Raw genomic sequence first — 57,075 nt, 5'->3', positions numbered from 1 at the left:
CGGCGATCTCGGCGCGCTGACCCGGGAGTTGAAGCGCGGCGACGTCGCGGGCCTGATCGTCGAACCGATCCAGGGCAAGGGCGTCCACGCGCCGCCGCCCGGCTGGCTGCGGGCCGCCCAGACGGTGCTCCACGAGCACAGGGCGCTGCTGATCTGCGACGAGGTGCAGACCGGCATCGGGCGCACCGGCGAGTTCTTCGCCTACCAGCACGAGGAGGGCGTGCTGCCCGACCTGGTCTGCGCGGCCAAGGCGCTGTCCGGCGGGTACGTGCCGATCGGGGCGACGCTCGGCAAGAGCTGGATCTTCGAGAAGGTGTACTCCTCGATGGACCGGGTGCTGGTGCACTCGGCCAGCTTCGGGTCCAACGCCCAGGCGATGGCCGCCGGGCTGGCGACCCTGGAGGTGCTGCGCGAGGAACAGGTGGTGGACAACGCCCGCAAGGTGGGTGACCACTTCCGTGAGCGGCTGTCCGCACTGGTCGACGAGTACGAGCTGCTCGCCGAGGTGCGCGGGCGCGGGCTGATGATCGGGATCGAGTTCGGCCGCCCCAAGTCGTTCAAGCTGCGCACCGGTTGGGCCGCGCTCCAGGCGGCGCGCAAGGGCCTGTTCGCGCAGATGGTCGTGGTGCCGCTGCTGCAACGGCACCGCATCCTGACCCAGGTGTCCGGGGACCACCTGGAGGTGATCAAGCTGATTCCACCGCTGATCATCACCGAGCGGGACGTGGACCGGTTCGTGGACGCCTTCACCGACATCATGGACGAGGCCCACCGGGGGAGCGGCCTGATGTGGGACTTCGGGCGAACACTGGTGAAACAGGCGGTCGGCAGCCGCTGAGGCGGGCCCCGGGAGGCGCGGAGTGGGAAGCCGGCCCGGCCGACTTCCCACTCCGTGGGAGACACCGCGTCAGAGCTCGGTCCGGCGGCGCCGGACGACCACCACGAGATCGACGGCGGCGAACAGGGTGAGCAGGCCGCAGGCCACGGCGAAGCCGGTGAGCGTGCCCCGGCTGGGGGCGCCGTCGCCGGGTGACAGGGCCGCCCAGAGGGCGAAGCCCGCGGTGGCCAGCGCGAACAGCGGCGTGAAGGTGAGCGAGAGCAGGTAGCGGAGCTTGAGGTCGCTGCGGGCGGTGGCCGGCTCGGTGCCGCTGCGCCAGCGTCGCGGGGTCGTGGTGCGCATGGCGTTCACCTCCGGACCGCGGGGGGCGGGCTACCATTCCAGCGTACGTCCGAGGGACTGACGGGGGAGGCGCGATGTCGGGCACGGGCGAGGTGGGGGCGGGTTCGGGTTCGGGTTCCGGCCGGGGTCCGGGTTCCGGTGCCACCGGTGCCGGTGCGGGCGGCGAGGACGCCGAGGGCTACGCGGGGCTGCGGATCGAGCGGGCCCGGGAGCTGGCCCGCAGGCACGGCTGGGCCTCGGTCCGGGTGCTGGAGCCGGGGGAGCTGATGACCATGGAGTACCGGCAGGGAAGGCTCAACCTCGCGGTGCGCGGCGGCGTGGTCGAGCGCAGCTGGGAGGGGTAGGGCGCCCGGCCCGCCAGCCCGATCCGCGCCCGGGCGGCCCGGGCCTGATGCGGGTCAGTAGGGCTGGTGGCGGGCGAAGCGCCGGTGGAGCCGCTGCTCGGCGGTGGCGACCAGGGGCTCCAGCAGCGGGAGCACGAGCAGCACGAGCAGTCCGGCGGCCCAGCCGGCCAGGACGTCGGTGACCCAGTGGGTGCCCAGGTAGACCGTGGTCAGGCCGATCGAGCAGGCGGTGGCGGCGGCGATCAGCGCGCCGGTGCGCCGCCAGCGGACGGCGAGGTAGGCGAGGACGCCCCACGTGACCACCGCGTTGGCGGTGTGGCCGGAGGGAAAGATGGTGCCGCCGGAGAAGAGCTCGGGCGAGCCGACGTACTGGGCGTAGTGCGGGCCGAGCCGGCCGGTGACGATCTTGACCGCGCCGACGGTGACGTTGAGCAACAACAGCGCGATGCCCATGACCAGCAGCGGGCGCAGGCGGCGCAGGCGGTGGGCCCGCCAGCCGAGCCAGAGGAAGGCGGCGATCGCCGAGGGGCCGCGCTGTCCGGCCACCACCCAGGTGTCGAGCAGCGGCTCCAGCCGGGGCCAGCGCTCGTAGGGGCGCAGCAGGCGGACCGACCAGTCGAGGTCGACCAGTGAGGTGTTCAGCAGCACCCCGGCCAGCACCAGCAGGTAGCCGACGAGGGTGACGGCGAGCAGGGCGGCCTGCCGCCGGCCCATCGGCGGCCACCCGGGTTCGCGGCGGTCGGGGCCGACCGGGGCGAGGGGGGCCGCGGGCGTCGCGCGGCGTTCCCGGTGGCCGGTCTCGACGGTGCGATGCTCCGGCCCCTGGCGCGGAAAGGGGGCGGGGGTAACTCTGGATTGCACGGGGTGACCTTACCCAGCCGGGCAGGGCCATTCCGGGGGTAATTGTCATTTTCCCGGGAAATCGACAATTGGGTCGGCCCCGGATGGTCCGGGGAGTGATTTCCGGTATTCCTGGATCGAAAGTCAGTGTGGTCGTCGAATGATTCTGCAAAAGCCCCGGTAAAGGAAACGGAGTGGGCGGCCGGTGTGCCCGGCTTCCCACTCCGTGGTAACCCTGTGTAGGTTCCGTGCTCAGTCGAGGGGGCCGCCCGCGACGTAGATCACCTGGCCGGAGACGAAGCCGGCGCCCTCGCTCGCGAGGAACGAGATGGTGTGGGCGACGTCCTCGGGCTCGCCGACCCGCTGGACCGGGATCTGAGAGGCCGCGGCCCGCTTGAAGTCTTCGAAGTCCATGCCGACCCGGGCGGCGGTGGCCGCTGTCATGTCCGTGGCGATGAAGCCGGGGGCCACCGCGTTGGCGGTGATGCCGAACTTGCCCAGCTCGATGGCCAAAGTCTTGGTGAAGCCCTGGAGACCGGCCTTGGCGGCCGAGTAGTTGGCCTGGCCGCGGTTGCCCTGGGCCGAGGAGGAGGACAGGTTGACGATGCGGCCGAAACCGGCGTTGACCATGTGCTTCTGCACCTCGCGGGTCATCAGGAAGGCGCCGCGGAGGTGAACGTTCATGACCGTGTCCCAGTCGGACTCGGACATCTTGAAGAGCAGGTTGTCGCGGAGCACGCCCGCGTTGTTCACCAGGACGACGGGGGCGCCGAGCTCCTCGGCGACGCGGTCGACGGCGGCGCGGACCTGCTCGGCGTCCGAGACGTCGGCGCCGACGGCCAGGGCCGTGCCGCCGGCGGCGGTGATCCGCTCGACGGTCTCCCGCCCGGCCGCCTCGTCCAGGTCCAGGACGGCGACCGCGTGGCCGTCGGCGGCCAGCCGGACGGCGGTGGCGGCTCCCAGGCCGCGGGCGGCGCCCGTCACGACGGCGACCCGGGGGGTGGTGCGGTGCTCGGTCATGCTCGCTCTCGTCTCTGTCGGGATGCCTCCCCGGGGAGAGCCCCCGGAGAGGGTGGCCACACCCTACCGGCGAGTAGGAAGGGCGGCCAGAGTGGAGAGGCGCAGGTGACGGTGGGTAAGGACCGACCGGTCGGCTTTCTGCTGAGAACGGGTTACTGCGAGGGCTTCGCAGCGCGTAAATATGCCAATGTTGCCGAACCTGCGTCTACTATCCGCCCCTGCCTGCCAGCAAGGGCCCGCCGTTTGTATAGTGTCCGCCAGCAGCCACCGGCTGCGCGGCTGGAGCGCCCTCCCTCATAGCTGGACGCCCACTCGCCGTTACTGCCCCACCCGGGTGTCCCACACACACCGGGTGTGACATCGGGACGGATACATGGTGCTGGGGGAGATCCCGACAACCCGCGTGTCCGCGCGACTGCAACAGTCGCCCGGACACCTCATTCGTGTCGCACAGCAGGTTCACACCCGCTTGTGGTCCGAACACGTCGGAGCCGATCTCACGGCTCCGCAGTTCGCCGTACTGCTGGTCCTGGCCTTGGAGCCGGGTGCGGACCAGCGGACGGTCGGCGAACGCGCCTCGCTGGACAAGGCCACGATGGCGGAGATGGTCGCGCGGCTGGTCCGCCGCGGCCTGGTGCTGCGCCGGCGCGATCCGGCCGACGGCCGGCGCAAGCTGCTGGCCCTCTCGCAGAGCGGCGCCCAGGCGGTGCGCGAGGCCACCGGCGGTGTGGTCCGCGTGCAGCGCGTCCTGTTCGAGCCGCTCACCGCGGAGGAGCAGGTCGAGATCGTCCGGGTGATGGCCAAGATAGCCAGGCTGGAGCCCGCGGCGGTCGCCGTCATCACCGACGCGCGGCCGATACTGGACGCCCAGCGGGCGATCGGTTACCTGATCAGGGTGAGCCAGCAGGTGCACACCAAGCTCTGGTCGGAGCACGTCGGCGCCGAGCTGACGGCTCCGCAGTACGCGGTGCTGGACGCGCTGGAGCTGGAACCGGGCGCCGACCAGCGCACGGTCGGCGAGCTGGCCTCGCTGGACAAGGCCACGATGGCGGAGATGGTGAGCCGGCTGGTGCGCCGCGGTCTGGTGCAGCGCCGGCGTGACCCCTCGGACGGGCGGCGCAACCTGCTCTCGCTCTCGCCGGCGGGACAGGACCTGCTGCACCGCTCGGCCGCCGGGGTGGCCGAGGTCCAGCGGCTGCTGCTGGCTCCGCTGGAGGAGGGTGAGCACGAGGCCGCGCTCGCGCTCATCGCGAAGGCGGCCAGGCTCTAGGTCAAACCTTCGTCACAGTAGCCAAAACGATTCGCCAAAATGCCCGGGGCCCTTGGCCGTTGGCGTCGGCGGGTCGGAACAAGCCGAAGGCCGCCCGCTCCCGGAGGGGAGTGGGCGGCCTTCCGCTGACCAGTCGTCAGGCGTGTCGAGGGGTGCCCCGAGGCCGGGCCTCAGTTCCAGTCGAAGTGCTGCGGGTCCGGGCCGATCCGCTTGCCGGTGGCCACGGCGGCGATCGCCGCGAGGTCCTCGGCGTCCAGCTCGAAGCCGGTGACGTCCAGGTTCTCGCGGATCCGGGACGGGGTGACCGACTTCGGGATGGCGATCACTCCGCTCTGGAGGTGCCAGCGCAGCACCACCTGGGCGACCGTGCGGCCGTGCTTGCGGGCGACCTCCGCCAGCGCGGGCTCGGAGAGCAGCTCCTTGCCCTGGCCCAGCGGGCTCCACGCCTCGGTGGCGATGCCGTGCTGGGCGTGGAAGGCCCGCAGCTCCGTCTGGGGGAAGTACGGGTGCAGCTCGACCTGGTTCAGCGCCGGGGCGACCGAGGCCTCGTCCAGCAGGCGGGTGAGCTGCTCGGCGCCGAAGTTGGAGACGCCGATCGACTTGACCCGGCCGTCCGCCTTCAGCTGCTCGAAGGCCTTCCAGACGTTCGGGTAGCTGCCGTGCATCGGGCGCGGCCAGTGGATCAGGTAGAGGTCGAGGTAGTCGAGGCCGAGCCTGGCCAGCGAGGCGTCGAACTCGCGCAGCACCGCGTCGCGGCCCTGCGCGCCGGACCAGTCGCGGGTGCCGGAGTTCCACAGCTTGGTGGTGATGTAGAGGTCCTCGCGGGCCACGCCGCCGGCCAGCGCCTCGGCGATCGCCGCACCGGTGCCGGCCTCGTTCTCGTAGACGGCCGCGGTGTCAATGGAGCGGTAGCCCGCCTCGATCGCGGCGCGGACGGCGGGGGTCGCCTCGGCGTCAGGCACCTGCCACACCCCGAAACCGAGCTGCGGGATCTGCGCGCCGTCGTTGAGGGTGACGGTGGGGATGTTGCTCACGGAAGGAATGTCCTCCTGGTCGTCCGGTGTTCCAGTGGAGGCAACCGGCGCTCGGGTGTGATTGTTCCCGCCGATCGGGTTAATCTTGGCCCAGGCTTTGCGGGGGCTTGCCCGGGGTGGAGACCGTCCTGGTGAGGACGGGTGCGGGCTTGCGCCGGGGACGTGCGGATTCGTTGCGCGGGGGCGTGCGAATCCGGTGGGCGAGCGGGGGTGGACCGCGATGAGAAAAACCTGTTGCGTCGATCGTGAGGAGCTTGGCACGCTCGCGGCCATGATCTCCTGACTTCCGGGCCGTTCGTGCCCGTCCTGTCGTCGTCCGGCTATCTGCACCGGATGTTTCGACGATGCCGCTGTGCCGTGCCGCCACCGTGTCGCGGCGCCGCGCGCCCGTGCTTCGCACGCGTCACCGAGGCGTTTCGCGCGCCCCGTTCTCCATACCTCCGTACTGCTGTGCTCCCGTGCTCCCGCACCTTTGCACCCTCGTACCCTCGTACCGTTCGTATCGGAGTGTCATGCTGCTCATCCCTCTGCCGTTGGCCGATCCCGGCAGTCCCGATCTATCCTCGGCCCGGGCCTTCCTGCGCTGGTTGCAGCGCAGTCAGCGCCGCGGCCAACTACTCGCCACCTGCTGGACGTTGCTCGAAATGGGGTGCCGGGCCGCGTTGCCGGTGCCGCTGGGCTTCGGCGTGCAGGCCGCTGTGGACGGTGACTCCGGCGGGATCTGGCGGGCCGGTGGACTCCTGTTGCTGCTGGGCGTCGGCGCCGCCGCCGGGACCGTTTTGATGCACCGTCAGGCAATGTGGAACTGGATACACACGGCCATCCAGGTGAGGCAGCTGGTGGCCCGCAAGACGTCGCACATAGGGGCCGGGCTGCCTCGCCGGATCGCCACCGGTGAGGTGGTCGCGGTCGGCGGCGGAGACGTCGAACGGATCAGCTGGTACATCGAGTTGATCGCCCGGGTGTGGTCCGCGGTGATCGTCTGGCTGACCGTGGGCGCGATGGTGGTGGCGGTCGATCCGGTGCTGGGCGCCGGGGTGCTGCTCGGCGTCCCGATGCTGTCGTTCTCCGTCCTGCCGCTGGTCGGGCCGTTCGAGCGGCGCTTCGACGAACAGCGCGCCCTCGGTGGCAGGGCGGCCGAGCTGGCCGCCGACACGGTGGCGGGGCTGCGGGTGCTGCGCGGCATCGGTGGTGAGGAGCTGTTCCTGGAGCGGTACCGGGCGGCCTCCCAGAAGGTCCGCTCGGCGGCCGTCCGCTCGGCCCGGGTGTGGGCGCTGATGCAGGCTCAGCAGGTGCTGCTGCCGGGCGTGTTCGTGGTCTGCGTCACCTGGTACGGCGCCCGGTTGGCGATCTCCGGCGAGATCTCCGTCGGCACCCTGGTCACGGTGTACGGGGCGACCGCCTTCCTGGTCGCACCGCTGCGCGTGCTGGGCGAGGCGGCGCAGGCCCGGAGCGTCGCACGGGTCTCCGCCGCGCGGACCGTGCGGGTGCTCTCGCTGACCCGCGGCGGAGCCGCGACCGAGGCCTCGCTGGTGCGGCCGGAGAAGGGCGACCTGTACGACCCGGCGAGCGGACTGACTGCGCGGGCCGGTGAGTTGACCGCGGTGGTCTGCGGGGACCCGGACGTCGCCGGGGCGATGGCCGAGCGGCTCGGCGGCCACGTCCCGTCGGCCGAGGGCGAGCGGGCGCAGGCCTCGGTACGGCTCGGCGGTACGGAGCTGGACGCGGTGCCGCAGGCCGAGGCCAGGGAGGCGGTGCTGGTCCAGAACAAGGAGCCGGTGCTGCTCTCCGGCACGGTGGCCGAGCTGTTCGACGTCCCGTCCTCGGGGCGGGTCACGGTCGCGCAGGCGCTGTCGGCGGCCCGGTCCGACGACGTGCTGAAGTCCCTCGCGGACGGCTCGCCGGAGAGCGGGGGAGACCGGATGCGGGCCCGGATCACCGAGCGCGGACGCTCCCTCTCCGGCGGCCAGCGCCAGCGGCTCGCGCTGGCCCGCTCCCTGCTGGTGGATCCGCCCGTGCTGGTGCTGGACGAGCCCACCAGCGCGGTGGACGCGCACACCGAGTCGCGGATCGCCGCCGGGCTGCGGGCGACCAGGGCCGGCCGCACCACGGTGGTGTTCGCGACCAGCCCGCTGCTGCTCGACCAGGCCGACCGGGTGGTGCTGCTGCGGGAGGGCAAGGTCGCCGCGGTCGGTCCGCACCGGGAGCTGATGCGGACCGACCCGGCCTACCGGGCCGTGGTCACCCGCGACGAGGAGGCGGCCCAGCCGGTGGGCGGGGCGGTATGAGAACGGCCGGCGCGAGTACCGCCGTACCGAGCGGCGCCGCGACGAGCGGCCCGATGCCGTGATGAGCGATGCCGTGATGAGCGATGCCGTGATGAGTGGTGCCGTGATGAGCGACGCCGTCAACTTCCCTGCCAGGCAAGCGAGGAGTACGTCATGAAGCCCCCCGTCCAGGAGGAGCAGGGGCCGGCCGTCGCCCTGCCGGTCGGCTCCCCGGCCGCCGTGCGCCGGTACCTGCTGCTGCTCGCGCGGCGGCACCGCGCCGCGTTCTCCGCGGTGGTGGTCCTGAACACGATCGCCATGGTGGCCGGGCTGGTCGGGCCCTGGGTGCTCGGCGGACTGGTCGAGTCGCTGGCCACCGGCACCACGGAGTCCGCCGTCGCGGTGGCGGTCTCCTGGTACCTGCTGGCGCTGGTGGCGCAGGCCGCGTTCACCGGCTGGTCGCGGCTGCGCAGCGCGGTGCTCGGCGAGAGAGTGCTGGCCGATCTGCGCGAGGACTTCCTGGTCCGGTCGGTGGCCCTGCCGGCGGGCGTCCTGGAGCGGGCGGGCACCGGGGACCTGGTATCCCGGGGCACCACCGACATCGACCGGCTGGACAAGTCGGTGCGCGAGGCGGTGCCCGAACTCGTCGTCGCCGTCCTGTCGTTGCTGCTGGTGGTCGGCGCGCTGCTGGTCACCTCCCCGCTGCTCGCGCTGACCTCGCTGATCGGCCTGCCGCTGCTGCTGGTCACCTCCCGCTGGTACTTCCGGCGCGCGCCGCAGGCCTACCGCAGCGAGTCGGCCGCGCACGCGGCGGTGACCAACGTGCTGGCCGAGACGGTGGACGCGGCGCACACCGTCGAGGCGCTGCGGCTGGGCGACCGGCGGGTGCGGCTGACCGACCGCAAGCTGGGCGCCTGGCTGGACTGGTACCGGTACACCCTGTGGCTGCGCTCGCTCTGGTTCCCGACCATCGACGCCGTCTACACCATGGCGGTGCTCGCCACCATGGTGCTCGGCGGGCTGTTCGTCCTCCGGGGCTGGATCACGGTGGGCCAGCTGACCACCGGCGTGCTCTACGCGCAGATGCTGACCGGCCCGGTGGACCTGATCCTGCGCTGGTACGACGAACTGCAGATCGGCCAGGCCTCGCTGGCCCGGCTGGTCGGCGTGCACGAGGTGCCCGAGCACCAGGGGGACGAGTCCCTGCGGCCGGACGGCCGGTGGGTCGAGGCGAAGGACGTCCGGTTCGGCTACCGCGAGGGCGCGGACGTCCTGCACGGGATCACCCTGGACGTCGCTCCGGGCAGCAGGGTGGCGCTGGTCGGGCCGTCCGGCGCGGGCAAGTCCACCCTCGGCCGGCTGCTGGCCGGGATCTACGCCCCCGGCCGGGGCAGCGTCACCCTCGGCGGCGCGGAGCTGGCCCGGATGCCGGTCGAGCGGGTGCGCAGGGAGGTCGCCCTGGTGAACCAGGAGCACCACGTCTTCGTGGGCACCCTGCGGGACAACCTGAGGCTGGCCGCGCCCGACGCGGACGACGCCGAGCTGAGGGCCGCGCTGGACGCGGTGGCGGCCGGGGACTGGGTGGACGCCCTGCCGGAGGGCCTGGACACCGAGGTCGGCTCCGGCGGCGCCTCGCTGACCCCGCCGCAGGCCCAGCAACTGGCCCTGGCCCGGCTGGTGCTGGCCGACCCGCACACCCTGGTGCTGGACGAGGCCACCTCCCTGCTGGACCCGCGGGCCGCCCGCCACCTGGAGCGCTCGCTCTCCCGGGTGCTGGAGGGCCGGACGGTCATCGCCATCGCGCACCGGCTGCACACCGCGCACGACGCGGACGTGATCGCCGTGGTCGAGGGCGGGCGGATCAGCGAGTACGGCAGCCACCCGGACCTGGTCGCCGCCGGGGGCACCTACGCGGAGCTCTGGCGGTCCTGGCGGGACGAGGGGTAGGACCAGCGGTCGGGAGCCGGTGGAGCGACGGTAAGGGAGCGGTGGGCGAGGCGGTAGAGGAGGGGTAGAGGCGGCCACGGTCGGCTGACCGGGGGAAGGAGGGGTTTCAAACCCATATGGGATGGATTGACCCATACGGGTTACTCCCTCGCCCGGAAGGGCGTGTAAACCGGGCAAATCGGCCGCCCGGACCGCAGACTGCTCCGGTGACCAAGATTTCAGACGGCTCGACCCGCTCCTCGCGCAGTGAGATCGGCGGCATTCCCACGCGGTACATCGGGATCGGCGCCATCGTCGTCCTCGCCGTGTGGTTCCTCTTCGCCAACCTCGACAAGGTCAGGATCCAGTTCTGGGTCTTCACCGTCACCGCGCCGCTCTGGATCGCACTCCTGGCCACGCTGATCGCGGGCGTCGTCCTGGGCTGGCTGCTGAAGGGACGGCGCGGCAAGTGACCGCCGCTCCCGGGCCGGCCCCGGCCGGCGCCTCGGTCCTGACCCCGCTGATCGAACTGCGCGGGGTCAACAAGCACTTCGGGGACCTGCACGTGCTGCAGGACATCGACCTGGTGGTCGGACGCGGCGAGGTCGTCGTGGTCATCGGCCCGTCCGGCTCCGGCAAGTCCACCCTCTGCCGGGCGATCAACCGGCTGGAGCCGATCGAGAACGGCACCATCCTGATCGACGGCCGGCCGCTGCCCGAGGAGGGCCGGGGCCTGGCCCGGCTGCGTGCCGAGGTCGGCATGGTCTTCCAGTCCTTCAACCTGTTCGCGCACAAGACGGTGCTCCAGAACGTCTCGCTCGCACAGATCAAGGTCCGCGGCAGGCCCAAGGAAGAGGCGGACACCAAGTCCCGGGCGCTGCTGGAGCGGGTGGGACTCTCGGCGCACGCCGACAAGTACCCGGCCCAGCTCTCCGGCGGCCAGCAGCAGCGGGTGGCGATCGCCCGCGCGCTGGCCATGGAACCCAAGGCCCTGCTCTTCGACGAGCCCACCTCGGCGCTCGACCCCGAGATGATCAACGAGGTGCTGGACGTCATGCGCCAGCTCGCGAGCGAGGGCATGACGATGGTCGTGGTGACCCACGAGATGGGCTTCGCCAGGGCCTCCGCGAACCGGGTGGTGTTCATGGCCGACGGCCGGATCGTCGAGGACCGGGCCCCGGAGGACTTCTTCAGCGCCCCGGAGAGCGAGCGCGCCCGGGACTTCCTGTCCAAGATCCTGAAGCACTGAGGCGGCCCCGTGAACCGTGAGACGACGCCCGCCGCGACATCCGGCGTCGCGCGGGCGGGCAGCCGCGTGCTCGCCGCCCTCCTGCTGCTCACCGCGCTGGCGGCGGGGTGCGGCAAGCCCGGCACCCCGCCGCCCAAGGGCCCCCAGGCCGGCGCGCTGCCCACCTACCAGGTGCGGGACGCCTCCGCGATCACCGGCTCGCCGACCCTGGACACCGCCCGCAGGCGGGGCCACCTGGTGGTCGGCGCCAAGGAGGACCAGCCGTACCTCGGCCAGAAGAACCCGGCCACCGGCGAGTACTCCGGCTTCGACATCGAGATCGCCAGGATGGTCGGCGCGTCCCTGGGCTTCCCGGCGGACCGGATCCAGTTCAAGACCATCGCCTCGGCCAACCGCGAGACCGCGCTGCAGAACGGCCAGGTGGACTACTACGTCGGCACCTACACCATCAACGACAACCGGAAGAAGCTGGTCGGCTTCGCCGGCCCGTACTTCATCGCCGGACAGTCGCTGCTGGTGCGCAAGAACAACACCACCATCCACGGCCCGCAGGACCTGGACGGCAGGAAGGTCTGCTCGGCGTCCGGCTCGACGCCGTACCAGCGCATCCAGTCGCAGTACCCGAAAGCCAAGCTGATCGGCTACGACACCTACTCGGCCTGTGTGGACAACCTGATCACCAACCAGGTCGACGCGGTGACCACGGACAACGCGATCCTGCTCGGCTACGCGGCCAAGGTGCCGGACGAGCTCAAGGTGGTCGGCCCGCTGTTCTCGACCGAGCCGTACGGGATCGGGGTGCCCAAGGACGACACCGTCCTGCGGGCCGCGATCAACGACGCGCTGGAGCAGCACATGCAGAACGGCGACTGGAAGCGGGCCTTCGAGGCGACCCTCGGCCTCTCCGGGGAGCCCGCGCCGAACCCGCCGCAGATCGTCCGGTACTGAGAGGGCCGCGCCGTGAAAACGCTGACCGACAACTGGTCGACCTACTGGGACGGGTTCCTCGGCACGCTCTCGCTGTTCGTGGTGAGCGCCGTGCTCTCCCTGGTGCTCGGGGTGCTGATCGCGGGCTTCCGGGTCTCGCCCGTCAAGCCGCTGCGGGTGTTCGGGACGGTGTGGGTGACGGTGCTGCGCAACACGCCGCTGACCTTGCTGTTCTTCATCGTGGTGCTGGGCCTGCCCCGGTTCGACATCACACTGCCCTTCTACACCTTCGCGGTGCTCGCGCTCGGCTGCTACACCTCGGCCTTCGTCTGCGAGGCGATGCGCTCGGGGATCAACACGGTGCCGACCGGGCAGGGCGAGGCCGCCCGCAGCCTCGGCATGGGCTTCGGGCAGACGATGAGCCTGGTGGTGCTGCCGCAGGCGTACCGCTCGGTGGTGGCCCCGATCGGCAGCGTGATGATCGCGCTGGCGAAGAACACGGCGATCGCCGGCTCCTTCAGCGTCACCGAACTGCTGGGCACCTACCGGACCATCAACGAGCTGGGCTACAGCATCATCTGGACCTTCGTCTGGATCGCCATCGGCTACCTGATCATCACCCTGGCCGTCAGCGCCGTCTTCAACCTGCTGGAACGACGAGTGGCGGTGTCCCGATGACCGTGGAATCCTCGGCGCTGTACGACATCCCCGGCCCGAAGGCGCTCGCCCGGCACCGGCTGTACGGCGGGATCGCGCTGCTGCTGATCGCGGCGCTGATCGGCTGGGTGGTCTACATGCTGTTCCACACCCACCAGTTCACGTCCGCCAAGTGGCAGCCCTTCGAGTACCGGGGGGTGCAGAACCTGCTGCTGCGCGGGCTCGGCAACACCCTGACGGCGTTCGGGTGGTCGGTGCTGTTCGCGCTGCCCTTCGGCGCGCTGTTCGCGGCCGGGCGGCTCTCCGACCACCGGGTGGTGCGCTGGGCCGCCACGCTGGTGGTGGAGTTCTTCCGGGCCATGCCGCTGCTGGTGATGATCTTCTTCGTGTTCGTGGCGCTCAAGGTGCAGCCGCTCTGGGCGCTGGTGACCGGGCTGGTGCTCTACAACGGCTCGGTGCTGGCCGAGGTGTTCCGGGCCGGCGTGCTCGCGGTGCCCAAGGGGCAGCGGGAGGCGGCGTTCGCACTGGGCATGCGCAAGACCCAGGTGATGACGTACGTGCTGGTGCCGCAGGCCGTGCGGGCGATGCTGCCGGCGATCATCAGTCAGCTGGTGGTGGCGCTCAAGGACACCTCGCTGGGGTTCCTGATCACCTACGAGGAGTTCCTGCACGCGGGCAAGCTGATCGCCACCAACCTGGACTACGACCTGCCGTTCATCCCGGTGGTGATGGTGATCGCGCCGATCTACATCGGCATGTGTCTGCTGCTCTCCTGGCTCGCCCGGTTCGTGGAGCGGCGCAGCCGGCGCAGCCCGAGCGTGCGCGGCGGGGCGCCGGTGGTCAAGGCAGGGGTGGCGATGGGGCTGCCGCCGTCGGCCCAGCAGTGAGGAGACCGGTCGGGCGGGCGTTGCCCCACTCGATCAAAGGTGTGGGTGGGGTCGGGGTCGCTACCTCCAAATTCCTCTTATGATTTTCGGGCGTCGGAGCCGAGGCTGACGCGGACCGGAAGTGGACGAGGGAGCGGGGGACCATGGAGCCGGTGTTCGATTCGCGGCACATCAGGACGTTCCACGAGGTCGTCCGAGCCGGCTCCTACTCGGCCGCCGCCCGCGAACTCGGCTACACCCAGCCCGCCATCACCCAGCAGATGAAGGCGCTCGAACGCACCGTCGGCGTCCCGCTGTTCACCCGCGCGGGGCGCGGACTGCGGCTCACCGAGGCGGGCGAGGCGCTCTCCCGGCACGCCGAACTGATCCTCGGCAGCATGTCCGCCGCCCAGAAGCAGCTCACCGCGCTCGCCCGGCTGCGCGCCGGCCGGGTCCGGGTCTGCGCCTTCCCCAGCGCCAACGCCACCCTGATACCCGAGGCGATGGCACGGCTGCTGGCCGAGCACCCCGGGGTGCGGGTCGAACTGCTGGAGGCCGAGCCGCCGGACTCCGTCCAACGGCTGCTGCGCGGGGAGTGCGACATCGCGCTGGCCTTCCGCTATCCGGGCGGGGCCACCGAGGTGCCGGACGGCCTGGACGAGATCCCACTGATGGAGGACCTGCTCACGGTGCTGCTGCCGGTCGGGCACCCGCTCGGCCGCCGGCACGCCGTACGGCTGGCCGACCTCGGCGGCGAGCGGTGGATCGCCGGCTGTCCGCGCTGCCGGGCCAACCTGCTGCACGTCTGCGCGGAGGAGGGCTTCGCGCCGGACATCGTCTTCTCCACCGACGACAACCTCGCGGTGCAGTCGCTCGTCGCCGCCGGCGTCGGGATCGCCCTGATGCCCGCGCTGGTGCTCTCCTTCATGTGCCACCGCAAGGTCACCGGGCGGGCCGTCGAACCGCACCTGCGGCGGCAGGTGAGCGCGTACGTGCTGCGCGAGAACCGCCGGATCCCGGCCACCGGGCTGGTGCTGGACCACCTGCGGCAGGCCGCGGCGAGCCGGGTCGGCTGCTGACGTATAAGCATTCCTGAGGAGATCGCTTACAGGACCTCCTTGGACGTGATAGGTCGGTACGTCCGAACCTGCTGGGATGACACCCTCAGCCACCGTCGGCAGCGACCGACTCACCCAGCGGATGACGGCGCTGATCAGCGAGATCCGCGCCGTCGTGGACCGCGGGCTCCCTCCGGAACTCACCGCCTACCTGGTCGGGGAGAAGCTCGCCCCGCACCTGCTCGCCGACCCGGACGGGCCCGACGCGCTGCTCACCGCCGCCCAGTGCGAGGGCGACCCGCAGCGCTACCGCCAGCACGTCCTGCACGCCGAGGCGGACGGCAGCTTCTCCGTCGTCGCCCTGGTCTGGCTGCCCGGGCAGCTGACCCCGATCCACGACCACGTCTCCTGGTGCGTGGCCGGCGTCCACCAGGGGCAGGAGAGCGAGACCCGCTACCGCCTGGCCTCCGGTGGACGCACCGCCCGGCTGGTCGAGACCGAGCACGTGGCCGGTCCGGCCGGGACGGTGGCCGCCTTCGCCCCGCCGGGCGACATCCACCTGGTGCGCAACTCCTGTAGCACCACGGCGATCTCCATCCACGTGTACGGCGCGGACGTCTCGCGGCTCGGCACCAGCATCCGGCGGGTCTACCAGCTGCCCGCCGACGGGGAGCAGTGAGCGGCGGCGTGGCACTCACCCTCCGGCAGCGCGCCGCCCGTACCCGCTCGCTGCCCCCGATGCGCGGGGACGCCCCCGGGCTGCTGCTGGCGGCCCTCGGGGTGGCCGCCGCGCTGGCCGTCCACGCGCTGGTGCCGGCCGTGCCGGAACTGACCGCCGCCGTCGTGCTCGGCATGGCGGTGGCCCACCTGCCCGGGCTGCGCCCGGTGGTCCGAGGCGTCGCCAGGCCGGGGCTGTCGACGGCCGGGAAGCGGCTGATGCGGCTCGGGATCGTGCTGCTCGGGCTCAAGCTCAGCCTGGACGACGTGCTCGGGCTCGGCTGGGCCACCGTCGGGATGGTGCTCGCGGTGGTCGCGGCCGCCTTCGCGGGGACGCTCTGGCTGGGCCGGCGGCTCGGCCTGCCCGGGGACCAGCCGCTGCTGGTGGCCGCCGGGTACTCGATCTGCGGGGCCTCGGCGATCGGCGCGGTCAGCCAGGCGGCGGGCAGCGAGGAGGAGGACGTGGCGGCCTCGGTGGCGCTGGTGACCCTGTGCGGGACGCTGGCGATCGTCGTGCTGCCGCTGCTCCAGCACCCGCTCGGGCTCGGCGAGCCGGAGTTCGGGCGCTGGGTCGGGGCGAGCGTGCACGACGTCGGGCAGGTGGTCGCCACGGCGCAGACCGGCGGGGCCGGGGCGCTGCGGGAGGCGGTGCTGGTCAAGCTGATGCGCGTGGTGCTGCTGGCGCCGCTGGTCGCGGGAGTGGCGGTGGCGGTGCGGCGCAACCTCCGGGCCGCGCGGGTCTCCCCGGTGGCGGTCGGGGTGGGCGGGGAGTCGGCCGGGGTGGCCGGGGAACGGGGCGAGTCGGCCGGGGAGGCGGGTTCGGCGGCTGGGCAGGCGGGGAAGCGGCCGGTGAGGAGTGGCGGCCGGCCGCCGATCGTGCCGCTGTTCGTGGCGGGGTTCCTCGCGATGATCGTCCTGCGGACCACCGGCGTGCTGCCCGAGCGGGTACTCGGGCTGGCCGCGGACGCCCAGGAACTGCTGCTGGCGGCCGCGCTGTTCGGGCTCGGCAGCGCGGTGCACCTGCCGACCATGATGCGTACCGGCGGGCGGATCGCCCTGCTCGGGCTCGGATCCTGGGTGGTCGTCGCGGGTGTCTCGTACGCGGGGGTGCTGGTCACGACCTGACGGGCTCGGGTGTGCGGACTCGGCTATTGTCGGGCGGGTGTCCGCCCCGTCCGACCGGGGCGGCCCGCACCCGAATTTCGCCGAGGAGGACGGATGACCACCGCACTGCCCGAACGCGACGGCCACCAGGCCGTCGTCACCCTCGACCGACGGGAGGGCCCGTACGGCGAGGTGGTGCTCCGGCAACGCGGTGGGGACTTCGAGATCATCGCCAACGGGTGCTTCCTGATGGACACCGCGGACGGGCGCTCGGAGCGGCTGCTGATCCAGGCGGCGCTGGACGAACTGGACCGCACCGGTACCGCGGCCGAGCGGCCCTCGGTGCTGATCGGCGGCCTCGGGGTCGGCTTCTCGCTGGCGTACGCGGCGGCCGAGCCGCGCTGGGGGCGGATCGCCGTCGTCGAACGCGAGACCGCGATCATCGAGTGGCACCGGACCGGGCCGCTCGGGGCCTTCTCCGGCGGGGCGCTCGACGACGAGCGGGTCGAGGTGCTCCACACCGATCTGCTGGAGTACCTCGCGGCGGCGGACGGCGAGCGGTACGACGCGCTGTGCCTGGACATCGACAACGGGCCGGACTGGACCGTCACGGAGTCCAACGACGGGCTGTACGGCGCGGACGGGCTCGCGGTGCTGTGGCACCGGTTGCGCGCGGGCGGGGTGCTGGCCGTGTGGAGCGCGCAGCCGTCGCCGGCCTTCGAGGAGGCGCTGCGGGTGGCCGGGTTCTCGGACGTGGTGACGCACGAGATCCCGGTGGCCCGGGGGGTGCCGGACGTGGTGCACCTGGCCCGGCGGGCCGGCTGAGGGCCGGTCAGGGGTCGAGTGGGGCCGGGGCGGGCCAAGCAGGATTCGGCTCGGCTCGCTGGTGAACTCGGCTGCGGTGGGCGGTGGTTGGTGCGTCGTGCGGCAACTGGTGCCGGTGTAGCGGCGGTTGAGCGGTAGGTGGGCTTCAGGCGGGCGGTGGGGTTGGATGGCTGAGGGCGGGAATCCCTCCGAGCGGATCGCGGCCGAGCTTCGACGGCGCATCGCGGCAGGGGAGTTGGCGCCGGGAGCGCGGGTGCCGTCCACCCGGCGGATCACCCAGGAGTGGGGCGTGGCGATGGCCACGGCGACCAAGGTGCTGAACCGTCTGCGGGAGGAGGGGCTGGTCCGGTCCGTCCCGGGGGTGGGCACGGTTGTGGCCGGGACGCCGGCGCCGGCCGGAGGGCGGTCCCGGGGCGCCCGACCGGGCCCGCGGCAGCCCGCACAGCAGGCACCGCAGCGACTGCCGCGACGGGCGGCGGCGCAGCGGGACGTACCGCCGGCGGCGGAGCCGAGCGGGGAGCGACGGGAGCGGGCGGTCGGCGAGGGCGACCTCACCAGGGAACGGATCGTGGCGACGGCCGTCCGGGTGGCGGACGAGGAGGGGCTGCCGGCGCTGTCGATGCGCCGGGTCGCGACCGAGCTCGGTGTCGCGACGATGTCCCTCTACCGCCATGTGCCCGGCAAGGACGAGCTGTTGCGGCTGATGATGGACGTGGCGTTCGGCGAGCAGCCGCTGCCCGAGCCGCCGTCGGCGCACTGGCGGGAGGGGCTGGAGGCGGTCGCGCGGTTGCAGTGGCGGATCTACCGGCGGCACCCGTGGTTGGCCTCCACGATGTCCTTCACCCGTCCGGTCCTGACCCCGGACGCCGCTCTCCACACCGAGCGGTCGATGGCCGTGCTGGCGGGGCGGGGGCTGAGCGGGGAGGAGATGGCCCAGGCGTCCGTCGCCCTGGCGGCGTTCGTGTGCGGGCTGGCCGTCCACTTCGAGCGGGAGGCACAGGCCGAGCAGGACAGCGGACTGTCCGCGGAGGAGTGGATGGACCGGGTGGACGACGAGGAGCACGACCGGGTGATGGCGGATCCGGAGCGCTTCCCGATGTTCGACGCGATGAGCCGGGGGCCGGAGATCGACATGAGCCTGGAGGCGCTGTTCGAGTTCGGGATGGCACGGATGCTCGACGGGCTCGGCGTGGTGATCGAGCGGCGTGGCGGCTCGGGCGAGGGAGGGCCGGGGACGGGTGGTGGGGAATCGGGGGACGGGTAACGGATGACGGGTAACAGATTTCAGATTTCGTTCGCTGACATCTGAAATCTGTCATCCGTTACCCGTCATCCGTCGGCTGTCACGTCCGTTCCGGCTCGCTCAGCCGAACGGTCGGTGCTCCGCCGGGGCGTCCGCCCCGTCCGCGGGCTCCGGCTCGGGCGCGGCCTCCGGAGGGCTCGGGAGGCCCGCCATGGCGAAGGGGTTGAAGTCCGGCGGCGGGATCCGCACCGGGGTGCCCTTGGCCAGGGCGGGTTCCTTCTCGGCCGCACCCTCCGCTGCCGCTCCGGCGGTGGCTGTGGCACCGTCGGATTCGGCGGGCGGCGCTTGGGCGGGGATGACGGGCGGGGCCGAGGGCGGCGGCGGGACGGTCGGGCTCTGGGCCGGGAGGGTGGTGCCGAACGGGTCGGCCTTCTGCTCCGCCGCGACCGTGGTGCCGAACGGGTCGGCGACCGGGGCCGCCCCGGCGGGCTGCGCGACGGGTGCGGCGGCCGGTGCTTCCGGGAGGCCCGCCATGGCGAAGGGGTTGAAGTCCGGCGGCGGGATCCGCACCGGGGTGCCCTTGGGAAGGCCCTCGGCACCCGGAGCCGCTCCGCCCTCGTCGGCGACGGAGGCGTCCGCGGCCGGTGCGAAGGGGTTGAAGTCCGCCGGAGGCACCCGTACCGGAGTGCCGCGCAGGTGCACCGGCACCTCCTCCGGCTCCTCCTCGGCGGTCGCACTCGCAGTCGCCGCCGGAGCCGCCGGAGCCGCCGGAGCCGCGGCCGTCGCGGGGTCCGGGTCCGGGGCCGGAGAGGGAGCCGAGGCCTGGGCCGGAGCCGCGCTCGGCGGCGCCGGCGGCACGGAGGTCGCGGCCACCGCCGCCGGCACACCGTCCCAGCCGAACTGGATGCTCTTCAACAGCTCCGCGAACGCCTCCGTGTACAGCTCCCAGTCCTCCGGCCGCGCCGTGGACAGCTGGACGCACAGCACCGTCCCGCCGTCCGGCAGCGGTACGAAGGCCTGGACGGCCGAGGTGACCACCCAGCGCCGCTGTCCGTCGGCGGCCAGCGGGCCGGGCACCGGGGCGGTCCGGCCCTCGACCAGGACGGCGGCCGGACCGGCCGGCAGCAGCACGGTCCACACCTCGGCGTGCCGGCGGACGGTGGCCAGCTCGGTGGCGAGCGCGGTGATCGGCAGCGGGTGCCGGGCGAGCGAGATGACGAGCGCGGCGTCCGAGGTGCGCCCGTCCAGCTCCAGCGCGCAGACGCCGGCGTACCCGACGCCCGCGTCGCGGACCAGGTCGGCCAGGGTGGCGGAGATCACCGCGAAGTCGCGTCGCGGCTCCGGGCCGGTGGCACTGAACAGTTCCTCGGCGACCTCGGCCAGGTGCCGGGCCAACTCGTCGGCGGCCGCCACGGTCGCCGGCGCGGCGCCGCCGCTCCGCTCCGCGCCGTCGGGCAGCGGGGGCACCGCACGGGAGGTGACGCCGGGCGGACCGCCCGGGGAGGTCAGCGCGTGGAAGCCGGGCGGCACCACCAGCCGGACCTCGGCGCCCGCGCCCGTGGGCAGTTCGACCGGCTGCCGGGTCTGTTGCCCGGCCGCCAGCGCCGCCAGCGCGGGGGCGAACGGCGGGCGGAGCTTGGCGTCGGCGAACTCGCCGGTGACCGGCAGGTGGAACAGCGCGGCCGAGGTGGTGCCCCGGTCGGCGACGGCGCCGCGCACCGCCCCGCCGCCGTAGCGGACCTGGAGCGCGGCGACCGTCCGTTCGGCGAGCCGCGCCCCGGTGCCCGGCCGGGCGGTGCCGGCGGTGGTCACCGTGCCGAGCCGCTCCACGGTGGCGTGCACCGGGCCGTTGGGGGCCAGCGGCAGGCCGAACAGGGCCTCGGCGGCGGGGTGTTCGGCCGTCCGCAGGGCGCTCAGCGAGGCTGCCGGGTGGCGCGAGGTGTGCTCGTCGAAGAGGGCGTCGGTGAGGGTGCCGAGGGTCGCGCAGACCTGCTCCGCTGCCGCGAAGGGGTTGGCCTCCGCGCTGAACTGGACGTCCTGGGTCAACTGGTGAGCCCCCCGCTCTGCTCCGTGCCGTCGGTGGTTCGGGTGGGACCGGGCGCGCCGAGGCGGCACACCGTCGGATCCCCGCTCATTCCTATCAGAGCCCACCGTCCTGACCGAACCGCAGGATGACCCGATGATCACGCGGACCGGCACGGCGGCGGTGACGACGGTGACGGCTGCGGCGACTCCGGTGGCCGGACCCGGCGGCCGCTCCCGCCGCCGCTGCGGCGACTGCCCTGGCGACCCCGCCGGGCTATTCGGCGGCGCCCCCGGCAGCACGAGCGGTCCCGGCAGTCCCGGCGTCCCCGGCAGTCCCGGCGTCTCCGGCGGACCCGGCACCAGGGCCCGGGGCGGCGAGCACGGTGACCGCCTCGACGATGCCCGGCACCGCGAACAGCCCCGCGAGGTCCCGCACCAGGCGCCCGGTCGGACCGTCCGGGCGCTCGTCGGCGAAGAAGGAGGCCAGCTCGGCGGCGAGGGCAGGCTCACGGGCCGCGGTGAGCGTGAGCGCCGCGACGAACTCCTGTACCAGGTGCAGCTGGAGCTCCTCCAGCGGCACCGAGCGCTCGGTCAGCCACTCCAGCGAGGTGATCTCGGCGTTGGCGATCCAGGCCCGGACGGTGAGCCGCAGCCCGGCGCTCGGGGCGGGGATCGCCAGGTGGGCCAGGATCTGCTCCTGCGCGGCCCGGCGCACCTCGTCGATCACGGCGGAGGTGCCCGCGCTGGCCGCCACCGAGCCGCCGCGCAGCAGGGCGGCGAAGCCCGGTCCGTGGCTCTGCACGAAGTCCAGGTAACGGCCCATCACCCGGTACAGCCGCTCCGACAGGGGCCCGGTCATGGGCTCCTCGAACCGGGCCGACAGCTCCTGCCCGGCCCGCCGCAGCGACTCCTCGTACAGCGCCTGCTTGCCGGGGAAGTAGTGGTACACCAGCGGCCGGGAGGCGCCCGCGGCGGCGGCGATGTCGTCGATCGACACCTCCTCCGGAGGCCGGCGGCTGAACAGCTCCAGCGCCACGGCGATCAGCTGCTCCCGCCGCTCGTCCACGCTCAGCCGCCGACGCGGCCGCTCGCCCGCCGCCCGGGCGGATGAGGAGGTCCGGGCGGCGCGGTCGGCCGTCGGCGACGGAGTACGGGAGGCCATGCGCGCCACCCTATCCGGACGGCGCGCGGGGGCCTACGCGCCCCGGAAGTCGAGGTAGCGGCGGTAGGCCTCCAGGCCGTCGGGCACGAAGGAGTCGCGGCCGAGGCGCTCGGCGAGTTCGGCGGGGGTGAGCCAGGCGTGCCAGGCGACCTCGGACTCCTGGGGCGAGACCGGTCCGTCCCACTCGGCCTCGTACATGTCGCACCACCAGGAGAGCCCGTCCTGTTCGAAGAGGAACTTGAACAGCGGGCGCGGGGCGATGCCGTGGACGCCGAGCTCCTCCTCGGCCTCGCGCACGGCGGCCTCGGCGTAGGACTCCCCGGAGCCGACCACGCCGCCGACGAACATGTCGTACGCGCCGGGGGCGAACAGCTTGGTGTCGGTGCGCCGGTGGACGAAGATCCGCCCGGCCGGGTCGCGGACCAGGATGAACACGCAGCGGTGGGTGAGCCCGCGCCGGTAGACCTCGCCGCGCAGGGCGGTCCCGATCACGCGGTCGTGCTCGTCGACGATGTCCAGCAGCTCTTCGGCAGGGTTGGTCATGGGGGACAGGTTAGGGTTCCGGGGCTCGGTCCGAGTTGGATCCGAACCGATCGAACCTGGTCGGAATAGATCGAAGAAGATCAGGACTGAGTACGGGTGGCACGAGAAGCAGCGGAACTGGTCGAGGACGGGGCGCGGTGGCGGAGATCTGGGGCGAGACGGCCGAAGGGTTCGAGCCCGTGCGGGCGGCCTTCGTACGGAACTTCGCCGAGTACGGCGAGCTGGGCGCGGCCTTCGCGCTGTACGTGCGCGGCCGCAAGGTGGTCGACCTGTGGGGCGGCGACGCCCGCCCGGAGGTCGGAGGCCGGCCGGCGCCCGCGGTGCCGTGGACCTCGGACACCGCGCAGGTGCTGCGCTCCGTCACCAAGGGCCTGACCGCGACCACCGCGCTGCTCCTCGCCGAGCGCGGCCTGCTCGACCTGGACGCGCCGGCGGCCTCGTACTGGCCCGAGTTCGCGGCGGCCGGCAAGGGCCGGGTGCCGGTGAGCTGGCTGCTCTCGCACCGGGCCGGGGTGCCGGCGCTGGACGTGCCGCTGCGGCTGGAGGACGTGCTCACCTGGGAACGCGCGGCGGCGGCCGTCGCCGCACAGGCGCCCGCCTGGGAACCCGGCACCGCGCACGGCTACCACCCCTACACCTTCGGCTGGTTGGTCGGCGAGGTGGTGCGGCGGGTGAGCGGGCGGACGACAGGACAGTACTTCGCCGAGGAGATCGCCCGGCCGCTCGGGCTGGACCTGTGGATCGGGCTGCCGGCCGGCGCCGCGCCCCGGGTCGGCAAGCTGGTCGACCTGCCGGCCCCGGAGGCGGCCCGGACCGGCCCGAGCGGGCTGCGGCTGCGGCCCAAGCAGTCCGTCCGGGACGCCTACCAGGACCCGGCCTCGCTGACCGCCCGCTCCTTCGCCTCGGTGCGCCCCGGAGTGGACCTCAACGACCCGGCGGTGCAGGCCGCCGAGATCCCCGGCGCCGGCGGCATCGGCACCGCCCGCTCGCTGGCCCGGTTCTACGCCGCCCTGATCGGCGCGGCCGACCGCCCGGACGGCTCCGGCGCCCTGCTGCCGCCGCTGCTCGGCCCCGAGGTGCTGGCCCGCGCGGTCGAACCGGCGGCGAGCGGGCCGGACCGGGTGCTGATCGTCAACTCCACCTTCGGCCTGGGCTTCTGGCGGCACGGCCCGACCGCGCCGATGGCCTCCCCGGCGAGCTTCGGGCACCCGGGCCGGGGCGGTTCGCTGGGTTTCGCCGACCCCGACCTGGGGCTGGGCTTCGGCTACGTGACCAACGGCATGCAGCCGGGCGTCACCGGGGACGTCCGCTCGCGGAACCTGATCCGCGCGGTGCGGGGGTGCCTGGGACTGGACCGGTGAGGATCAGGCCTGGCCGGTCTCGAAGCGGCTGACCTTCCCGCCGTCGACGGTGAAGCGCCACGCGGTGCGCATCTCGCCCCAGGTGTCGTTGGTGAAGTTGGCGACCAGCGCGCGGCCGCCGTCCGACTCGGTCTGGACGTCCATCCGGCCGTGGGCGGTGAAGATCTCACGGTCGATCCAGTCCTCCAGGTCCCGGTCGGAGCCGTCGTCGGACATGGTGGCGCCCTCGGCGAGCAGACCGACGAAGGCCTCGCGGTCGCCCGCGTTGATCGCGGTGACGACGGCGCGTACGACGGGGTCGCTGAGCTTGGCGGTGGCGATGGTCACGGGGGCTCCCGGGGAGATGAGGGGTTCGGGAGTCCTGTCTACGGCGTTCGCGCGGGTCGTCCGGGCATGTCGGCGGCGCGTCGGGAAAACGCCGGGGCCCGTGTGCTTGGATCCCCGCGAGCGGCGATTCGCCCCGGAACCCGCCACGGGGAGTGGCGACGGAGCGGGAGGTCCCACCGGACCTCCCGCTCCGGTTCCCGCCGGACGCCCGGAGCCGCGTGCCGGTTCCCGCCAGAGGCCCGGAGCCGCCGGGCCCCGGAAGGACCGGAGCCGCCCGGCCTAGAAGAAGCCGACCGCGTCGGGGGAGTAGCTGACCAGCAGGTTCTTGGTCTGCTGGTAGTGCTCCAGCAGCATCTTGTGGGTCTCCCGGCCGATGCCGGAGTTCTTGTAGCCGCCGAAGGCCGCGTGAGCCGGGTAGGCGTGGTAGCAGTTCGTCCAGACCCGGCCGGCCTGGATGGCGCGCCCGGCCCGGTGGGCGGTGTTGAGGCTGCGGGTCCACACACCCGCGCCGAGCCCGTACTGGGTGTCGTTGGCGAGGGCGACGCCCTGGTCGAAGCCGTCGAAGCGGGTGACCGAGACGACCGGGCCGAAGATCTCCTCCTGGAAGACCCGCATCGAGTTGTCGCCCTCGAAGACCGTCGGCGTCACGTAGTACCCGCCGGCCAGCGCACCGCCGAGGTCGGCCCGCTCCCCGCCCACCAGGATGCGGGCGCCCTCGTCCTGGCCGATCTCGAAGTAGGAGAGGATCTTCTTCAGCTGCTCGACGCTGGCCTGGGCGCCGACCTGGGTCTCGGTGTCCAGCGGGTCGCCCTGGCGCATCGCCCGCACCCGGTCCAGGCCGTCGGAGAGCAGCCGGTCGTAGATCGCGGAGTCGATCAGCGCGCGGCTGGGGCAGGTGCAGACCTCGCCCTGGTTGAGGGCGAACATCGCGAAGCCCTCGACGGCCTTGTCGTAGAAGGCGTCCGACTCGGCGGCGACGTCCGCGAAGAACACGTTGGGGCTCTTGCCACCGAGCTCCAGCGTGACCGGGATCAGGTTGTCGGCCGCCGAGTGGGCGATCAGCCGGCCGGTGGTGGTCTCGCCGGTGAAGGCGAGCTTGCGGATCCGGGTGCTGGCGGCGAGCGGGGCGCCGGCCTCCTCGCCGAAGCCGGTGACGATGTTGAGCACGCCGGGCGGCAGCAGGTCGGCGGTCAGCTCGGCGAGCAGCAGCACCGAGGCCGGGGTCTGCTCGGCGGGCTTGAGCACCACGGCGTTGCCGGCCGCGAGCGCCGGGGCGAGCTTCCAGATTGCCATCAGGATCGGGAAGTTCCACGGGATGATCTGCCCGACCACGCCCAGCGGCTCGTGGAAGTGGTACGCCACGGTGTCCTCGTCCAGCTGGGAAAGGCTGCCCTCCTGGGCCCGCAGCACGCCGGCGAAGTAGCGCAGGTGGTCGACGGCGAGCGGCAGGTCGGCGGCCAGCGTCTCGCGCACCGGCTTGCCGTTGTCCCAGGTCTCGGCGACGGCCAGTTGCTCCAGGTTGGCCTCCAGCCGGTCGGCCATCCGCAGCAGCACCTGCGCCCGCTGGGCGGCCGGGGTGCGGCCCCAGGCGGGGGCGGCGGCGTGGGCCGCGTCCAGGGCGGCCTCGATGTCCTCGGCGGTGCCGCGGGCGACCTCGGTGAACACCTCGCCGGTGACCGGGGTCGGGTTGCCGAAGTACTCGCCGCGCACCGGGGGAGTCCACTCGCCGCCGATCCAGTGCTCGTACCGGGAGCGGTAGGCGACGATGCTGCCGGGGGTGCCGGGGGGTTGGTAGACCGTCATGCTCGGTGTCTCCTCGCTGCGTCGGGTGCCGCCCGGTACGGCCGCGGGCCGAGGGCGGCGGACCGGACCGCCCGGTCAGGGAGCGGCCCGGCGGGAGGGGTGGGACACGCATCGGACCGGCGCCCCGCCGGGGCGCCCGCCGTCGAGCACGATAACCGCCGGGCACCCGGCACGGCTACGGTCCGTACGCGTGTCCCGTACGGTCGGTGCGCCACGGGGTGGCCGGAGCGGAGACCCGAGGGGGCGCGCCCTCCGGGCGCGTTCCCGCGGCGTGCCGCCGCACGCCGCGGCCCGGCCGTCGTGGCGCCCTCGGGGTGCGCCACCGCACGCCGGGTCCGGTGGTCCGGTTCGCGCCGGTCGCGCGGATCGCGCGGATCGGTGCGCCGGGCCGGGCGGTGCGTCAGACCGCGTGGTACCGGCCGGTGCGGGCCTCCCAGCTGAGGTAGCCGGCCAGCCAGGTGAGCAGTCCGTCCGCGTACCGCTGGGCGATCGTGCGTTCGATCCGGGAGAGGCCCAACTCGCGGTAGACGTCCGGGAGTCGGTCGCGCAGCTCGGCGCAGCGGTCGACCATCAGCTGGGCCTCGGCGATGACCGCCGCGCAGGCCTCCTCGGCCGAGCAGCGCCGCTCCCGCTGGACGATCATGACCAGGTTGTTCACGTCCCCGCGCGGCGCCTCCAGCGGGTAGGACCGCACGTCGTTGCTGAGGGACGGTATGTCGGCGGCCAGCTGGCGGAGTTGGCGCAGCACCGGGTGGTGCAGGACGGCGGCGGGCACCTCGAAGTGGCCGAGGCGCTCGATCATGTCGAAGATGGTCTCCATCGCCGCGGTGCCCCTCCGGAGCTCCAGGTAGCCGTCCCGGTCCGGCGGCCGGGTGGAGATCCGGCCGGCCGCCTCGGCCGGGTGGCTGGCCAGGTAGTACTCCCAGTTGTAGGCCGCGCGGGCCTGCCAGCGGGCGGGCATGCCCCGCACGCTGCGCTCCCACAGGTCGGCGAAGGCGGTCTCGACCGCGGAGCCCTGGTCGGGGCGGGCGCCGTGCAGGACGGCGATCAGCCGTTCGCAGATCGGGGCGACCTCGGTCGGGCGGCGGCCGAGCGGCCCGTCGAACTGGTCGTCGAAGAGGAAGTAGAAGCCCATCAGGTCGGCGGCCAGGACGAGTTCGTCCGGTCCGGCGTCGGGATAGCCGAGCGCGGCGAGGTCCACCACCTCCCAGTGGGCGTAGCCGGGGTGGTCGGCGTCCGGCAGCAGCGGGTGGCGGATCAGCCAGTCCCGGTGCAGTGCGGTGGCGTGTCGGCCGTGCGGACTGCGGCGGTGCGGGAACGGAATCTGAAGTGAGGTGTCGTCAGACATCGGACTCCCGGTGCGGGGAAGGGTGGGGGCGCTGGTGGGCACTTGTGGTTCGAACGCGGTTCGTGGGGGGAGTTGGCGCGTCGGGGCGCTGCGGTGAGGGGGATCGGGCATGATCATCAACACCTCGAAGGCCGTAGGGTATCTGATGTATTGATCGCACGTTAGGGATATAGGGGAGTTGCCCTCGGGTGGTCCTCCAAACCCTCACCGTCCGTCCCAGCCTGCACGAATGCCCCACGGGAAGGCCCGCGCGGCGCTACCCTCGGCTCCACGCAGTGATGGAGCTGTGACGCAAACAGTCGAGGCGGAGGCGCGACGGTGACCGAGCAGGAGAACGAACTTCGGGCGGGCGCTGGTTCCGGCCGGGACGACGACGCGAACGCGCCCCGGGTCCGACTGCGCGACCGCGACGCCGAACTGCGCTCGGTGGAGGCCGCCGTCGACCGGCTCTGCCGCGGATTCGCCGCCGGCGGCACCGAGATCGGTGACCTGCTCACCTTCTCCGGTCGACCCGGCATCGGCAAGACCAGCCTGCTGCACGAGGTCCGGCGGATCGCCAAGCTCCGGGAGAAGGCCACCGTGCTGTTCGCCCGAGGCGGTGAACGGCAGTTCAAGGATCCCTACCACGTGCTGCGCCAGCTGCTCCAGCCCGTGCTCGGAGACCTCGAACCGGACGTCTTCCGCCAGGTCATGGGCACCTGGGAGGAGGTCGTCGGACCGGCCATGGGCCTCAAGCAGCCCAAGGCCGGAGCCCGCCGCCTCGACCCGCAGGGCGTGCGCGACGGCCTCGACTACGTCCTCGCCCAGCTCGCGCCGCGCCGCGCGCCGATGGTGATGATCATCGACGACCTGCACTGGGCCGACGGGGAATCACTCTCCTGGCTGACGAAGTTCGCCATTCGATCGAGTGAATTGCCCGTCCTGCTCGTCTTCGCCTTCCGCGAGGACGAGAACGACTGGCCCGCCGAGACCCAGGCGTTCCGCCGGAGCGTCCTCGAACTCAAGGGCCGCAAGCACGAACTCAACCGGCTCACCCTCAGCTCCGTCACCGACATGATCCGCGCGGAACTCGGCGACAAGGCCGAGGACGCCTTCTGCTACGAGTTCTGGAACGTCGTCAACGGCAACCCGTTCGAGGCCATCGCCCTGCTCGACCAGGTCCGCGACCAGGAACTCGAGCCGGTCGAGGAGAACTCCCGGCAGCTGCACGAACTCGCCGTCGACGCCACCGGAATGACCCTCAAGAGCTGGCTGGACCGGCTCGGCGCCAGCACCCTGCGCTTCGCCTGGGCCTGCGCGATGCTCGGCACCGACATCCGGGTCGACCTCGCCACCCGGATCTCCACCCAGAGCACCGAGGGCGCCCGCGAGTCCATCAAGCAGCTGCGCAAGCAGCGCGTGCTGACCCAGAGCCCCAACGGGAACCTGGAGTTCGTCCACCCGCTGATCGCCAGCTCGATCTACAACACCATGCCGGACGCCACCCGCCTCGGCATGCACGGCATCGCCGCCGCCGAGATCGAGAACGCCGGACTCGGCCTGCTCGCCGCCTCCCGCCACCTGGTCGAGACCCACGCCGGCGAGGGCGACGACCGGATCGTCCGGAAGCTGCGCCGCGCCGCCATCGAACACCAGCTGATCGGCGCCCCCGAAGCCGCCCAGCGCTGTCTGAACCGCGCGCTCAACGAGCCGCCCGCCGACGAGATCAAGACCGAGGTGCTCTACGAACTCGGCTGCTCCGCGCTGCTCACCGACCCCGTCGCCACCGTCAACCAGCTCAAGCTGGCACTCTTCTCCCCGGACGAGCTGCCGCTGCGCCCCGAGCTGCGGGTGGACGCCACCTTCCGGCTCTCCGAGGTGCTCGCCCACGCCGGTGAGCTGGGCCAGGCCGCCGTGGTCTGCCAGGAGGCGGCCGAGGTCACCGTCGACCCGGCCGGGCGCCAGCGGCTCCAGGCCGCCTCGTTCATGTGGCACGCCTTCCGCAAGTCCGAGGAGGACGGCCCCGGCCGCTCCGCCCGGCTGCGCGAGATGTGCCGGAACCTGCGCGGCCGGGAGGCGGCCGACCGGGCCGTGATCGCCATGCGCGCCTGGGACCTCACCCTGCGCGGAGCCCCCTCCGCCGAGGCGCTGGCGCTCGCCGACGAGGTCCTCGACGGCGGCCGGCTGCCCAAGGGCCTCGGCTGGACGGACACGGCCTGGGGCTTCGAACTGCCGTCGATGCTCTGCCTGACGTACATCTACAACGACCGCATCGCCCAGGCCGAACGGCTGGCGGCGGACGCCATCATCCAGTTCGAGATCGCCGGTTGGAGCGGAGCCCACCGGGGCTTCGCCTACTTCCTGATGGGCCTGGCCCGGTTCCGCCGCGGCCTGCTCGCCGAGGCCGAGGACTTCCTGCGCCGGGCCCACCGCATCTCCCAGCGGATGGGGGACAAGCTGCCACTGGCCTGGGACGCGATCGGCGTACTGGTCGACACGCTGATCGCCCGCGGCCGGGTCGACGAGGCCTGGACCACGGCCAACGACTTCGGCTTCCACCCGCCGTACCACCCGACGGCCATGGTGCTGCCGGACGCCGCCTCGCTGTACGGCAAGCTGCTGGTCGCCAAGGACCGGTACGCGGGCGCGGCCGCCGCGCTCACCGAGGCCGGCGCCCAGCTGGAGGTCCGCGGCTGGCACAACACCGTCTGGGCGCCCTGGGCCGGGCACCTCGCCATCGCGATCGCGCGCGACGAGCCCGAGCGCGCCCGTGACTACGCCCAGCGGGCGGTCCGGGACGCCCGCGCGTTCGGCACCGCCTCCGCGATCGGCAGCGCACTGCGCCTCCAGGCCCGGATCGAGGACGCCCGGGCGGCGGTCGACCTGCTGGAGGACGCCGTGACGTACCTCGGGCAGTCCCCGGCCGGCTACGAGCACGCCGTCGCCCTGGTCGACCTCGGCGCCGCGCTGCGCCGCGTCGGGCGGCTGGACGACGCCCAGGAGTACCTGTACCAGGGCATCGAGCTGGCCCAGCACTGCTCCGCGGAGGGGCTGGTCGACCGGGCCCGCCGGGAGCTGGCCAACTACGGCCTGCGGCCCAACCGGCTGGGCCTGCGCGACTTCCAGGAGACCATCGAGACGCTCAGCAGCGCGGAGTGGGAGGTCGCCAAGCGAGCCGTGCAGGGCGTGCCGGCGCAGCGGATCGCCGAGGAGCTCGGGGTGCCGGTCGGGCTGGTCAACCGGCGGCTGGCGGCGGTCTACCGCAAGGCGGGCAGCGGGCCGGACGGCCTGGCCTCGGCGCTCGGGCTGCCGCAGCAGCAGCGGGACGCGGGGTGGCTGGAGGACCTGGACGACTAGCGGCGGACGGCCGGGCGTTCGGTGGGTGTCCGGCGACCGGATGACACCGGATGACGGTGAATGACGGCGCGGATGAACGGCGGATGAGGCGGATGGCGGTGTGCGGGGGCGCGGAAGAGCCCCCGCGACCGCCGCCGTCGCTAGGCTGACGCACACGGGGCCGCCACGGCGCCCCTCGACGGACCCGGAACCGGGCGGCCGCAGCGCGACGCCGCCGCCAGTGAGGAGCAGGCCATGGCGAGCGAGGCCACCAGTGTGCGGCACGAACCCCTGGAGCCCTCGGGCGCGGGCGCCGCGATCGAGCGCTGGACGCTCACGGCCGGCCCGTACGAGGCCAGCGTGCTCACCCTCGGCGCCACCCTGCACACCCTGAGCGCCCCGGACCGCTCCGGCCGCAGCGCCCAACTGCTGCTCGCCACCGACCGGTTGTCCGAGATCCTCGGCCCGGCGCGCCACTACGGCACGGTCGTGGGCCGCTACGCCAACCGGATCGACCGCTCGTCGGTGACCATCGACGGCCAGGAGCACCAGCTCGCACCGACCGGCGGCGGAGTGACCATCCACGGCGGTCCGGACGGCTTCGCGCACCGGATGTGGGCGGCCGAGCCGGTCGAGGGCGGGGTGCGGCTGGGACTGCACAGCCCGGACGGGGACCAGGGCTTCCCCGGCGCGCTGGACGTGACCGTCACCTACACCCTGGACGCGGCCGGCGAGCTGGTGATCGACTATCGCGCCGTCACCGGCAAGCCGACCGTCGTCAATCTGACCAACCACGCCTACTTCAACCTCTCGGGTGAAGGCCGCGGCGACATCCTGGGCCACCTGCTCACCCTGGACGCCGACGCGTACACCCCCGCCGACGAGCGGCAGATCCCGTACGGCCGGATCGAGCCGGTGGCGGGCACGCCGTTCGACTTCACCGTGGCCACGCCGATCGGCAAGTCGGTGCACGACGAGCACCCCCAGCTGACCGGGCCCGGCGGCTACGACCACAACTGGGTGCTGCGCGCCCGCCCGGCCGACGGCAGCCCGGCGCGGGCCGCGCTGCTGGAGGACCCGGTCAGTGGCCGCACCCTGGAGGTGCTGACCACCGAGCCGGGCATCCAGGTCTACACGGCGAACAAGTTCCAGGGCGCGGTCACCGGCGCGAGCGGCGTCCCGTACGGGCCGTTCGCCGGGATCGCGCTGGAGACCCAGCACTTCCCGGACTCCCCGCACCACCCGGCCTTCCCCAGCACGGAGCTGCGGCCGGGGGAGGAGTTCCGCTCGACCACGGTGCTGCGGCTGGGGACGGTGTAGGGCCGTCCCGGCCCGGGACCCGGCCGGCGCCCCGGGGGCTCCGCCGGCCCCCGGGGCTCCGTCGACCCCCGGAGCCGCTCACGCTCCGGAGGGCTCGCCGCTCCGGGACTCACCGCTGGGCGGCTCACCGCTCGGGGCTCACCGCTCCCTGGAGCCGTTCACCGTTCCTGCGGCTGGACCAGGTCCCGGCGCATGCAGAGCCGGGGCCAGCGGTCCAGGCCGTGCTCGGCCTCCTTCCGGCGGATCTCGCGCAGGCCCGGGGTGAGCTCCTCCGCGGCCAGCGGGCGGAAGCCGCAGCGGGCGTAGTAGGGGGCGTTCCAGGGGACCTCGGCGAAGGTGGTGAGGGTCAGGGCGGGCGCGTCGGTGGCCGAGGCGAGGTGCTCGATCAGCGACCGGCCGATGCCCCGGCGGGCGTGGTCGGGGTGCACGGAGACCTGCTCGATGTGCAGGGCGCCGTCCACCGGTTCGGCCAGCAGGTAGCCGGCGACGGTTCCGTCGGGGGCCTCGGCGACCAGGGCGACCCCCCGCTCCAGATAGTGCGCCAGTTCCTCCGGCGCCGGGGGTTCGTCCTCGGCGATCTCCGCCATGCCGATCGCGGCGAAGGGCGCGCCGGCGGCCCGCTCCAATTCGGTGAGGAGCGGCAGTTCGTCTCTGGTGACGGCTCTGATTCGCATGCGTCCAGTCTGCTGGAGGCGGCTTCCGGCCACGCAGGGTGGTTCCGTCGGCCAGTCCGAAGAGGGGTGGAATCGGACAAACCATGGCAATCATCGTCACCGTCAACTACCGTGCGGCAACGTCCAGGACACGTGGGCGTAACGATCGCCATTTCTTGCAGAAACTTGCTGCAAGGACTTTCCGTCGCTCTCGCGCCGCTGTTAACTTCCTTCCCGAGCCCGACGGCAGCAACGGTGCGGTCGGTGCGAGGCAGCCATTATGCGCCTGTCTCCCAACATCTCGGGCACCCCCACCCTCCAAGGAGTTCTCATGCGGCGTGGCATCGCGGCCTCTGCCCTCGTTGTGGCCCTCGCGGTCTCGATGGCTGCCTGTGGCAGCAGCGGCTCCAGCTCGGACGGCAAGGCCGACGGGCCGGTCACCCTCACGTACTGGGACACGTCGAACGCCACCAACGAGGCGCCGAACTACCAGGAGCTCGTCAAGAAGTTCGAGGCTGCGAACCCGAACATCAAGGTCGACTTCGTCAACGTGCCGTTCGACCAGGCGCAGAACAAGCTCCAGACCGCGATGGGGGCCAAGGGCGCTCCGGACGTCTTCCGCTCCGAGGTCGGCTGGACCGCCGCCTTCGCCAAGGCCGGTTACCTGGAGCCGCTGGACGGCACCCCGGCCGCCGCCGACACCTCCGCCTTCCAGCCGAGCCTGATCCAGCAGGCCAAGTACGAGGGCAAGCTGTACGGCGTGCCGCTGGTGACCGACACCCTCGGCCTGCTCTACAACAAGGAGCTGTTCACCAAGGCGGGCATCACCGAGGCGCCGAAGACCTGGGACGAGCTGAAGACCGACGCCGCAGCCGTCAAGGAGAAGGCCGGCGTGGACGGCTTCTGGCTGAAGGCCGCGGACGGCTACTACGCGCTGCCGTTCCTGTTCGGCGAGGGCACCGACACCGTCGACGCCGCCGGCAAGAAGATCACCATCACCTCGCCGGAGGCCGTCAAGGCCGTCGAGACCTACAAGACGATGTTCACCTCGCCCGGCACCGCCAAGGCCGACGTCACCACCGACGCCTACGCCCACATGATGGACGCCTTCAACAACGGCAAGGTCGCGGCGATCATCCAGGGCCCCTGGGAGATCACCAACATCTACAAGGGCCCGGCCTTCGCCGACAAGAACAACCTCGGCATCGCCGCCGTCCCGGGCGGCTCCGCGGGCAAGGGCGCCGCTCCCACCGGCGGCCACAACATCTCGGTCTACGCCGGCGCGGACAAGGCCCACAAGGCCGCCGCGGAGAAGTTCGCCGCCTTCATGACCTCGGCCGAGAGCCAGGCGTTCATCGCGGAGAAGAACGCCACCCTGCCCACCCGCTCCGACGCCTTCACGGCCGACGTCAAGGCCGACCCGGGCATCGCCGGCTTCCAGGCCGTGCTGAGCAGCGCCAAGCCGCGCCCCGAGCTGCCCGAGTACAGCTCGCTGCTCGCCTCGCTGAACACCAACCTGGGCAAGGCCCTCCAGGGCACGAGCACCCAGGACGCGCTGAACACCGTCGCCACCGACTACGCCAAGCTCCTGCCGGGCTTCGCCAAGTAGTTCCCGTGCCCGGCCCGTCGGCCGGCGGATGACGGCGGACGAATGACAGCGAACAGCTGACGGATAACAGCCAACAGATTTCATCATCTGTCAGTCGTCAGTTGTTCGCGGCTCATCGCCGCCCGTCACCCGCCACGTCCCGGCGGGCCGGGCCGTCGGCTTCCCCCCGAATTCCCCCGAGAAGGTGCAAACGATGTCAGTCGCCGTGCAGGGCGCCACCGGCAAGGGCAGCCGGGAGCGCGAGCAGCGTCCGGGCCTGCTGGAACGCGTCAAGCGCTCCTACGCCAAGCACTGGTACGCCTACGCGATGATCGCCCCGGTCGTGCTGGTGCTCGGCGTGCTGGTGATCTACCCGCTCGTCGAGGGCATCTGGCTCACCCTCACCGACGCCAACAGCCTCAACGTCGCCCGCAAGATCGGCGTCAACGAGATCCCGTCGAGCTACGAGTTCGTCGGCTTCCGCAACTACGCCGACATCCTCTGGGGCCCCGGCTCGTACGACCGCTTCTGGTCGCACTTCGTCTGGACCATCGCCTGGACGGCCGTCTGCGTCTTCCTGCACTACACCCTCGGCCTCGGCCTCGCCCTGCTGCTCAACCAGAAGATGCGCGGCCGCGCCGCCTACCGGATGCTGCTCATCCTGCCCTGGGCCGTACCGACCTTCGTCACCGTCTTCTCCTGGCGGCTGATGCTCGCCGACGGCGGTGTCGTCAACGGCGTCCTCTCCTTCCTGCACCTGCCCGAGCCCGGCTGGCTCACCGATCCGTGGGCGCAGAAGGCGGCGGCCATCATGGTGAACACCTGGGCCGGCGTGCCGTTCATGATGATCTCGCTGCTCGGCGGCCTCCAGTCGATCCCGGCCGAGCTGTACGAGGCCGCCGAGATGGACGGCGCCACCGCCTGGCAGCGCTTCCGCCACGTCACCCTGCCCGGGCTGCGCTCGGTGTCCTCCACGGTCGTGCTGCTCGGCGTGATCTGGACGTTCAACCAGTTCAACGTCATCTTCCTGCTGTTCGGCACGGGCGCCCCCGACGCCCAGCTGCTGGTCACCTGGGCGTACCGGCTCGGCTTCGGCCAGATCCCCCGGGACTACGCGCAGTCCGCCGCCTACGGCGTGATCCTGCTGTCCATCCTGATCGTCTTCACCGCCTTCTACCGGCGTTGGCTCGCCCGCAACGAGCAGGCCAACGGCTGAGGCCCCGGACCCAGTTGACCCACGAAGGCAGGTACCCCCGATGAGCACCACCACCGAACTCCCGGCCCGCGCGGCGACCGCCGCCCCGGCCGCCCGACCCGCCAAGGTCCGCCGCCGGGACGAGCGCAGCCCGCTGTCCCGGGCGCTGTCCCACGGGATCCTGACCCTGGCCGGCCTGATCGCGCTGTTCCCGGTCGCGTGGATCCTGTTCGTCTCGCTCGGCCCGGACAAGAACGACTACCTCCACCCCGGCCGGATCCTCGACAAGCTCACGCTGTCGAACTACCAGCACGTGCTGTCCGACACCGACTTCTTCACCTGGTTCGGCAACGCCGTGCTGGTCTCCGGCGTCACCACCGTGTTCGGCGTGCTGTTCGCCGCCACCACCGGCTACGCCGTCTCCCGGATGAAGTTCCCGGGGCACAAGCCGCTGATGTGGTCGCTGCTGGTCACCCAGATGTTCCCGATCGCGGTGCTGATCGTGCCGATGTACACCATGCTCTCCGAACTCGGCCTGCTGGACAGCTACACCGGCCTGATCCTGGTCTACTCGACCACCACCGTGCCCTACTGCGCCTGGCTGCTGAAGGGCTACTTCGACACCATCCCGGTGGAGATCGACGAGGCCGGCCGGGTCGACGGGCTCACCCCGTTCGGCACCTTCTGGCGGCTGATCCTGCCGCTCGCCCGCCCGGGCCTGGCGGTGGCGGCCTTCTACTCCTTCCTCACCTACTGGGCCGAGGTGCCGTTCGCCTCCACCTTCATGCTCAGCTCCGACAAGTACACCCTGGCCGTGGGCCTCCAGACCTTCGTCAGCGAGCACGACGCCCAGTGGAACCTGATGGCCGCGACCGCCGTGCTGATCGCGATCCCGTCCGCGGCCTTCTTCTACCTGGTGCAGCGCCACCTGGTCACCGGCCTGACCGCCGGCGCCTCCAAGTCCTGACCCGCCGCCGCTCCGTACCGAGGCCCCACGCCGCGTCGCGCCGCCACACCGTCGCGCGACCCAACGTCCCAGCGCCTTCCGCTCCTCTAGTCCCCAAGGGATACCGTCCATGACCCAGAACCTGGCCGACACCTCCCGGCCTGCCGCCGACACCGCTCACGAGGCGAACGTCAGCGCGTCCAGAGGCTGGTGGCGGGACGCGGTCATCTACCAGGTGTACCCGCGCAGCTTCGCCGACTCCAACGGCGACGGCATGGGTGACCTGCCCGGCATCCGCAGCCGCCTGCCGTACCTGCGCGACCTCGGAGTGGACGCGGTCTGGCTCTCGCCGTTCTACGCCTCGCCGCAGGCGGACGCCGGCTACGACGTGGCCGACTACCGCGCGGTGGACCCGATGTTCGGCACCCTGCTGGACGCCGACGCCCTCATCCGGGACGCCCACGACCTGGGCCTGCGGATCATCGTCGACCTCGTGCCCAACCACTCCTCGGACCAGCACGAGTGGTTCCAGCGCGCCCTGCGCGAGGGCCCCGGCTCCCCGCTGCGCGACCGCTACCACTTCCGCCCCGGCAAGGGCGAGCAGGGTGAACTGCCGCCCAACGACTGGGAGTCCATCTTCGGCGGTCCGGCCTGGACCCGCACCGCGAACCCGGACGGCACGCCCGGCGACTGGTACCTGCACCTGTTCGCCCCGGAGCAGCCCGACTTCAACTGGGAGAACCCGGCGGTCGCCGACGAGTTCCGTTCGATCCTGCGGTTCTGGCTCGACATGGGCGTGGACGGCTTCCGGATCGACGTCGCCCACGGCCTGGTCAAGGCCCCCGGCCTGCCCGACCTCGGCGGCGCTGACCAGCTCAAGCTGCTCGGCAACGACGTCATGCCGTTCTTCGACCAGGACGGCGTCCACGAGATCTACCGCAGCTGGCGCAAGATCCTCGACGAGTACCCGGGTCAGCGGATCGGCGTCGCCGAGGCCTGGACCCCGACCGTCCAGCGCACCGCCAACTACGTCCGCCCCGACGAGCTGCACCAGGCCTTCAACTTCCAGTACCTGGGCACCGATTGGGACGCCGCCGCGCTGCGCGAGGTGATCGACCTCTCGCTCGACTCGATGCGCCCGGTCGACGCCCCCACCACCTGGGTGCTGTCCAACCACGACGTCACCCGGCACGCCACCCGGTTCGCCAACGAGCCCGGCCTCGGCACCCAGATCCGCACCCCCGGCGACCGTCAGCTGGGCCTGCGCAGGGCGCGCGCCGCCACCCTGCTGATGCTCGCGCTGCCCGGCTCGGCCTACGTCTACCAGGGCGAGGAACTCGGCCTGCCGGACGTCACCGACCTGCCCGACGAGGTCCGCCAGGACCCGTCCTTCTTCCGGCAGGCCGGGCAGGACGGCTACCGCGACGGCTGCCGCGTCCCGATCCCGTGGTCCGGCACCGAGGCCCCGTACGGCTTCGGGCCGGTGGCCGGCGGGCCGTCCTGGCTGCCGCAGCCGGCCGAGTGGGCCGAACTGAGCGTCGAGGCGCAGACCGGAGACCCGAACTCCACCCTGGAGCTCTACCGCAGCGCGCTGGCCGTCCGCCGGGCGCAGCCCGACCTCGGCGCCGGCAGCGAAGTCGAGTGGCTGGACAGCGCCGAGGGCACCCTGGTGTTCCGCCGCGGTTCCTTCGTCTGCACCGTCAACACCTCCGGCGAGCCGGTGCGGATAGCGGCCCCGGGCACGCTGCTGCTGGCCTCGACCGACCTCGTGGTGGACGGCGGCGAGACGGTGCTCGCTCCGGACAGCACCGGCTGGTGGGCGGTCTGACGTGGTTGGAATAGGCTCTGGGACCGTGACTACGGCGCGACTCTCAGACATCGCGGCACAGGCGGGGGTCAGCGAAGCCACCGTCTCCCGCGTACTCAACGGCAAGGCGAACGTATCCGCCGCCACCCGGCAGACCGTGCTGGCCGCACTCGACGTGCTCGGGTACGAGCGGCCGACCCGGCTGCGCCAGCGCAGTGCCGGGCTGATCGGGCTGATCACGCCGGAGCTGAGCAACCCGATCTTCCCCGCGCTGGCGCAGGTGATCGAGCAGGTGCTCAGCCGGCACGGCTACACCCCGGTGCTGTGCACCCAGACGCCGGGCGGTTCCACCGAGGACGAGCTGGTGGAGATGCTGGTGGACCGGGGCGTGGCGGGCATCGTCTTCGTCTCCGGGCTGCACGCGGACACCACCGCCGACCACGACCGCTACGCCCGGCTGGCCGGGCGCGGGGTGCCGTTCGTGCTGATCAACGGGTACAGCGAGAAGATCGACGCGCCGTTCATCTCGCCGGACGACCGGTCCGCGATGTGGATGGCCGTCCAGCACCTGGCCGAACTCGGGCACGAGCGGATCGGGCTGGCCGTCGGCCAGCGCCGGTACGTGCCGGTGCTGCGCAAGATCGAGGGATTCACGGCGGCGATGCGCGAGGTGCTCGGCTACGGCCGGGAGGAGGCCGAGGACCTCGTCCACCACACGCTGTTCAGCGTGGAGGGCGGGCACGCGGCGGCCGGCGCGCTGCTCGACAAGGGCTGTACCGCGATCGTCTGCGGGAGCGACATGATGGCGCTCGGGGCGATCCGGGCGGTGCGGCAGCGCGGGCTGTCGGTGCCGCAGGACGTGTCGGTGGTCGGCTTCGACGACTCGCCGCTGATCGCCTTCACCGAGCCGCCGTTGACCACGATCCGCCAGCCGGTCGAGGCGATGGCCACGGCGGCGGTGGACGCCCTGCTGGAGGAGGTCGGCGGGAACGCGGCCCAGCGCGGCGAGTTCATGTTCCAGCCGGAGCTGGTGATGCGCGGGTCCACCGGGGCCTGCGCGCGCTGAGCGTCGGCCGTCATGGCCGCCACGTCGGACGGACGGGCCCCGGAGGGCGGTTGCTCTCCGGGGCCCGTCGGCGCTTCGCCGGTCCGGGTCCCGGTGCGACGGCCGCGTGCCGGGTAGTCGCGCAGGACCGGTTCGACGGCCTTCTGGGGGAGCCGCCGGAGGGCGGGGCGCATGATGCGCCGGGGAACGGCGGAACCCCCGGGGAGAGCGACCAGACTCTCCCCGGGGGTGGCGGATGGTCAGCGTTCGGTCCGCAGCGGGTGGCTGACGGCTGATGGGAGACAGATGACAGCTGACAGATGTTGAAATCTGTTATCTGTTATCCGTCATCTGTCAGCTGTTCCTTGTCGGCTGCTACCGCGCGTCCGTCAGCCGTTCGCCGTCCTCAGACCCGGCCGGCGAAGTCCGGGGCCCAGTTGGCGATGCTCTGCTCGCGCACGCCCGAGCTCGGGTTGGCGGCCTCGACGTACTTGCCGTTGCCGACGTAGATCGCGACGTGGTACACGCCGGAGTCCTTGCCGTTGTTGGACCAGAACAGCAGGTCGCCCGGCTGGAGGCTGTCCAGCGAGACGTGGGTGCTGGCCGCGGCCTGGTCGGCGGCGACGCGCGGCACGGAGATGCCCGCGGCGCGCAGCGCGGCCTGGGTCAGGCCGGAGCAGTCCCAGCCGCCGTTGCCGGTGCCGCCGTACACGTAGGCCTGACCGACCTTCGACTCGGCGAAGGAGACCGCGGCGGCCATGCTGCCGGTGGCGGCCGGAGCCTGGGTCTGGGGCTGCGCCGGGGCCGGGGTCTGCGGGGCGGGCTTGGCGGCGGCGGGCTTGGCGGCGGCCGGCTTGGTGGCGGGCGTCTGGGCCTGCGCGGACGGCTGGGCGTTCACGGCACCGCCGTTCGCGGACTGGCCGGCCTTCCGCGAGCGGTCGGACCGGGCGGCGTCCGAGCCGGACTTGCCGTCGATGGACAGGTGCTGGCCCGGGTAGATGGAGTCCGGGCCCTCGGTCAGGGTGGCGCGGTTGAGCTCGTACAGCCGCTGCCAGCCGCCCTGCACGTTGTGCTGGTCGGCGATCGAGGACAGCCAGTCGCCCTCGACCACGGTGTAGTCGCCGCTCTGGGCCTGCTGCTGACGCTTCTGGACCCAGTTGCTCGCGGCGGAGCCGGAGGCGGCCTGAGCACCGTCCTGGGCGGGCGCGGCGGGCTTGGCGGCCGGGGCCGGGCTCTGCGGGGCGGGCTTGGCGGCCGGAGCGGCGGGCTTCGCGCTCTGGGCGGGCTTGGTGGCGGCCGAACCGGCGGTCGAGCCCGCCGTGGTGTCGACCGAAGCGGTCGAGCCCGCCGTGGTGTCGACCGAAGCGGCCGCGCCGCCCTTGGTGAGGCCGGCCTTGACCGAGCAGACCGGCCAGGCGCCGGGGCCCTGCGAGGCGAGGACCTTCTCGGCGACGGCGATCTGCTGGTCCTTGGTGGCCAGGTCGGCGCGCGCGGCGTAGGCGGTGCCGCCGAAGGCGGCCCAGGTGCTGGAGGTGAACTGGAGGCCGCCGTAGAAACCGTTGCCGGTGTTGATGCTCCAGTTGCCGCCGCTCTCGCACTGGGCGACCTTGTCCCAGGTGGCGACCGTGGCGGCGGAGGCGGTGCCGGAGGTGAGGCACGGGACGGTGAGTCCGACGCCCGCGACGCCGAGGGCGGCGATCACGCGGCGGGTGCGACTGGACAGGCTGTTGCCGTTGGTGGGCAGCATGAAGACGCGGTCCTCTCCCACGCCTGCGAGGTGAGCTGTCGGATTCGGGCTGGAGTTGCCCGGCCGCGCGGTGAGCGCGGCTTCACCCCTAGCCCTGGACCGTTCCGGGGATCGGTCCGGGGCGACTTACCTGTGGGTCCCCCGCTCCTGCCGTGGTGCGTTTTCGCGCTGCCAGGACATCCGACGGCAGGACTCGGCGTCGCGGATGAACCGGGTTCGTGTGGTCACGAACGGGGAGCACGTTAATCAGACTCAAGTTCAAACTGCAAACCTTGTGATGCGCATCACGGTTTAGCGGGAAGTACCAAAAGGCGATTCTTCCAAGATCGCAAATGATCGTTTTCCGGCAATGTCGTTGAGGAAATCGACAACTGGCTTCGCTTCAGCCATGACGTGACGGCGCGTTGAGGCGCGCGGCGGCGCACTCCGGAGGGCATGGGGGCGGCCGCAGGCCGGGCGCCCGGCCATGTGCGGTCCATTTCCTTCTAAATGGCTTCAGAACGGACATTCCGCTTCATCGGCACTCAACTCCTGAAGCGGTACGAGATGTGTGATGAACGGCGAGAAGCGGCGAAACACCGCGAGGGGCGACGGGAGACGGCGAGCAGGGGACGCCGAAGGGCCCGGAGCGCGAACCGCTCCGGACCCTTCGGCGCGCGCGAACCGGCGCGCGGTGTCGCTTACTGCCCGGCGAACCCCTGGGCGGCCGCATGGGCGCCGCGAGCACCCTCCACGGCCCCCTCGGCCTCGGCGGCGGCCGCCGCCTCCGCCTCGGCCCGGGCCAGGTCCTCCGCGGACGGCGCGGGCAGCGCGGCCAGGTAGGTGGAGGCGATCAGCTGGCCGACGGACGGGTACGCGCCCAGCGGCGCGGCCGACGGGCAGCCGGTCTCCTCGGCGGCGGTGGCGAGCAGCTCGGAGTCCGCCTCCGGGCCGATCACCAGCGGTGCCAGCGCCGGGCGCTGCGAGCCGGTGTCCTTGAGGTGGTTGACGGCCGCGGCGACCGAGCCGGGCACGTCGAGCGCGGCGGCGACGACCGGCACGGCCAGTCGGGCGGCCAGCAGCACGCCGGTGATGCCGGCCGCGGCGGCCGCGTCCTCGCCGCCGACGGTGGTCAGCACCACGCCGTCCGCGGCGGTCGCGATGGCGAACAGCCGGGCGCGGTCGGCGCGGGCCAGCCCGGCCTCGGACAGCCGGACGTGCACGGCCTCGGCCAGCAGCGGGTGCGGGCCCAGCGGGTCGGTGACCGGCGCGCCGTACTCGGCGGCGAGCGCGTGAAGCTCGGTCAGGAAGCTGTGCGGGCCCGGCACCAGGGGCACCAGGATCGGCATCGGCAGCCCGGTCTCGGCGGCCAGCACCAGTAGCTCGGCCACCGTGCGCTCCTCGCCGTCGGCGGCCTCGGAGCCGTTGCCCGGGAGGTAACCGACCGCCGCCTGGACGCCGTTCTGCTCGGTGCGGACGACCGAGAGCAGCTCCTCGACGACCGAACGGGACTCGGGCCCGGCGGTCGCGGGCACGGCGAGCACCAGGGCCGGGGCGCCGGCCGGGATCTCGGGGCGCTCGGGACGACGGTGGCGCCCCCGCGCACGGGAGCCTGGAGTGCGGACGGGCAGTGGCGCGCCCGGGATGGCTGCGGTGCTCATGCCGGAGATCGTAGGACATCGCCCCGTCCGGCTTGCAGTCGGCTGCCGTACGGGTTTCGCGCGGTCGTGGTGCGGACTCGGTGTGTCTCCGCCACCGTTCAGGCGCTTTGCCTACAATCCGGACATTCCTCTCCCAACTCGGCGCGAACCGTCACAGTCCTGACGCCGTCCGGGGCGGCGGGCGTTGCACCCGTGGCGCGTGAGATGTCTCACAGCTCAAGAGGCGCTTGACGGAGGGTCACGGGGGGGCGACTCCCGGCGTTCGAAGATCAACATTCAGCGGGGAGGTGCTCACGGCCGGTTATCGCGAGCCCGACGATTCCATGGGCTATGTCCGTTTACGTACCGTCAGGGGAAGGGGGCATGGCGAGTTCGGGGCCGCGAATGAAAGGCCTTGTGCACCTGCACTGTCCCGTGCTGATGCACGTGCACTGCGGCTATCATCACGTCAAGTGAGGCGTTGTGCCGGGCCGGTACGGGGCCGGTCCGTTCGTTCGGCGGTGCCGGGGGCGCCGCGCTGGACGACAACTCCGGAGCTCTTCGGGAGATTTCTATGCACGACTCGCAGGACACGCACGGCTCGTACGACACCTACAACGGGATGGCCGCCGCCGATCTCCGGGGGGTGGTCTGGCAGAAGAGCCTGCACAGCAACTCTCAGGGCAACTGCGTCGAGTTCGCCGCCCTGCCGGGCGGCGATGTGGCGATGCGCAACTCGCGGTTCCCGGACGGCCCGGCGCTCATCTACACCCGTGCCGAGATCGCCGCACTGCTGCTGGGCGCGAAGGACGGGGAGTTCGACCACCTGGCGGTCTGACCGACCGTCGTGCTCCACACATCGGGGGGCCGTCGTGGGTGCCGACACCGCGACGGCCTTTGTCTTTGTCGCCCGTCCTTCCGCTTGCGCCCGCGGGCCCCGGTGAACCGGCCGGCCCGCAGGCCCGTGGCGCCGGAAGGGCCTCGGCGGGGCCTGGCGGAAGAGCCCGGGGTGTGGTCCTCCCGGGGCTTCCCGAACCGGCCGAACGCCGAACGCCGCGCGGCCTGACCCGGGCACGGGGCTGCTCCTGACCACGGGTCCTGATCCCATCGCACGGCCCGACCCGGCCATGCGATCCGGCCCGGCCGCGAGGCCTGGACCGGGTGTGGGACGTGAACCGGGTGCGGGACCCGGTCCGGGCGCCGCACCCCTCCTAGGCCGAGCGTCGATGCCGTCCGCCGGCGTCGACCGGGCCGTCCAGCGGCGAGCGACCGCCGAGCTCCGGGTGGCCGTCCAGCGCGGAGCCGCCGACCGCCTGGGCCTCGAACATCGCCCAGACCACCTTGCCGCTGCCCAGCGGGTGCCAGCCCCAGGAGCGGCTGAACGACTCCACCAGGTGCAGTCCGCGGCCCGATTCGGCGACGAAGTCCGCCTCCCTGGCGATCGGCCCGAGGCTGCTCGGATCGCTCACCGCACAGACCACCTGGGGCGCGCGGTGCACCAGGCTTATTCGGATCGGCAGCCGCCCCTCCGGGGTCGGCTGTATGGGAAAGTCGTACTCGCCCTGGGCGCCGCCCGACGGGTCGGGCCGTGCGCCGATCGCATGCCGGAGCGCGTTGGTCACGAGTTCCGAGGCCACCAGCGCGACGTCGTCGAACAGTTCGGTCAGGCTCCAGCGCTGGAGCGTGGTCCGAGCGAAGTCGCGCGCGGTTCTGACGGCTTCGAAGCGAGGAGCGAGCGTACAGGTGACCACATGGGGGTCAACCGCCAAAGCCGTACCGGTGCTCATGAAGAGCTCCTCCCATAAGGGGGCGGACACGGCTGGACCCGCCGGGGTCATGCCGGTCACCTCCGACTCGCTCGGCCGCTCGGCCGCCCCTCGACCAGGCGCGCGCGCACTCGAACGCCCGATGACGCGGGGACGTCGTCGGGTCGGTGCACGGAGTCGCGCGTGGGGTCGACGCGGAGCCCGCGGGATTGCCAGGGATGTGCAGGTGCACGTGCACCATGGTGGTGTGCGCTCACTGCAGATGCAAGAGTCGATTCACGTGCAGTCGCACTATTGGCATATGCAAGCGCCGGATGCACGTGCATCCTGGTACATGGAGTGGAGAACTGATAGGAACATCCGTCAGTATCGGCACCGTGAGCGCTCAACTGATGGCAGACTGTGCGCTGTTTGCCCTAGGTGGAGGTTTCGACCGCATGACCACAGTTCAGCCGGGCGGCGGCTCGATGGTCCGCCGGATCCTCCTCGGCTCGCAGTTGCGGCGCCTGCGTGAGGCGCGCGGCATCACCCGAGAGGACGCCGGGTACGCGATCCGGGCCTCCGAGTCCAAGATCAGCCGCATGGAACTCGGCCGCGTCAGCTTCAAGGAGCGCGACGTCGCCGACCTGCTCAGCCTGTACGGCGTGGACGACGGCATCGAGCGGGAAGCCCTGCTCGGCCTGGTCCGCGAGGCCAACAAGTCCGGCTGGTGGCACAGCTTCAACGACGTGCTGCCGGGCTGGTTCCAGACCTACGTCGGCCTGGAGGAGGCCGCCCAGCTGATCCGCACCTACGAGGTGCAGTTCATCCCCGGACTGCTCCAGTCCGAGGAGTACGCACGGGCGGTTTTCGGCCAGAGTCGGCCGGTCATCCACGAGGACGAGGTGGAGCGGCGGGTCAGCCTCCGGCTGCGCCGCCAGAAGCTGCTCACGGAGGGCGCCAGCCCGCGCCTGTGGGCGGTCATCGACGAGGCCGCGCTGCGCCGGCCGGTCGGCGGGCCCAAGGTGATGCGCGGTCAGGTGCAGTACCTGATCGACATCGCCGAGCAGGCCAACGTGGTGATCCAGGTCATGCCGTTCCGCTTCGGCGCGCACGCGGGTGAGTCCGGGGCGTTCACGATCCTGCGCTTCCCGGAGCAGGACCTCGCGGACGTGGTCTACCTGGAGCAGCTCACCAGCGCGCTCTACCTGGACAAGCGGGACGACGTGGACGCCTACGTCCAGGTCATGGAGCGGCTCTGCGTGGACAGCCTCACGCCGGAACGCACCATCGACCTGCTCGCCTCGATCCTGAAGGAACGCTGAGCCGCTGCCGTCAGGGGCCTGTGAGACTCCCTCCCTCGCGAGGCCCCTCGGCAGTCGGTCGCCAGGCCGCCCACCCGCCGTCAGCCGCGGGCCGGCGGCCTCTCGCGTTCCGGCGGGTCCGGCTGCGGCGGGAGGCCCAGCTCCCAGTCCAGGTCGTAGCGGCGGAAGAGGTCGGCGCGGATCGGTGCCAGCGGGATCTCGGCGCCCGGCAGCAGCACCCCGATGCAGCCGCCCATCAGCGCGCTGCGCAGCACCGCGTGCTCGGCGACCGGATCGGGTGCGCCCCAGTCGCGCAGCAGCCCCTGGAGGATGGCGCCGAGCTGCTGCTGCTCCGGGTCCTGGACGAAGGCGCCGGTGTCCGGGTCGAGGATCAGCGCGAGGTGTGAGCGCATCACCCGGGGGTGGTCCATGGCCAGTCCGAGGACGGTGTCTATCGCCCGGGCCAGCCGGGCGTCGGGGGAGGAACCGGGGTCCAGCTCCCCCAGGGCCTCGGACAGCGACTGGTGCATCATCCGGTGCGTCGCGGACTGCATCAGCAGCCGTTTGCCGTCGAAGTAGTACGAGAGCAGTCCGCGGGCGAGCCCGGCCCGCTCGGCGATGTCCGTCAGCGTGGTGCGCGCGTAACCGTACTGGTCAACCAGTTCCACGGTGGCCCGCATGATGCGTCGGCGGGAGCGTTGCCGCATCTCCTCATTGACCGAATCCCCGCGAGGTGCCATCGTGTCTGCTCCGAACGTTCGTTGGCTCCGAGCCAATATACTTGCGGAGCCGACAGCCGCACCGGGGAACCGTGCCCCGACGGGCACTGCCCGGGCGGCCGCCACGAAGACGGCCGGCTCCACCAACACGGGGGTTTGGTGGAGCCGGCGCCATGGCCCGGAGGTCTGGAAGCAGCGTGCGGGCGGGGACCGTCGGTCAGCGCTTGACCAGGACCTCCGTCCGGGCCGCGGTCGCGGCCGACTCGTCCGACGGGTCATCATAGTCCGTTGTTCGCACGGGAGTTGCATTCCGGCGCCGGTCCACCGCGGCACCCGCCGCCGCGACCACCAGGCCGACCAGGGCGACCACCGTGACGAACAGCAGGGCCGGGCGGTAGCCGTCCAGCTGGGCCTGCGGGCTGTCGCCGCCCGCGCTGCCGGCCGTGATCATCGCGGTCGCCCCGGCCAGCACCACGGCGGTGCCGACCTGGATCGCGGTGTTCACCAGACCCGAGGCCAGGCCCTGCTCCTCGTCGGACACGCCGTCGGTGGCGGCGATGTTCACCGAGGGGAAGGCGAACGCGAAGCCCACGCCGAGCAGCAGCATCGAGGGCAGTACCAGGCCCGGGTAGGAGCTGTGCTCGTCCAGCCGCAGGAACAGCGCGAAGGCCGCGACCAGCGAGAGCAGGCCGATCGGCAGCAGCCGTCCGGTCCCGAAGCGGTCCACGATCGGGCCCATGAAGGGTGCCGAGAGTGCGATGAACGCCCCGGCCGGGAGCAGCCCGAGCGCCATCTCGAGTGCCGACCAGCCGAGCAGGTGCTGGAGGTAGAGGGTGACCACGAACTGAAACCCGCCGTACGCGCCGGTCATCGCGAAGGCGACCACGTTGGCCCGGGCGACCGAGCCGTTCCGGAAGATGCCGAGCCGGACCAGCGGGTGCGCGGTACGGCTCTCAACGAGCAGGAAGGCGGCGGCCAGCACGGCGACGACGAGCAGTGAGCCGAGGGTGCGCAGGCTCAGCCAGCCGGCGCCCTGGGCCTCGGTCACGGTGAAGACCAGCAGCAGGACGGTCGAGGTGCCGGTGATCGCGCCCAGGATGTCGTAGCCGCCCTTGGCGCGCTCCTCGACCGGTCGGGGGAGCAGCCGGACCGCGAAGAGCAGGGCGAGCAGTGCGACCGGGACGGGCATCAGGAAGGTCCAGCGCCAGCCGACCGAGGTGAGCAGTCCGCTGAGCACCAGGCCGAGCGAGAAGCCGCTGGCGCCGCAGGTGGTGTAGATCGACAGCGCGCGGTTGCGGGCCGGGCCCTCCGCGAAGGTCGTGGTGATGATGGACAGGCCGGCGGGAGCGGTGAAGGCGGCACTGACGCCCTTGAGGAAGCGGGCCGCTATCAGCAGTCCGCCGTCGTCGACCAGGCCGCCGACCAGCGAGGCGGCGGCGAAGACGCCCAGGGCCACCAGGAACACCCGGCGTCGGCCGAGCAGGTCGGCGGCGCGCCCGCCGAGCAGCAGCAGGCCGCCGTAACCGAGAACGTAGCCGGAGACCACCCATTGCAGGGTCGAGGTGGACAGGTGCAGGTCGGAGCCGATGGAGGGGAGTGCGACGCCCACCATGGAGACGTCCAGGGCGTCCAGGAACATGGCGGCGCAGAGCACGATCAGGGTCCCCCAGAGGCGGGGAGTCCAGTGCGGCCCGGTGGTTGACGTGGCGCCAGGAGGCGTGACGGTCGCGGTGGTCATGGGGAGCACAGTACATGCGTGTGCATCCAATGCAAGTGAATTAAATGTTAACGCAATAATTGCCGATGCATGTGCTAGGGTGGCGGCGTGGCTGAACTCGACTCACCGGCGGAGGCCGGTCTCGTCGCGCAGTGGCGCGAGCTGCTGGCTCGGCACGCCTCCGCCGCCTGCATGCTCGATCGCGAGCTGGGCGAGCGGTACGGGCTGGGCATGAGCGAGTTCGAGGTGCTGGAGCGTCTCGTCGAGGGATGCGGGGGCAGCGGGCATCCCGTGCGGGTGACCGAGCTGGCCCCGACCGTCCATCTGAGCCAGAGCGCGCTCTCGCGGCTGATCGCCCGGCTGGAGAAGGCCGGGCTGGTCGTCCGCGCGATGTGCGAGAGCGACCGGCGGGGCGTCCAGCTCACCCTGACCGAGGCCGGCCGGGAGCGGTACGAGCAGGCCAGGCCGCTTCACCGTGAGGTGCTGGCGCTGACCCTCGGTGGCGGCCTCGGCCCGGCCTGCGAGGCGTCCTCGGACTGACGGGTCCGGTACGGTCCGGCCTCGCCGTGGGCTGACGGGTCGTCAGCTGGCCGCGCTGGTGCGGCGTCGGCTTCAGAGCAGTGAGCGCAGCCCCGGCGCGGCGGCCAGCAGGACGACCACCGCCGGTGTGGCGAGTGCCGCGACGGTGAGCCGCAGCCGGTGGGGGACGGAGAGGCGCGGCCGGCCGGCGAGCAACCGGTCGACCCGTTTCGGGGACTGTGCCAGGCCGGGCGGGCAGGAGCCGAACACCCCGCGGTCCAGGTTGAGTTCGGCCAGCGCGAGGGCGGTGGTGTGCCTGCCGTGCCGGCGGGCGGCCCGGTCGTCGGCGGCCAACTCGACCAGCTCCGCCACCTGGTCCCGGAAGGCGCTGAACACGCCGACTCCGGGGAAGCCGGAGGCGAGTGCCTGGGCGAACTGCTGGAGCCAGTGGTGCCGGGCCCGCACATGGCCGCGTTCATGGCTCAGGACGGCCGCCAGTTCCCGGTCGGTCAGCTGCTGGAGGGCGCCGGTGGTGACCACCAGGCGGGAGTTCGGCCCGGGCAGCGACCATGCCTCGGGGCGGACGTTCTCCAGCACCACCAGCCTCTCCCGGCGGCTTCGGGCGGTTTCGATGCTGTCGGGCAACTCCGGTGCCCGGGTCGCCAGTTGGGTGTGCCGACGGTGGCGCAGCGCCTTGGCCGTCCGGACCTCCCGGGTGAGCGCCAGCACCGTCTGCAGCCCGCCGGCCGCCAGCACCGCGGCGCACAGTCGGCCCCAGCCCTCGGCGTCCTGGAGGCCGTACGCCGCCTCGACGCCGTGCGGCGCGCCCGCGAACACCAGCGCGCGCAGCTCCGGCAGGGCGGCGGAAGCGGCCAGCAGCAGGGCGAGCGCGCAGCAGAGCAGCACCGCCACCACCAGGCACTGCCACACCAGCAGCGCCAGCACCGGTTCGCGCTCCGCCCAGCGGGCCCGGGCCAGCAGCCTGGGCGCGACGGTCGAGAGCAGCAGTCCGAGCAGTAGCAGGCCGATCAGGGCGGGCATCGATGGGCTCCCCGAGTACGCACGGAGCGCGACAGCGCGCTCCCGGCCAACCTATGCGCTGGCGACGTCCGGTGGAACGGCTTCCGACGGGCCAGTGACCAACGCCACGTCCGGGCCGGGGTTTTGGGGCACCGGCCGGGGGTGGCGCGTGGTCGTCACATGGTCAGGAGCATGGCGAACATGCCGATGCCCATGGCGAGTCGGCACGCCTGCGGCAGTCCGGTGGTGCCCAGTGCGAGGGTGCCCGTCGGGGTGCGCAGCAGCCGGCTGCCGGTCCACAGGGCGTAGCCGCCGAAGTAGACGAGGAGGGTGCCGGTCAGCGCCGGAAGGCCCATGGCGACGGCGTGGTGGTGCTCGTGGCCGGAGGCGGTCGCCATCGCGAGGGCCATGTACGTCATGGCGAGCGCACCGACCGCGTGGTGCAGCCGGTGTCCCCGGCCGGCGGGGGCGTGGGCGGCGGCGAGCAGGAAGACGGCGGCGGGAAGCGCGAAGAGTCCGGCCCAGACGGTGGCCGGCACGGTGGCGCCCGTGACGGCCATCGCGGCCATCCCGATGCCCATCAGGGCCTCGGCGGCGTCGGACTCGCGGGCGAGCGAACGGTGCGCGCCGCCCGGGGCGCAGGGGGAGCGGCGCAGCCGGATCAGACAGGAGGCTCCGGCGCCGGCGGTGAGGAGGGCGAGGAGCCAGTTGACCAGGGCAGGTCCGTGCAACGGCGGCCTCCCGGGGCGGTGGGCGCGGAGGGCGGCGAGGGGGAACGGCGAAGTGCGAACAGGTGTCAGCGAACAGCGAACAGATGATGAAATCTGTCATCTGTCATCTGTCATCTGTCATCTGTTCGCTGTCGGCTGTCCGCCGCCCCCTCGTACGCGGCGACGGACAGCCGGTCCCACGATCACCGCACGCGGGCGGATGCGGCCAGGCGCGTACAGGGGCGCACAGTGGTGCCCCTGGTCGCGAAGACCCTGGCCGCACGCCGGGTCGCACACCTTCGCCCTGGCCCCGTACGGCCCCGTACGGCAACGTCCGCTCCCGGGCGGATGGCTCAGCGCCGGAGCCGACCCGAGGCGACCACCCGGCTGAGGAACTGTCGGGTCCGCTCCTCCTGCGGGTCGTCGAACACCTGCTCCGGCGGCCCCTGTTCGAGCACCACCCCGCCGTCCAGGAAGCAGACCCGGTCGGCGACCTCGCGGGCGAAGCCCATCTCGTGGGTGGAGATGACCATCGTCATCCCCTGCTCCTTGAGGTCCCGCACCACCGACAGCACCTCACCGACCAGCACCGGGTCGAGCGCCGCGGTGATCTCGTCCAGGAGCAGCAGCCGGGGCCCGGTGGCCAGCGCCCGCACGATGGCCACCCGCTGCTGCTGTCCGCCGGAGAGCCGGTCCGGGTACTCCTTCGCCTTGGCCGCCAGCCCGAGCCGCTCCAGCAGTTCCAGGGCCCGCGCCTGCGCCTCGGCCCGGGCGACCCGGTGCACCCGGCGCGGCGCGAGCGTGATGTTCTCCAGCACCGTCAGGTGGGGGAACAGGTTGTACGACTGGAACACCACACCGATCCGGCGCCGCACGGCGTCCTCGTCCGCGCGCGGATCGGTGATCTCCTCGCCGTCCAGGAAGATCGCCCCGTCGTCGATCCTCTCCAGCAGGTTGACGCACCGCATCAGCGTGGATTTGCCCGAGCCGGACGCCCCGATCAGCGCCGTCACCGAGTGCTCGGCCACGCCGAGGTCCACGTCGCGCAGCACCAGCTGGCTTCCGAAGGTCTTGCGCACCGACTCCAGCCGGAGCACCTCGTTCGACGTCACACCGCACCTCCCTGGAGCTGGCGGCGGTTCATCCGGCCGGTCAGCCAGTCGGCGAACCGGGTCAGCGGAATGGTCAGCACGATGAACACCAGCCCGGCCACCAGGTACGGGGTGAAGTTGAAGGAGCGGGACGCGATGATCTTCGCCGCGTACACCGCGTCGATCGCTCCGCCGATCGAGACCAGCCCGGTGTCCTTCTGGAGGCTCACCAGGTTGTTCAGCAGCGGCGGCACCACCCGCCGGACGGCCTGCGGCAGCACCACGTACCGCATCGTCTGCGCGTTGGTGAGCCCCAGCGACCGCGCCGCGGCCCGCTGGCTCGGGTGCACCGACTCGATGCCGGCGCGGAACACCTCCGACACGTACGCCGAGTACGTGAGGACCAGCGCGGCGCCGCCGAGCAGCAGCGGATCGGTGGTCACCCCGGTCAGCCGCAGCGCCGGGACCCCGGTGATCATCACCAGCAGGCAGATGATCATCGGCAGCCCGAGGAAGAAGTCCACGTACGCGGTGGCCAGCAGCCGCACCGGCAGGAAGACCGGCCCGCGCAGCGTCCGCAGCACCGCCAGCAGCAGCCCGAACAGCAGGATCAGCACCCCGCAGCCGAGCATCAGCTCCAGATTGAGCCGCAGCCCCTTCAGCACCTCGGGCAGTGCCTGGCGCGCGTAGTCGAGGTTGAAGAACGTCCGTCGAGTCACCTCCCAGCCGGGGGAGTTGACGACCAGGAGATAGAGGACGACCCCGGTCACCAGGGTCGACGCGGTAGCGATCAGCGCCGAGCGGCGGGCCCGGGCCCGCCGGTACGCCTCGTGCGCCAGCCGCCGTTCGGACGGGCGGTAGTCGTCCTCCGCCGCCGGCGCGAGCGACTTGACCGGCTCCACCACCGTGGCGACGGGCGCGTCCACGCCCGTCGCACCGCCCGGTGTGCAGCCGCCCGCCGCACCACCCGGCGCGTCCCCGCCCGCCCCGGAGCCCAGCTCCGCGCTCACTTCAGCACCGGTGCCGAGACGGCGTCGGACAGCCACTGCTTCTCCAGCTTCGCCAGCGTGCCGTCGGCTCGCAGCGCGTCCACCGCCTGCGAGACGCAGCCGGTCAGCTTGGAGCCCTTGTCCAGCACCAGGCCGAACTGCTCGGCCTTCGCCGTCGACTCGAACTGGCCGACGACCTGGGCCTCCGGCACCTCGGCGCCGGTGATGTAGAAGGCGGTCGGCAGGTCCACCACCAGGGCCTCGATCTGGCCGTTCTTCAGTGCGGCCTTGGCCAGGTCGTTGGAGTCGAAGACGGCCGGCTGGGTGTTCGGCTTGATGGTGCCGGTGATGGTGTCCAGACTCGTGGTGCCGACCTGCGCGCCGAGCTTGGCGTCCTTGAGGTCGGCGATGCTCTTGGCGTTCGCCGCCTTGGAGTCCTTCAGCGCGATCACCGTCTGGCGCACGTCGTAGTAGCCGGAGGAGAAGTCCACCGCCTGCCTGCGCTCGTCGCTGATGGACACCTGGTTGAGGTCGAAGTCGAAGTCCTTGGCACCCGGGGCGGTCGCCTTGTTGAACGGCGCGACCACCCAGCTGACCTTCTCCTTCGGGTAGCCCAGCTTCTCCGCCACCGCGTAGGCCACGGCGGACTCGAAGCCCTTGCCGTTCTCCGGCTTGCCGTCGGAGAACCACGGGTCGTAGGCGGGCTTGTCGGTGCCGATGGTCAGCGTCCCGGCGGTGCGCGTCGCCAGCGCCCCGGGCGCGCAGTTCGTCGCCGACCCGGCCCCGCCCGGAGCGCCGGACGCGGTGTCGGACTTCGGGTCCTGCGGCGCGCAGGCGGTCAGCGCGGTCGCGGCGGCGATCAGCGCGGCCAGGGGCAGTACGGCGGACGGCTTGCGGAGGGTCATGACGGGGCTCCAGGGAAGGACCGGCGGACAGAGGACAAAAGGGAGGGGCGCGGGAGAGCCGTGGTCGGGCGGCCCGCGGTCCGGCGGGTCACTTCCCCCGGTGGCGGCGCCGGAACACACGCGGCATGGTCGGCGTACGGGCCCGCGTCCGCGGCGCCCCCCGAGCCGGATCGGCGGCGGCCGGAACGGCGGCGGCCGGTCAACAACAGCGGCGACAGCGGCAGCGCGGGCCTCGCGCGCGACAGCGACGGCCGACCTGCCGGCAGGAGGGCACCCGGAAGGGGCTGTCGTGGCATTCGGCCACCGTGATCACCGCCGGGAGCATGCCGGGAGGTTCGCATCAGAGCGGCGCATCTGTCCAGAACATCCAGATCACCGTCCACATGCCGGACGACCCCCTTCTCGCCGAAGGATTCGGCGCCGGGGCGGCGGTGCACCGGAACTTTGTCGGCCGTTGCCCTCTTGAACGGGAGAACCTTTCGTACTTATGGTGTCCTCGTTGAAATAACTCCTGTCGAAGTGAGTCCACGATGCAGAATCTTTCGCCAAGGCTCGCTGTGGCGGCCGACGCCCCGGTCTCGACCCTCGCCGGCCACCCGGCCTGGCTGCGCCTGAAGGAGGCCGTCGAGACGCTGCGCCCGCTCCAGTCCAAGGACGGCTCGATCGACCTGTCCGCCGTCCAGCGGCAGACCGTCGACCCGCTGGTCGCCACCGTTCGCGCCGCCATCGAGGAGCTCGCCCCGAACCTCCCGCACGACGCCGCCTACCTGGCCGCCGTCGACGCGGACCTCGCCAAGTGGGCCGACACCGGCTACCGCGAGCCCGACTTCCTGGACTCGCTGCTCGCCTTCCACCCCGCCGACCAGCGCGAGGACGGGCTGGAGCACCTGGTCGTGTTCCCGATGTACACCCAGAACGGCAACCCGGACCGCAACCTGGAAGCCGTCCTGCTGACCGTCGTGTGGCCCGACTGGCTGGCCGAGCTGGAGCGCACCCGCTTCGACAACCCGATGTTCGTGCCGATCACCTTCACGGACTTCACCGCCGGCTACGACACCAACTCCGCCGTGCTCTTCCCCGAGACGGTCGCCGTGCGCAAGGCGCCGGAACGTTTCACCTGGGGCGGCATCTTCTGCGACCGCGAGGCCGCCCGCTTCCGCGCCGTCTCCACCAGCGCCATCCAGCAGCTCGGCCTGGAGATCCCGGCCGACGCCCAGGGCCTGCTCCAGGACCAGCAGCGCGCGCAGGAGACCTTCGTCCTGTGGGACCTGATCCACGACCGCACCCACAGCCACGGCGACCTGCCGTTCGACCCCTTCATGATCAAGCAGCGCAGCCCGTTCTGGATGTACGGCCTGGAGGAGCTCCGCTGCGACCTCACCACCTTCAAGGAGGCGGTGCAGCTGGAGGCCGAGGGCAACCCGCACGCCCGCGACGTCCAGTACGCGGTCCTCTTCGACCGCCTGTTCCGCTTCCCGGTCACCGGCGACCGGGTGCGCAACTACGACGGCATGGGCGGCCAGCTGCTCTTCGCGTACCTGCACAAGCACGACGCGCTGCGCTGGCGTGACAACCGCCTCAGCATCGACTGGGAGCGCGCCCCGCAGGTCACCAACGCGCTCTGCGCCGAGATCGAGACCCTGTACCGCGACGGCATCGACCGGCCGAAGTCGGCCCACTGGATCGCCGCCTACGAACTGGTCTCCCGCTACCTCACCCCGCACCCGGCCTCCACCTGGGCGAAGGGCCCCGAAGCCCTGCCGCTGGACATCACCGACGGCAAGGCCCTCAACAAGGCCCTGTGCGACGCCGTGGTCCCGGACGAGTTCCCGCTGAGCATGTTCTACGAAGCCCTCAACAAGAAGCTGAGCGGCGTCATCGCCGCCACCGCCGGCATCACCGGCGCCGGGATCCAGGGAGCCGCCGCGTGACCACCTCCACCAACGCCCCGCTGGCCGGCAAGGTCATCGCCGTCGCCGGAGCCAGCGGCCCCGCCGGGCGCGCGGTGCTGCGCCGCCTCGCCGCCGACGGCGCCACCGTGATCGGCGCCGACATCGACGCCCAGCGCCTGGAGTCCGCCCTGGACGCCACCCGGGTGGCCGTCCGCGGAGCCAAGGTCAGCGGTCAGGTGATCGACCTGCTCGACCCGCAGGAGGTCCACGACTGGGCCGACCACCTGGAGTCCGAGCACGGCCACGTCGACGGCCTCTTCCACCTGGTCGGCGGCTGGCGCGGCGGCAAGACCTTCTTCGACACCCGGCTGGACGACTGGGACTTCCTGCACGACACCGTCGTGCGCACCCTCCAGCACACCTCGCTGGCCTTCCAGCCGGCGCTGGTCCGCAGCCCGGCCGGCCGCTACGCGATGATCTCCGCCGCCGCCGCGCACAAGCCCACCGCCGGCGGCGCCGCCTACGCGGCCGCCAAGGCCGCCACCGAGGCGTGGACCCTCGCCATGGCCGACTCCTTCAAGAAGGAGACCACCGCCCCCGACGGCGAGCCCACCGCGGCAGCTGCGATCCTGGTCATCAAGGCGCTGGTCAGCCCGGAGATGCGGGCGGAGAAGCCGGAGGCGAAGTTCGCCGGTTTCACCGACACGGCCGACCTCGCCGGACACCTGGCGGGCCTCTGGGACCGCCCCGCAGCAGAACTGAACGGACAGCACCTGTGGCTGACAGCTCGATGACCGACCTCACCCGTACGGACGCGGTACGGCGGCACGACCCCGCCGTCCGCGGCTTCGCCAGCGACAACTACGCCGGCGTGCACCCCGAGGTCCTCGCCGCGATCGCCCTCGCCAACGGCGGCCACCAGGTCGCCTACGGCGAGGACGACTACACGGCACACCTTCAGGACGTCTTCCGCCGCCACTTCGGCGAGAAGGCGGAGGCCTACCCGGTGTTCAACGGCACCGGCGCCAACGTGGTCGCCCTCCAGTCGCTGCTCCCGCGCTGGGGCGCGGTGGTGTGCGCCCAGACGGCCCACATCCACGTGGACGAGGGCGGCGCCCCGGAGAAGATGGGCGGCATCAAGCTGCTCACCGTCCCCACGCCGGACGGCAAGCTCACCCCCGAGCTCCTCGACCAGGAGGCCTGGGGCTTCGGTGACGAGCACCGCGCGCAGCCGCTCGCCGTCTCCATCACCCAGAGCACCGAGCTCGGCACGCTCTACACCGTCGACGAGATCCGCGCGATCACCGAGCACGCCCACCAGCTGGGCATGCTCGTCCACGTGGACGGCTCCCGCCTGGCCAACGCGGCCGCTTCGCTCGGCCAGCCGCTGCGCGCCTTCACCACCGACGTCGGCGTCGACGTGCTGTCGTTCGGCGGGACGAAGAACGGTCTGCTGTTCGGCGAGGTCGTGGTGGTGCTCAACCCCGAGCGGGTGCGCAACATCAAGTACCTGCGCAAGACCTCGATGCAGCTCGCCTCGAAGATGCGCTTCGTGTCCGTCCAGTTCGACGCGCTGCTCTCCGGGGACCTGTACCTGCGCAACGCTGGCCACGCCAACGCCATGGCCCGCCGCCTGGAGGCCGCGGTCCGCGAGATCGACGGCATCGAGCTGGTCCGCCCGGTCCAGGCGAACGCGGTGTTCGCGATCCTCCCGCGCGACGTGAGCGAGCGGCTCCAGAAGCGCTACCGCTTCTACTTCTGGAACGAGCACACCGGAGAGGTGCGCTGGATGTGCTCCTTCGACACCACGGAGGCCGACATCGACGCCTTCGCGGAGGCCATCGTCGAGGAGATGGGCCGCGCCTGACGGCGTCCGACCGCGATCGTCCCGTCCTGCGCCAGCAGGGCGGGACGATTTGCATGTGGCGGGTCGGTGCCCGTACAGTTCCGGAGTCGCCGCGGGAGACCGGGGCTGACAAAGCGGAAAGCAAATCCGATGAATGAAACTCCGGAAAACGGAGCGGAAAACGTCTGATAAGCTGGAAACACGAAAGAACGAAGCCCGGAGGGCCTGCCGGAAGGCGGTCCGAAGGAAGCGTCCGTTCCTTGAGAACTCAACAGCGTGCCAAAAGT

Annotated in this window: 50 protein-coding genes and 1 riboswitch (1 of these 51 only partly in view); of the genes, 29 read left to right on the top strand and 21 right to left on the bottom strand. The window is 72.3% G+C overall.

Annotation, left to right across the window (positions count from 1 at the left end):
* Positions 1 to 838, top strand: partial view of an aspartate aminotransferase family protein gene (locus ACZ55U_RS26210; protein ID WP_465529567.1) — the 3' portion only. The gene continues 563 nt to the left of window position 1, outside the view; the window shows 838 of its 1,401 coding nt (coding positions 564–1,401); its start codon lies off the left edge, out of view; the stop codon is at positions 836 to 838.
* A gap of 69 nt (positions 839 to 907) precedes the next feature.
* On the opposite strand, the gene ACZ55U_RS26205 is transcribed toward ACZ55U_RS26210, so the two are convergent.
* Entirely contained in the window at positions 908 to 1,180 is a 273-nt protein-coding gene (locus ACZ55U_RS26205; RefSeq protein ID WP_465529565.1) for a DUF6343 family protein, read from the bottom strand.
* A gap of 74 nt (positions 1,181 to 1,254) precedes the next feature.
* Here ACZ55U_RS26205 and ACZ55U_RS26200 point away from each other — a divergent pair, with 74 nt between their 5' ends.
* Positions 1,255 to 1,524: an I78 family peptidase inhibitor gene (locus ACZ55U_RS26200; RefSeq protein WP_465529563.1), complete on the top strand. Its 270-nt coding sequence runs from the start codon at positions 1,255 to 1,257 to the stop codon at positions 1,522 to 1,524.
* Positions 1,525 to 1,578: 54 nt separating this feature from the next.
* Here the strand turns inward: ACZ55U_RS26200 and ACZ55U_RS26195 are convergent, their stop codons facing one another.
* Both ACZ55U_RS26195 and fabG read right to left on the bottom strand, forming a co-directional pair.
* Positions 1,579 to 2,385, bottom strand: a complete 807-nt coding sequence (locus ACZ55U_RS26195; RefSeq protein WP_465529561.1) for a phosphatase PAP2 family protein — start codon at positions 2,383 to 2,385, stop codon at positions 1,579 to 1,581.
* Between the two features lie 231 nt (positions 2,386 to 2,616).
* On the bottom strand, positions 2,617 to 3,384 hold the full coding sequence (gene fabG / locus ACZ55U_RS26190; RefSeq protein ID WP_465529559.1) for a 3-oxoacyl-ACP reductase FabG: 768 nt from the start codon (positions 3,382 to 3,384) through the stop codon (positions 2,617 to 2,619).
* A gap of 469 nt (positions 3,385 to 3,853) precedes the next feature.
* On the opposite strand from fabG, the gene ACZ55U_RS26185 reads away from it, so the two are divergent.
* A complete protein-coding gene (locus ACZ55U_RS26185) occupies positions 3,854 to 4,654 on the top strand; it encodes a MarR family winged helix-turn-helix transcriptional regulator (protein ID WP_465529557.1) in 801 nt (266 codons plus the stop codon).
* Between the two features lie 170 nt (positions 4,655 to 4,824).
* On the opposite strand, the gene ACZ55U_RS26180 is transcribed toward ACZ55U_RS26185, so the two are convergent.
* Positions 4,825 to 5,688 (bottom strand): aldo/keto reductase, encoded by an 864-nt coding sequence (locus ACZ55U_RS26180; protein WP_465529555.1) that lies wholly within the window; start codon positions 5,686 to 5,688, stop codon positions 4,825 to 4,827.
* Between the two features lie 512 nt (positions 5,689 to 6,200).
* Here ACZ55U_RS26180 and ACZ55U_RS26175 point away from each other — a divergent pair.
* The 12 genes from ACZ55U_RS26175 (at position 6,201) to ACZ55U_RS26120 (ending at position 18,548) form a co-directional block, all read left to right on the top strand.
* The gene (locus tag ACZ55U_RS26175) at positions 6,201 to 7,976 is read left to right on the top strand and encodes an ABC transporter transmembrane domain-containing protein (RefSeq protein WP_465529554.1); all 1,776 of its coding nucleotides are present in this window, start codon (positions 6,201 to 6,203) and stop codon (positions 7,974 to 7,976) included.
* A gap of 153 nt (positions 7,977 to 8,129) precedes the next feature.
* Positions 8,130 to 9,902, top strand: coding sequence for an ABC transporter ATP-binding protein (locus ACZ55U_RS26170; protein ID WP_465529551.1), 1,773 nt, complete (start codon positions 8,130 to 8,132; stop codon positions 9,900 to 9,902).
* A gap of 206 nt (positions 9,903 to 10,108) precedes the next feature.
* Positions 10,109 to 10,354, top strand: coding sequence for a lipopolysaccharide assembly protein LapA domain-containing protein (locus ACZ55U_RS26165; RefSeq protein ID WP_465529549.1), 246 nt, complete (start codon positions 10,109 to 10,111; stop codon positions 10,352 to 10,354).
* 47 nt (positions 10,355 to 10,401) lie between these two features.
* Positions 10,402 to 11,130: an amino acid ABC transporter ATP-binding protein gene (locus tag ACZ55U_RS26160; RefSeq protein WP_465529601.1), complete on the top strand. Its 729-nt coding sequence runs from the start codon at positions 10,402 to 10,404 to the stop codon at positions 11,128 to 11,130.
* A gap of 9 nt (positions 11,131 to 11,139) precedes the next feature.
* The gene (locus ACZ55U_RS26155) at positions 11,140 to 12,078 is read left to right on the top strand and encodes a glutamate ABC transporter substrate-binding protein (RefSeq protein WP_465529547.1); all 939 of its coding nucleotides are present in this window, start codon (positions 11,140 to 11,142) and stop codon (positions 12,076 to 12,078) included.
* 12 nt (positions 12,079 to 12,090) lie between these two features.
* On the top strand, positions 12,091 to 12,735 hold the full coding sequence (locus ACZ55U_RS26150; protein ID WP_465529545.1) for an amino acid ABC transporter permease: 645 nt from the start codon (positions 12,091 to 12,093) through the stop codon (positions 12,733 to 12,735).
* The gene (locus ACZ55U_RS26145) at positions 12,732 to 13,601 is read left to right on the top strand and encodes an amino acid ABC transporter permease (RefSeq protein ID WP_465529543.1); all 870 of its coding nucleotides are present in this window, start codon (positions 12,732 to 12,734) and stop codon (positions 13,599 to 13,601) included. The genes ACZ55U_RS26150 and ACZ55U_RS26145 overlap by 4 nt, the downstream gene beginning before the upstream one ends.
* Before the next feature lie 152 nt (positions 13,602 to 13,753).
* A complete protein-coding gene (locus ACZ55U_RS26140) occupies positions 13,754 to 14,659 on the top strand; it encodes a LysR family transcriptional regulator (protein WP_465529541.1) in 906 nt (301 codons plus the stop codon).
* 76 nt (positions 14,660 to 14,735) lie between these two features.
* A complete protein-coding gene (locus ACZ55U_RS26135) occupies positions 14,736 to 15,317 on the top strand; it encodes a cysteine dioxygenase family protein (RefSeq protein WP_465529539.1) in 582 nt (193 codons plus the stop codon).
* Between the two features lie 59 nt (positions 15,318 to 15,376).
* The gene (locus ACZ55U_RS26130) at positions 15,377 to 16,480 is read left to right on the top strand and encodes a YeiH family protein (RefSeq protein WP_465529599.1); all 1,104 of its coding nucleotides are present in this window, start codon (positions 15,377 to 15,379) and stop codon (positions 16,478 to 16,480) included.
* Between the two features lie 93 nt (positions 16,481 to 16,573).
* Complete coding sequence (locus tag ACZ55U_RS26125; protein ID WP_465529537.1) at positions 16,574 to 17,284, top strand: spermidine synthase family protein; 711 nt, start codon at positions 16,574 to 16,576, stop codon at positions 17,282 to 17,284.
* Between the two features lie 166 nt (positions 17,285 to 17,450).
* A complete protein-coding gene (locus ACZ55U_RS26120) occupies positions 17,451 to 18,548 on the top strand; it encodes a TetR/AcrR family transcriptional regulator C-terminal domain-containing protein (protein WP_465529535.1) in 1,098 nt (365 codons plus the stop codon).
* Between the two features lie 99 nt (positions 18,549 to 18,647).
* Here ACZ55U_RS26120 and ACZ55U_RS26115 read toward each other — a convergent pair whose 3' ends face one another.
* From ACZ55U_RS26115 to ACZ55U_RS26105, 3 genes are all read right to left on the bottom strand, one after another.
* Complete coding sequence (locus ACZ55U_RS26115; RefSeq protein WP_465529533.1) at positions 18,648 to 20,573, bottom strand: hypothetical protein; 1,926 nt, start codon at positions 20,571 to 20,573, stop codon at positions 18,648 to 18,650.
* Between the two features lie 253 nt (positions 20,574 to 20,826).
* The gene (locus tag ACZ55U_RS26110; RefSeq protein ID WP_465529531.1) at positions 20,827 to 21,714 is read right to left on the bottom strand and encodes a TetR/AcrR family transcriptional regulator; all 888 of its coding nucleotides are present in this window, start codon (positions 21,712 to 21,714) and stop codon (positions 20,827 to 20,829) included.
* 33 nt (positions 21,715 to 21,747) lie between these two features.
* The gene (locus ACZ55U_RS26105) at positions 21,748 to 22,257 is read right to left on the bottom strand and encodes an NUDIX hydrolase (RefSeq protein WP_465529529.1); all 510 of its coding nucleotides are present in this window, start codon (positions 22,255 to 22,257) and stop codon (positions 21,748 to 21,750) included.
* 137 nt (positions 22,258 to 22,394) lie between these two features.
* Here ACZ55U_RS26105 and ACZ55U_RS26100 point away from each other — a divergent pair, with 137 nt between their 5' ends.
* Positions 22,395 to 23,618 (top strand): serine hydrolase domain-containing protein, encoded by a 1,224-nt coding sequence (locus ACZ55U_RS26100; RefSeq protein ID WP_465529527.1) that lies wholly within the window; start codon positions 22,395 to 22,397, stop codon positions 23,616 to 23,618.
* Between the two features lie 3 nt (positions 23,619 to 23,621).
* Here ACZ55U_RS26100 and ACZ55U_RS26095 read toward each other — a convergent pair whose 3' ends face one another.
* From ACZ55U_RS26095 to ACZ55U_RS26085, 3 genes are all read right to left on the bottom strand, one after another.
* Entirely contained in the window at positions 23,622 to 23,945 is a 324-nt protein-coding gene (locus ACZ55U_RS26095) for a nuclear transport factor 2-like protein (protein ID WP_465529525.1), read from the bottom strand.
* Positions 23,946 to 24,224: 279 nt separating this feature from the next.
* Positions 24,225 to 25,748, bottom strand: coding sequence for an acetaldehyde dehydrogenase ExaC (gene exaC / locus ACZ55U_RS26090; RefSeq protein WP_465529523.1), 1,524 nt, complete (start codon positions 25,746 to 25,748; stop codon positions 24,225 to 24,227).
* Between the two features lie 400 nt (positions 25,749 to 26,148).
* On the bottom strand, positions 26,149 to 27,096 hold the full coding sequence (locus ACZ55U_RS26085; RefSeq protein ID WP_465529521.1) for a terpene synthase family protein: 948 nt from the start codon (positions 27,094 to 27,096) through the stop codon (positions 26,149 to 26,151).
* Positions 27,097 to 27,414: 318 nt separating this feature from the next.
* Between ACZ55U_RS26085 and ACZ55U_RS26080 the strand changes: the two genes are divergently transcribed.
* Entirely contained in the window at positions 27,415 to 30,432 is a 3,018-nt protein-coding gene (locus tag ACZ55U_RS26080) for an ATP-binding protein (protein WP_465529519.1), read from the top strand.
* A gap of 234 nt (positions 30,433 to 30,666) precedes the next feature.
* Positions 30,667 to 31,731 (top strand): aldose epimerase family protein, encoded by a 1,065-nt coding sequence (locus ACZ55U_RS26075; protein ID WP_465529517.1) that lies wholly within the window; start codon positions 30,667 to 30,669, stop codon positions 31,729 to 31,731.
* A gap of 158 nt (positions 31,732 to 31,889) precedes the next feature.
* Here ACZ55U_RS26075 and ACZ55U_RS26070 read toward each other — a convergent pair whose 3' ends face one another.
* Positions 31,890 to 32,405, bottom strand: coding sequence for a GNAT family N-acetyltransferase (locus tag ACZ55U_RS26070; protein WP_465529515.1), 516 nt, complete (start codon positions 32,403 to 32,405; stop codon positions 31,890 to 31,892).
* Positions 32,406 to 32,715: 310 nt separating this feature from the next.
* Here ACZ55U_RS26070 and ACZ55U_RS26065 point away from each other — a divergent pair, with 310 nt between their 5' ends.
* The 5 genes from ACZ55U_RS26065 to ACZ55U_RS26045 all read left to right on the top strand — a co-directional run bounded on the left by ACZ55U_RS26065 (position 32,716) and on the right by ACZ55U_RS26045 (position 38,986).
* Positions 32,716 to 33,993: an extracellular solute-binding protein gene (locus tag ACZ55U_RS26065; protein WP_465529513.1), complete on the top strand. Its 1,278-nt coding sequence runs from the start codon at positions 32,716 to 32,718 to the stop codon at positions 33,991 to 33,993.
* A 193-nt stretch (positions 33,994 to 34,186) separates the two neighbouring features.
* Positions 34,187 to 35,188, top strand: coding sequence for a carbohydrate ABC transporter permease (locus ACZ55U_RS26060; protein WP_465529511.1), 1,002 nt, complete (start codon positions 34,187 to 34,189; stop codon positions 35,186 to 35,188).
* 40 nt (positions 35,189 to 35,228) lie between these two features.
* Positions 35,229 to 36,134, top strand: a complete 906-nt coding sequence (locus tag ACZ55U_RS26055; protein WP_465529509.1) for a sugar ABC transporter permease — start codon at positions 35,229 to 35,231, stop codon at positions 36,132 to 36,134.
* A 109-nt stretch (positions 36,135 to 36,243) separates the two neighbouring features.
* Positions 36,244 to 37,941: a glycoside hydrolase family 13 protein gene (locus ACZ55U_RS26050; RefSeq protein WP_465529507.1), complete on the top strand. Its 1,698-nt coding sequence runs from the start codon at positions 36,244 to 36,246 to the stop codon at positions 37,939 to 37,941.
* A 25-nt stretch (positions 37,942 to 37,966) separates the two neighbouring features.
* Entirely contained in the window at positions 37,967 to 38,986 is a 1,020-nt protein-coding gene (locus ACZ55U_RS26045) for a LacI family DNA-binding transcriptional regulator (protein ID WP_465529505.1), read from the top strand.
* A 385-nt stretch (positions 38,987 to 39,371) separates the two neighbouring features.
* Here ACZ55U_RS26045 and ACZ55U_RS26040 read toward each other — a convergent pair whose 3' ends face one another.
* Complete coding sequence (locus ACZ55U_RS26040; protein ID WP_465529503.1) at positions 39,372 to 40,733, bottom strand: transglycosylase family protein; 1,362 nt, start codon at positions 40,731 to 40,733, stop codon at positions 39,372 to 39,374.
* Positions 40,720 to 40,890: riboswitch (cyclic di-AMP (ydaO/yuaA leader) on the bottom strand. It overlaps the preceding gene by 14 nt.
* A 502-nt stretch (positions 40,891 to 41,392) precedes the next feature.
* A complete protein-coding gene (locus tag ACZ55U_RS26035) occupies positions 41,393 to 42,352 on the bottom strand; it encodes a sirohydrochlorin chelatase family protein (RefSeq protein WP_465529501.1) in 960 nt (319 codons plus the stop codon).
* A gap of 553 nt (positions 42,353 to 42,905) precedes the next feature.
* Here ACZ55U_RS26035 and ACZ55U_RS26030 point away from each other — a divergent pair.
* Positions 42,906 to 43,169, top strand: coding sequence for a DUF397 domain-containing protein (locus tag ACZ55U_RS26030; protein WP_380699987.1), 264 nt, complete (start codon positions 42,906 to 42,908; stop codon positions 43,167 to 43,169).
* Positions 43,170 to 43,542: 373 nt separating this feature from the next.
* Here the strand turns inward: ACZ55U_RS26030 and ACZ55U_RS26025 are convergent, their stop codons facing one another.
* Positions 43,543 to 44,118 (bottom strand): ATP-binding protein, encoded by a 576-nt coding sequence (locus tag ACZ55U_RS26025; RefSeq protein ID WP_465529499.1) that lies wholly within the window; start codon positions 44,116 to 44,118, stop codon positions 43,543 to 43,545.
* Positions 44,119 to 44,534: 416 nt separating this feature from the next.
* Between ACZ55U_RS26025 and ACZ55U_RS26020 the strand changes: the two genes are divergently transcribed.
* The gene (locus ACZ55U_RS26020) at positions 44,535 to 45,401 is read left to right on the top strand and encodes a helix-turn-helix domain-containing protein (protein WP_465529497.1); all 867 of its coding nucleotides are present in this window, start codon (positions 44,535 to 44,537) and stop codon (positions 45,399 to 45,401) included.
* 80 nt (positions 45,402 to 45,481) lie between these two features.
* Here the strand turns inward: ACZ55U_RS26020 and ACZ55U_RS26015 are convergent, their stop codons facing one another.
* On the bottom strand, positions 45,482 to 46,048 hold the full coding sequence (locus ACZ55U_RS26015; protein WP_465529495.1) for a TetR/AcrR family transcriptional regulator: 567 nt from the start codon (positions 46,046 to 46,048) through the stop codon (positions 45,482 to 45,484).
* A gap of 268 nt (positions 46,049 to 46,316) precedes the next feature.
* Complete coding sequence (locus ACZ55U_RS26010; RefSeq protein ID WP_465529493.1) at positions 46,317 to 47,837, bottom strand: MFS transporter; 1,521 nt, start codon at positions 47,835 to 47,837, stop codon at positions 46,317 to 46,319.
* A gap of 87 nt (positions 47,838 to 47,924) precedes the next feature.
* Here ACZ55U_RS26010 and ACZ55U_RS26005 point away from each other — a divergent pair, with 87 nt between their 5' ends.
* Positions 47,925 to 48,356, top strand: coding sequence for a MarR family winged helix-turn-helix transcriptional regulator (locus ACZ55U_RS26005; protein WP_465529491.1), 432 nt, complete (start codon positions 47,925 to 47,927; stop codon positions 48,354 to 48,356).
* A 72-nt stretch (positions 48,357 to 48,428) separates the two neighbouring features.
* Here ACZ55U_RS26005 and ACZ55U_RS26000 read toward each other — a convergent pair whose 3' ends face one another.
* From ACZ55U_RS26000 to ACZ55U_RS25980, 5 genes are all read right to left on the bottom strand, one after another.
* Positions 48,429 to 49,376: a M56 family metallopeptidase gene (locus ACZ55U_RS26000; protein ID WP_465529489.1), complete on the bottom strand. Its 948-nt coding sequence runs from the start codon at positions 49,374 to 49,376 to the stop codon at positions 48,429 to 48,431.
* A gap of 155 nt (positions 49,377 to 49,531) precedes the next feature.
* Entirely contained in the window at positions 49,532 to 50,086 is a 555-nt protein-coding gene (locus tag ACZ55U_RS25995) for a DUF5134 domain-containing protein (RefSeq protein ID WP_465529487.1), read from the bottom strand.
* Positions 50,087 to 50,418: 332 nt separating this feature from the next.
* Positions 50,419 to 51,177 carry an amino acid ABC transporter ATP-binding protein gene (locus ACZ55U_RS25990; RefSeq protein ID WP_465529485.1) on the bottom strand — a complete coding sequence of 253 codons (759 nt, stop codon included), beginning with the start codon at positions 51,175 to 51,177 and terminating at the stop codon, positions 50,419 to 50,421.
* Complete coding sequence (locus ACZ55U_RS25985; RefSeq protein WP_465529597.1) at positions 51,174 to 52,058, bottom strand: amino acid ABC transporter permease; 885 nt, start codon at positions 52,056 to 52,058, stop codon at positions 51,174 to 51,176. The genes ACZ55U_RS25990 and ACZ55U_RS25985 overlap by 4 nt, the downstream gene beginning before the upstream one ends.
* Before the next feature lie 104 nt (positions 52,059 to 52,162).
* The gene (locus ACZ55U_RS25980) at positions 52,163 to 53,050 is read right to left on the bottom strand and encodes an ABC transporter substrate-binding protein (RefSeq protein WP_465529483.1); all 888 of its coding nucleotides are present in this window, start codon (positions 53,048 to 53,050) and stop codon (positions 52,163 to 52,165) included.
* 530 nt (positions 53,051 to 53,580) lie between these two features.
* Here ACZ55U_RS25980 and ACZ55U_RS25975 point away from each other — a divergent pair.
* Genes ACZ55U_RS25975 through ACZ55U_RS25965 form a run of 3 tightly spaced genes read left to right on the top strand, consistent with a single transcriptional unit; the run spans position 53,581 to position 56,809 of the window.
* A complete protein-coding gene (locus ACZ55U_RS25975; protein WP_465529481.1) occupies positions 53,581 to 54,981 on the top strand; it encodes a DUF6421 family protein in 1,401 nt (466 codons plus the stop codon).
* Positions 54,978 to 55,736 carry an SDR family NAD(P)-dependent oxidoreductase gene (locus ACZ55U_RS25970; protein ID WP_465529479.1) on the top strand — a complete coding sequence of 253 codons (759 nt, stop codon included), beginning with the start codon at positions 54,978 to 54,980 and terminating at the stop codon, positions 55,734 to 55,736. Before ACZ55U_RS25975 ends, ACZ55U_RS25970 begins: the two co-directional genes overlap by 4 nt.
* A complete protein-coding gene (locus tag ACZ55U_RS25965) occupies positions 55,733 to 56,809 on the top strand; it encodes a threonine aldolase family protein (RefSeq protein ID WP_465529595.1) in 1,077 nt (358 codons plus the stop codon). Before ACZ55U_RS25970 ends, ACZ55U_RS25965 begins: the two co-directional genes overlap by 4 nt.
* Positions 56,810 to 57,075 lie beyond the last annotated feature (266 nt).

The organism is Kitasatospora sp. NPDC034533, from assembly GCF_055575155.1.
The sequence above is the reverse complement of the archived record's forward strand: the minus strand, read 5'-3'. Positions and strand labels throughout refer to the sequence as shown.

Coding starts and splice junctions, on each gene's coding strand:
- ACZ55U_RS26130 (WP_465529599.1), top strand. CDS start 15,377: ATGCGCGGGGACGCCCCCGGGCTGCTGCTGGCGGCCCTCGGGGTGGCC.
- ACZ55U_RS26070 (WP_465529515.1), bottom strand. CDS start 32,405: ATGCGAATCAGAGCCGTCACCAGAGACGAACTGCCGCTCCTCACCGAA.
- ACZ55U_RS26145 (WP_465529543.1), top strand. CDS start 12,732: ATGACCGTGGAATCCTCGGCGCTGTACGACATCCCCGGCCCGAAGGCG.
- ACZ55U_RS26000 (WP_465529489.1), bottom strand. CDS start 49,376: ATGCCCGCCCTGATCGGCCTGCTACTGCTCGGACTGCTGCTCTCGACC.
- ACZ55U_RS26075 (WP_465529517.1), top strand. CDS start 30,667: ATGGCGAGCGAGGCCACCAGTGTGCGGCACGAACCCCTGGAGCCCTCG.
- ACZ55U_RS26050 (WP_465529507.1), top strand. CDS start 36,244: ATGACCCAGAACCTGGCCGACACCTCCCGGCCTGCCGCCGACACCGCT.
- ACZ55U_RS25975 (WP_465529481.1), top strand. CDS start 53,581: ATGCAGAATCTTTCGCCAAGGCTCGCTGTGGCGGCCGACGCCCCGGTC.
- ACZ55U_RS26105 (WP_465529529.1), bottom strand. CDS start 22,257: ATGACCAACCCTGCCGAAGAGCTGCTGGACATCGTCGACGAGCACGAC.
- ACZ55U_RS26010 (WP_465529493.1), bottom strand. CDS start 47,837: ATGACCACCGCGACCGTCACGCCTCCTGGCGCCACGTCAACCACCGGG.
- ACZ55U_RS26170 (WP_465529551.1), top strand. CDS start 8,130: ATGAAGCCCCCCGTCCAGGAGGAGCAGGGGCCGGCCGTCGCCCTGCCG.
- exaC (WP_465529523.1), bottom strand. CDS start 25,748: ATGACGGTCTACCAACCCCCCGGCACCCCCGGCAGCATCGTCGCCTAC.
- ACZ55U_RS26020 (WP_465529497.1), top strand. CDS start 44,535: ATGACCACAGTTCAGCCGGGCGGCGGCTCGATGGTCCGCCGGATCCTC.
- ACZ55U_RS25980 (WP_465529483.1), bottom strand. CDS start 53,050: ATGACCCTCCGCAAGCCGTCCGCCGTACTGCCCCTGGCCGCGCTGATC.
- ACZ55U_RS26055 (WP_465529509.1), top strand. CDS start 35,229: ATGAGCACCACCACCGAACTCCCGGCCCGCGCGGCGACCGCCGCCCCG.
- ACZ55U_RS26125 (WP_465529537.1), top strand. CDS start 16,574: ATGACCACCGCACTGCCCGAACGCGACGGCCACCAGGCCGTCGTCACC.
- ACZ55U_RS26205 (WP_465529565.1), bottom strand. CDS start 1,180: ATGCGCACCACGACCCCGCGACGCTGGCGCAGCGGCACCGAGCCGGCC.
- ACZ55U_RS26065 (WP_465529513.1), top strand. CDS start 32,716: ATGCGGCGTGGCATCGCGGCCTCTGCCCTCGTTGTGGCCCTCGCGGTC.
- ACZ55U_RS26175 (WP_465529554.1), top strand. CDS start 6,201: ATGCTGCTCATCCCTCTGCCGTTGGCCGATCCCGGCAGTCCCGATCTA.
- ACZ55U_RS26030 (WP_380699987.1), top strand. CDS start 42,906: ATGCACGACTCGCAGGACACGCACGGCTCGTACGACACCTACAACGGG.
- ACZ55U_RS26110 (WP_465529531.1), bottom strand. CDS start 21,714: ATGGCCTCCCGTACTCCGTCGCCGACGGCCGACCGCGCCGCCCGGACC.
- ACZ55U_RS26060 (WP_465529511.1), top strand. CDS start 34,187: ATGTCAGTCGCCGTGCAGGGCGCCACCGGCAAGGGCAGCCGGGAGCGC.
- ACZ55U_RS26025 (WP_465529499.1), bottom strand. CDS start 44,118: ATGAGCACCGGTACGGCTTTGGCGGTTGACCCCCATGTGGTCACCTGT.
- fabG (WP_465529559.1), bottom strand. CDS start 3,384: ATGACCGAGCACCGCACCACCCCCCGGGTCGCCGTCGTGACGGGCGCC.
- ACZ55U_RS26035 (WP_465529501.1), bottom strand. CDS start 42,352: ATGAGCACCGCAGCCATCCCGGGCGCGCCACTGCCCGTCCGCACTCCA.
- ACZ55U_RS26085 (WP_465529521.1), bottom strand. CDS start 27,096: ATGTCTGACGACACCTCACTTCAGATTCCGTTCCCGCACCGCCGCAGT.
- ACZ55U_RS26135 (WP_465529539.1), top strand. CDS start 14,736: ATGACACCCTCAGCCACCGTCGGCAGCGACCGACTCACCCAGCGGATG.
- ACZ55U_RS25965 (WP_465529595.1), top strand. CDS start 55,733: ATGACCGACCTCACCCGTACGGACGCGGTACGGCGGCACGACCCCGCC.
- ACZ55U_RS26200 (WP_465529563.1), top strand. CDS start 1,255: ATGTCGGGCACGGGCGAGGTGGGGGCGGGTTCGGGTTCGGGTTCCGGC.
- ACZ55U_RS26120 (WP_465529535.1), top strand. CDS start 17,451: ATGGCTGAGGGCGGGAATCCCTCCGAGCGGATCGCGGCCGAGCTTCGA.